Below are 57,671 nucleotides of genomic sequence, written 5' to 3'. Positions count from 1 at the left end.
GACGTCCCGCGAGGCGGACGACCCGCGAGGCGCGGGACTCAGTGCGAGGCGAGCCAGCGGTGCAGGGTCGCTGCGCCGTCCCGGATCTTGCCGATCTCGACGTGCTCGTGCGGGGCGTGCGCCAGATTGGGATCGCCCGGCCCGAAGTTGAGCGCCGGGATGCCCAGCGCGGCGAACCGCGACACGTCCGTCCAGCCGAGCTTCCCGATCGGGTCCGCACCGACCGCCGCCAGGAACTCCCGGGCCGGTGCCGCGGTCAGCCCCGGCAGCGCACCCGGCGACGAGTCCGTCACCCGGACCTGGTAGCCGTCGAAGATCTCGCGTACGTGCGCCTCCGCCTCCTCGGCCGTCCGGTCCGGGGCGAACCGGTAGTTCACCTCCATCTCGCAGAGGTCCGGTACCACGTTCCCGGCCACCCCGCCGCTGATCCGCACCGCGTTCATCCCCTCGCGGTACACGCAGCCGTCGATGGTCACCATGCGGGCCTGGTACGCCGCCAGCCGGTTGATCGCCTCGCCGATGCCGTGGATCGCGTTCACCCCGTTCCAGGATCGGGCTGAGTGCGCCCGCCGGCCGATCGCGCTGACGACCGCCCGCATGGTGCCCTGGCAACCCGCCTCGACCACCCCGTGCGTCGGCTCCAGCAGCACCGCGAAGTCGGCCGCCAGCCACTCAGGGTGTGCCTGCGCGACCAGGGTCAGCCCGTTGTAGCGGGACTCGATCTCCTCCGCCTCGTAGAAGAAGTAGGTCACGTCGTACCGGGGCTCGGGCACGCTCACCGCCAGGTGCAGCGCGTACGCCACCCCGGACTTCATGTCGGAGGTGCCGCAGCCGTAGATCAGGTCGCCCTGCACGCTGGACGGGAAGTTGTTGTTCAACGGCACCGTGTCCAGGTGCCCGGCCAGCACCACCCGCTGGGCCCGGCCCAGCTCCGTACGGGCCATGATCGTGTTGCTGTGTCGCGCCACGGTCAGGTGCGGGACGTTCCGGAGCACCTCCTCGACGCAGTCCGCGATCTCCTTCTCGTTGCGCGAGACGGACTCGATGTCGACCAGGGTCCGGGTCAACGCCACCGGATCGGCCAACACCTCGGGGGTGAGCGGGTTCTCCATGGTGGGAGACGGTACCGTCAGGGTCGTATCGGCGGGATGCGTCCGAGGCTCGGGAATGACGTTCCACACGCACGGCCGAGCCGAGGTCCCAGACGGATGACGGAGAGGTAGACCCGGTGACGACCGCACAGCCCGCCTGGGGGATCGGAGTGGCCACGCTCGCCGGAGACCAGGTGCTCGACACGTGGTATCCGACCGGCAAGCTCGGCCTGGGCCCGTCGCCACTGGTCGCGGGCGAGGACGGCGACGTGCTCGACCTGCCGCCGGGCGCGATCGGCGAGCGGGCGCTGCCGGGGCTGCGTACCGCCGTGGTCGTCACCGAGATCGGCTCGCTGGCCGACCCGATCAAGGACGCCGCCGACGCGTACCTCCGGTTGCACCTCCTCTCCCACCGCCTGGTCCGGCCCAACGAGCTGAACCTCGACGGCATCTTCGGGGTGCTGGCCAACGTCGCCTGGACCTCGGCCGGCCCGTGCCCGCCGGAGCGGGTCGACGAGCTGCGGGTGCTGGAGCGGGGCGCCGGCCGGCACCTGGCGGTCTACGGGGTGGACAAGTTCCCCCGGATGACCGACTACGTCGTCCCGTCCGGGGTCCGGATCGCCGACGCCGACCGGGTGCGCCTCGGCGCGCACCTTGCCAGCGGCACCACGGTCATGCACGAGGGCTTCTGCAACTTCAACGCCGGCACGCTGGGCGCCTCGATGGTGGAGGGCCGGATCGTCGCCGGGGTGGTGGTCGGGGACGGCTCCGACATCGGCGCCGGCGCCTCGATCATGGGTACCCTCTCCGGCGGCGGCAAGGAGAAGGTCCGGATCGGCGAGCGAAGCCTGCTCGGCGCCAACGCCGGGATCGGGATCTCGCTCGGTGACGACTGCGTGGTCGAGGCGGGCTGCTACATCACGGCCGGCTCGAAGGTGACCCTGCCGGACGGCCGAGTGGTCAAGGCCCGCGAGCTGTCCGGGGTCGACGGGCTGCTGTTCTGGCGCAACTCGGTGACCGGCGCGCTGGAGGCGAAGCCGCGTACCGGCCGGGGCATCGAGCTGAACGCCGCCCTGCACACCAACGACTGAACGGAGCGTCACTCGGCGGACGGGTGCGGTTTCGGCAGCGCGCCGGGGGCGACCGCGTCGCCGAGCCAGCGCAGCACGTCGTAGTCCGGCAACGGTCGGGCGAAGAGGTAGCCCTGCCCGGATGCGCAGCCCATGTCGAGCAGGATGGTCCGGACCGCCTCCGTCTCCACCCCCTCGGCGATGATGTCCAGGCCGAGGGTGCCGGCCAACCGGATGATCCCCTCGACCAGCAGCCGCTGCCGCCGCGACGACGCCACGGTCTCGGTGAACGAACGGTCGATCTTGAGCACGTCCGCCGGCATCTGCTGGAGATAGCTCAACGAGGAAAACCCGGTGCCGAAGTCGTCGATGGCGACCCGCAGCCCGAGGGCACGCAGCTCGGCCAGCTCGGCCCAGACCGGCTCCTGGTCCCGGAGCAGCAGGCTCTCGGTGATCTCCAGCATCACCCCGTCCGGCGGTACGTCGGCGGCGGCCAGCGCCGCGCGTACCGTGCCGACGAAGCCCGGCGTACGCAGCTGCCGGGCCGAGACGTTGATGCTGACGTACGGCGCAGCCGTCTCGCCCCGCTCCGCGCGCCACCGGGCCACCGCACCGGTCGCCTGGCGCAGCACGTAGTCCCCGATCGGCTCGATCAGCCCGGTCTCCTCGGCCAGCCCGATGAACAGCTCGGGCGGCACCGGGCCCCGGGCCGGATGGTGCCACCGGGCCAGCGCCTCGAAGCCGACCACCACCCCGGTCCGCATGTCGACGATCGGCTGGTAGTCGACCGAGAAGCTGAGCTTCTGCACCGCCTCGGTCAGCGCGGCCCGCAGTTCCAGCCGCTCCACGATCGCGGTGTGCAGCTCGGACTGATAGCGGCACCAGCGCCCTTTGCCGGCCCCCTTGGCGACATAGAGTGCCAGGTCGGCGCGTTGCAGCAGCTCACCCGCGTCGGTGGCGTCGGCCGTGGTGGCCACCCCGACGCTGACCGAGCCGTTGACCACGGTGTCGCCGACCCCGAGCGGTTCGGCGAGCGCCCGGACCAGCTGGTCGGCCACCTGCTCGACCTGCTCCGGGTCGACCGCGTCCGGGATCAGCACGGCGAACTCGTCGCCGCCGAGCCGGGCCACCAGGTCGTTCGGTCCGACGATCTCCCGCAGCCGCTGCCCGGCGGCGATCAGCAGTGCGTCGCCGATCGCGTGCCCGTGGGTGTCGTTGACCGCGGTGAACTCGTCGAGGTCGATGGAGAGCGTCCCCACGGTACGGTCACCGTCCCGGGCCTTCTCCACCGCCTCGTACACCTGGTCCTGGTAGGAGGCGCGGTTGGCCAGCCCGGTCAGCGAGTCGTGCACCGACCGGTGGGACAGCTCCTGCTCCAGGCGGACCCGTTCGGTGATGTCCCGCAGCGTCAGCACGAAGCCGCGGACGGTCCGGTCCCCGCGCAGGTCCCGGCAGGTCACTTCGAGCTGCACCCGCTGCCCGTCGGGTCGGCGTACGCTCCAGCCGACCCCTCGGCGGTCCGCTTCGGCGAGTGCCGTGTCGAGCAGCCCGGGGACCGGTAGCTGGTCCTCGGAGGAGAGCACGGTGTCCAGGTCGGTGCAGTCGGCCGGCTCGACTCCGAGCACGGTTCGGATCGACGGGCTGGCGTACCGGACCCGCCGGTCGTCGCCGACGATCAGGATCACGTCCGCGGCGTTCTGCACCAGGCTGCGGAAGTACGCCTCGCTGTCCCGGCGGTTGATCTCCTGAGCCAGGCTGATCCGCTCCAGCGCCATCGCCGCCTGTGCCGCCAGCACCTCCAGCGAGTCGCGCAGCGTCGGCAGCAGCCGGCTGTCGGCGGCCACCAGCAGCACACCGACCCGGGGAGCGCCGCGCGCCGCACCGTCGCCCCGGCCGTCGCCGACCAGCGGGCAGAGCGCCACGGTCTCGAAGCCGCGCAGCTGCTCGGCCAGCGCGGGTTGCAGGGTCCGGACCCGCAGCAGCCGGCTGCGCCGGGCCGCGGCGGGGGTCGGGGCCGGGTAGAAGGGTGCCGGCGTGGCCATCCCCGGGCCCCAGATGCTGGTGGTGGCCGCCGGCACCCCGTCGGCGTGGTTGATCGTGAAGACCATCCGGTGCGCGGACTGCCGGGGAACCAGCCGGGCCACCGCGGTCCGTACCGCCCGGCGTACCTCGGCGGGGCCGGTCGCGGCCACCAGTTCGGCGCCGGACTGCCGCAGGCTCCGCTCCCGGGCCACCGCCTGCCGGTGCCCGTCCACCGCGTCGCCGAGCCGGGTCAGCACCAGGGCGAAGATCACCCCGCCGACCACGGCGATCACCGCGCCGTCCCGGACGTCACCGTTGACCACCTCGAACAGCAGCACCGCCGGGGCGAGGGTCGCGGCGGCACCCAGCAGGACCAGCCGGGCCTTGTCGATCTCGCTGTCCGGTGGCGCGGCCGGCTCGGTCAGCGTCGCCATCGACGGGTGCAGCGCGGCGGCGCCCCAGCCGATGTAGAAGCCGAGCCAACCCAGCTCGATCGGGCCGCCCGGCCGCCAGTCGCCGCGCAGCAGCGCGGCGCCGTAGCCGAGGTCCGAGAGGAGCATCCCGGCCGCCCCCGCGGCCAGCAACAGCCCGGCGACGCTGCCCCGCGAGGTCACCGCCACCCGTACGGCGGTGGCCAGCAGCAGCACGTCGAGCAGGGCGTACGCGGCCAGCACCGACTGCTCGAACGTGGTCGGTCCCGGACCGACCAGGTAGGGGCGGATCACCAGTACCCAGAGCAGGAAGGCACCGGCGGTGGTGAAGATCAGGAAGTCGAGGAGTCCGGACCGGTCCCGGGCCCCGGTGCTGGAGCGGGTCAGCCCGAGCAGCCCGGCACCGACGAACGGCACCATCACCAGGTAGAAGAGGTCCGAGACGAGCCCGGAGCTGGCCGGGGAGTCGCCGAGCGGCAGGTTCGCGGCGAGCAGGTAGACGGTGTCGCCGGCGGCGAACACCCCGAGGGCGGCGACGAAGAGCCACCAGGCGTACGCCCGCTCCGGCCGGTACCGGCGGACTCCGACGGCCACGGCCGCCATGCTGGCCAGCCCGAACGCGGCGGTCACCACGGGGCGCGGCACCGGCAGGGCGAAGAAACCGACCATCAGCGCGGCGTTCGCCCCGGCGTACCCGGCCAACAGTTTCCGAACTGACACGGCTCTCCTGCCGATCGTCGCTGCTGCCGATCGTCGCCGGCGCCACTGGTCGAAACAGCCTCGCCGATCGGTCTACCAGTCCTCGATGCGCTTCGCCATCACCCCGGCGGGTAGTGGTATCGGCCGATGGGCAGTGAGCAAACCGGACCCTACGGCAACCGGCCGGATCGGAGGCGCTACGTCACGCCGGATTGGACGGTGCGATCCGGACGACGAGATCGGCCCGATCGATCGTGCCGGCGATCAGTTCCGCGTTGCGCTGGTCGGTGCCCCGGGCCCGGGCCGCCGCCTCCAGCGGCTCCCGGCCGAACGCGAGGTGTCGCTCGGTCAGCCGGTGCAGCCGTTCGGTCTCGTCGAGGTCGAGGAACCACACCTCGTCGAGGAGGTCACGTACCTCGCCCCAGGGCGGGTCCGGCACCAGCAGGTAGTTGCCCTCCACCACCACCAGCGGCACCGACGGCGGGACCGGGATCGCCCCGGCGATCGGCTCCTCCAGTTCCCGCCGGAACTCGGGCGCGTACACCGTTTCGGTGCCGGCCCGCAGCCGGCGCAACAGCGCGACGAAGCCGGCCGCGTCGAAGGTGTCGGGCGCGCCCTTGCGGGCGTGCCGGCCGAGCCGGCGCAGTTCGGCCTCGGCCAGGTGGAAGCCGTCCATCGGCACCAGTTCGGCGACGCCGCCGAGCGCCGTTACCAGCAGTCCGGCCAGGGTCGACTTTCCGGCCGCCGGCGCGCCGGTGATGCCGAGCAGCCTGCGCGGACCGGTCGACGCCAGCGCGCGGGCCCGGGCGACCAACCGGTCCAGGGTGTGCGGGGACGGTTCGGGAGGCACCGGCGAACTATCCCACCCCACCGGCCGTGAGTCGTGGCGGGCTGATCGCGAACCGGGCCTCGACGGCGGCGTGCACGGTCTGCACCCGCGGGTCGAGTTCGAGTTCCGGCGGCGCACCGCCGGCCGCACCGTAGCCCACGGTGTGTGCGGCCCGGGTCATCATCAGCGGCTGCTCGGTCAGCCCGGAGTCGGCGAGGTGCAGCAGGGCGGTCACCTCGGCGCCGAGCGCGTCGGCGTACTCCCGGGCCCGGCTGATCGCCTCCGCGACGGCGGCCCGGCGCGCGTCCCGGTGCACCTGGCTGTCCGGCCGCAGCGACCACCACGGCCCGGCGACGGTGGTCTGGTCCTGGTCGGCGAGCCGGAGCATCAACTCGCCGAGCACCCCGAAGTCGGCCACCGTGACGGTGGTGGTGGCGCTGCCGGCGTAGCCGGTCACCTTCTCTTCGGAGCGCTTGAGCTCGGGGCGTACCCACAGGTCACCGGTCTCCCGGCGCTCGATGGCGTCGCCGTAACCGTCGATCAGCGCCCGGACCGCCGCGGAGCGTTCGGCGAGCCGGGCCAGCGCGGCCGGCCGGTTGCGGTCCCGGGCGGCGACCGTCACCGAGAACCGGGCGATCTCCGGCGGAACCTCCCGGACCACCTCGCCCCGCACCAGTACGAAGGGTTGCTCCGTCATCCGCCCACCCTAGTCGGCGTGCGGCGTGGCGCCAGATCCTCCGGGCCGCCCCGGGGCGGCTGCGCCCGTGATCTCGGCCAACGGTCACTCCTGGACGGTCACTATGCTGTGCCGACGCCTCCGACCGGCAGAGAGGGGAGCCTGATGCAGGACGAGCTGTTCAGCCCGACGATCCAGGAGCGACCCGCGCCCGCCAAACCGCCATGGCGCCCCGAGTCGATCCTGTACCCCGCCTTCTTCGGCGGCCCGCTGGCCGCGGCCGCGCTGGGCTTGCTCAATGGCACGCGGCTGGGACTCTCCGGCCGCCGCCTGCTCGCCATCGGCGCGGCCGGGCTGGTGGGTTTCGGCGCGCGGCTCGCGGTGAGCGCGGCCGTCGACGGCAACTCCACGGTACGACTGGCCGGCATGGTCGCCGGCGCCCTCGTCTGGCTGGTGGTACTCCTCTTCCAGCGTGCGCCGTTCCGGATCTACACCTACCGCGGCGGCGAACCCGCCGGCCTGGTCGGCCCCGGCCTCGCCGCCGCGATCGGTTTCGGTGTGCTGGAGGCCATTCTCATCCTGGTGCTGGCCCGATGACGGCACCGTCGCCGGTCCTGGCCCGGGCCGAGGCCCTGTTGCTGGCGGACCGGCCGCAGGAGGCGCTGGCGGAGCTGTCCCGGCTGCCCGCCGACGAGGCAGTCGACGTGACCGCGACCCGGCTGCGCTGCGCCGCGCTCGGCCACCTGGACCGCTGGTCCGAGGTGGTCGAGGCCGCGGGCGCCGGTCTGGCCGCCGCCGGGCCGGACCCCGACCTGCTCTGGCACCTGGGCCGGGCCGAGCACCGGCTCGGCCGTCCACAGGTCGCCGAGCGGGCACTGCTCGACGGACTGGCGCTGGCACCGCACGACGTCGACCTGCTCTGCACCTACGCCGACCTCTGCGCCGCCAACGGCCAGCCGGACAAGGCGGCGAAGCTCGTCGAGCGGGCCGCGGCCCTGGAGCCGGATTCGCCGGTCGTGTACGCCACACGCATCCAGGTGGCTTTCATCAGCGGTGACGACCGCACTGCCGAGCGGATCAGCCGCGAGTTCGTCGCCGCCCACCCGGAGCACCCGGCCGCGCACGCCCTACTCGGCGGCACCAGTGCCGCCCGCGGCCGACTCGGCACGGCGTACCAGGGCTACCGTCAAGCCGCCGCCTCGATGCCCACCGAGCAGACGTTCGCCGAGTCCGCGCTGGAACTCAGGATCGCGCAGCACCCGCTGATGCTGCCGGTACGGCCGGTGCTGCGCTTCGGTGTGCTGAAGGTCTGGCTGGGCGCCATCGCCGTGATCTTCGGGCTGCGCGCGGCCGGTCTACCCGCGTTCGCAGCGGTGGCCGGGCTGCTGTGGCTGCTGTTCTGCGTCTACTCCTGGATCGTGCCGCCGCTGGTGCGACGCTGGCTCCGCCGCAACTGGCGCTGAGGAGCCGAGCCGACCGCGCGATCTCGCTGGTGTGCCCGCCGGCGAACCGGCTGGTCTGGTGATCGTCGGGTGTCGCCCAGCTCAGTACCCGAAAATCATCTTGTAGGCCACCTCGGGTAGGAACTGCCCGGCGGTGGAGCCGGCTCCGACCCCGCAGTTGCCGTCGGACTCTCCCGGCACCTTGAGCCACAGCAGCATCTCGGCACCGCCTCCGAGCTGGCTCGGCGTGCCGATCCTGCGGCCGGCCGGGTTGCACCACTGACCGTTGGAGCCGTTGCCGTTGCGACTGGTGTCGATCACGTAGGGCTTGGTGTATCCGAAGTTGTTCCGCAGCGTGGCGGAGACCGAGTTGCCGTAGTTGGTGTTCTCGCCGGTGGTGAAGTAGTTGGATACGTTGAGCGCGAAGCCGCGGGCGTTGGCGACGCCGGCCATGTTGAGGCGTTGTGCCATGGTGCGGGCGTCGACCCAGCCGGGATTGCCGGCGTCGAGGTAGGCCCACGTGTTCGGCGCTCTGGTTCGGAACTGGTTGGCGGCGCGGGCGAGCATGCCGACGCGGTCGTTGATCTGCGACTGGTTCATGCAGTTGAAGTCGCCCAGGGAGTCTGGTTCGAGGACCACAACGGCGGGCCGGTTGCCGATGGCGCTGGCGAAGGCCGCGATCCATGCGTCGTAGGCGGCGACGCTGCCGGCACCACCACCGGAGTGTCCGCCGCAGGCGTCCCTGCCGGGGAGGTTGTAGGCCACGAGCAGGGGCAGTTTGTCGACGGCGTCCGCGGCCCCGACGTAGTTGCCGACTGCCGTGGTGATGTTGCCACTCCAGTTGCCGAACCAGGAGGCCATCGGCTTCTGGGCGATCTCGGTTCTGATCGCGTTGGCGCGTCCGTCGCCAGGGTTGGCGGCGACCCACGACGCAGGGCTGGATTGCGGGTTGACGTAGAAGCCGCTGGTCTGGCTGATCGGATCGGCGTGGGCGGCCGACGGGCCGAAGAGGATCGTCGGGGTCGCCACCGCCAGCACGGTGGAAAGCACGAGCAGCGGACGGGTGGGTCGTCTCATCGCGAGTCTCCTAGGGCGTTGAGAGGTGCGTCGACGTGAACTGGTGCCGCGTGTCTGGCCCTGCGGTTGCGCGATCCCGACCCGCCGGATCCACCTCCACCCGTCGGACCACCGCGGTCCCGCAGGTTGACCAATGCTGGAAGCGCTTCCAGCACATGACATCTAAGACTATCGATTCCATCGTCGATATGTGGCGAGCAAAAGTCAAGGTTGCTCCCCAAACCATCGCATCCTGCGTACTCCGTCGGGTGGTTAAGACTGGAAGCGCTTCCAGGTTTGGCATCGGGCACACCGGCGGCGTTGGACTCGGTCGATCCGGCGTGCGGAGCATCGACCGGCTTCCACCTACCCGAGGCCGATACCATCTACCGGCGACGTCGGCACCGCCGGTGGTCCCGTTGGCGCCGACCGAGCCACGCCGGGTGCCCTCGTCGCCGGCCTGCCCCCGACACTAGGCACGAAGGACGCGGCATCGAGATGGCAACAGACACCACCCGGCGCCAGCCCACGCTCGACGAGGTGGCCGCGCGCGCCGGTGTGTCCCGCTCTGCCGCGTCCCGGGTCCTCAACAAGGCGCCGCACGTCAGTCGCGCCACCCGCGACGCCGTCGAGCGGGCCATCAAGGAGCTGGGGTACCTGCCCAACCGCACCGCTCGGGCCCTGGCCACCCGGCAGACCGGGATCGTCGCGCTTGCCATCTCCCACGACGATCCCGAGCTGTTCGCCGACCCGTTCTTCGGTCAGGTCATCGTCGGTGTCTCCTCGGCGCTTGAGGAGACCGACCTACATCTGTTGTTGTGCCTGGCCAGTTCCGGTCGTGGCCGGTCCCGGCTGACGAACCTGCTGAACACGCGGGGCGTCGACGGCATCATGTTGATGGCGCTACGCGGAGACGATCCGCTGACCCACATCGTGCGCCGAGCCGGCCTGCCGGCCGTGTACGGCGGTCGGCCGCTGCATTTCACGCCGCAGTGGTACGTCGACTCCGACAACCTCGGTGGGGCACGGCTGGCCACCGAGCACCTCATCGGCCTCGGCCGCACCCGGATAGTCACCGTCACCGGCGAGCTGGGCACCGAGGTCGGCGCAGCCCGCTACCGCGGATACCGGGAGGCGATGATCATGGCGGGCCTGACTCCGTACGGCATGGCGGAAGGCGACTTCACCGAGGCCAGCGGCGCGACGGCGATGGCAACGCTGCTCGACGACCACCCGGATCTGGATGCCGTCTTCGCGGCCAGCGACAACATGGCGGCCGGGGCCCTGCGCGTGCTGAGCGAGGCAGGTCGGTCCGTACCGGCGGACGTAGCGGTCGTGGGCTTCGACGATCTGGGAATAGCCGAACGAACCAACCCACCATTGACCACGGTCCATCAATCGATCCAGTCCCTGGGAAAGGAGATGACTCGGGTACTCATCGAGTTGATCGCGGGACGGGAGACCGCATCCCTGATCCTTCCCACGAGACTGGTACGCCGGGACTCCGCATGATCGGGTTACCGCGGGAGCCGGCCCCGCCCCCGGCGCCGGCGGTCAGCGGAGCAGCCGCTCCGCGGCGGTGGCCACCCGCTCGTCGGTCGCGGTGAGCGCGACCCGGACGTGCCGGTCGCCGGCCGGGCCGTAGAAGGCACCGGGCGCGACCAGGATGCCGCGCCGGGCGAGCCAGTCCACCGTCGCCCAGCAGTCCTCACCCCGGCTGGCCCAGAGATAGAGCCCCGCCGTGGAGTGGGTGATCTCGAAACCGGCCTTGACCAGCGAGTCGCGCAGCACCTCGCGCCGGGCCGAGTATCGGGTGCGCTGCTCGACGACATGTGCCTCGTCGCCCAGTGCCGCGACCATCGCCGCCTGCACCGGAGCCGGCACGATCATCCCGGCGTGCTTGCGCACCGCAAGCAGGTTGCCGACGATGCTCGGGTCACCGGCGACGAACCCGGCCCGGTAACCCGCCAGGTTGGAGCGCTTGGAAAGCGAGTGCACGGCCAGCAGGTTGGCGTGATCGGCGCCGGAGACCGCCGGGGCCAGGATCGAGGTCGGCGTCTCCTCCCAGCCCAGCGAGAGGTAGCACTCGTCGCTGGCCACCACGACGCCGCGTTCGCGGGCCCAGCCCACCACCTTGCGGAGGTGCTCCGGTGGCAGGACCCGGCCGGTCGGGTTGGACGGCGAGTTGACCCAGAGCAGGCGTACCCGGGGGTCGGGGCCGAGCGCGGTGAGCGCGTCGGCCCGGACCACCTCGGCGCCGGCCAGCCGGGCCCCGACCTCGTACGTCGGATAGCAGACCCGGGGGATCACCACCACGTCGCCGGGACCGACCCCGAGCAGGGTCGGCAGCCACCCGACCAGTTCCTTGGAGCCGATGGTCGGCAGCACGCCGACGGTCTCCGGGTCGGCACCGCAGGACCTGGCCAGCCACCCGGCGATCGCGGCACGCAGTGCCGGCGAGCCGGCGGTCAGGGGATAGCCGGGCGCGTCCGAGGCCGCCGCCAGGGCCGCCCGGATCGACGCGGGCACCGGATCGACCGGGGTACCCACGGAGAGGTCGACGATCCCGTCCGGGTGCCGTCGGGCCAGCGCCTTTGCCGGCTCCAGCAGGTCCCACGGAAAGTCGGGCAGGTTGCCGGTACGGCCGGAGCCGGCCGTACCGGGCCCGCGACCGGTGGCCGGTGTCGGGCCGCTCAGTGCTCACCTCGCGGCGGCTGCGCCGCGACGAAGGGGGTGTCCTTCTCCACCTTGCCGATCTTGGCGGCTCCCCCGGGCGAACCGAGATCCTCGAAGAACTCGTAGTTGGCGGTGGTGTAGTCCTTCCACTGCTCCGGCACGTCGTCTTCGTAGAAGATCGCTTCTACCGGGCAGACCGGCTCGCACGCCCCGCAGTCGACACACTCGTCGGGGTGGATGTAGAGCATCCGGTTGCCCTCGTAGATGCAGTCGACCGGGCACTCCTCGATGCACGCTTTGTCGAGCACATCCACGCACGGCTCGGCGATGATGTAGGTCACCGATCTTCTCCTCCGCAAGCCACGCCGCGATCGACCGCGACGGTAAGAGCCTAGTATGTCGCCGGGGAGGGGGTCGATCGTGCTCGGACGCCGCGATGTGGGACACCGGATCGTCGTCCGCCGGATCGTCGGAAACCAGAGCGGACGCACCCTTTTCAGCGACGCCCTCGGCGAACTGGTCGAGCTGACCGAGACCCATCTCACGCTGGCCACCGCGAACGGGCCGCTGCGGGTGCCGCTGGGTGAGGTGCATCGGGCCAAGCGGGTGCCGCCGGCCCGGCGCCCGAACGCGGCGGCGGTGGTCGACCTCGAACTCGCCTCGGACGAGGCCTGGCCCGCCCCGGTACGCGAACGGCTCGGTGACTGGCTGCTGCGTGCCGCCGACGGCTGGTCCGGGCGGGCCAACAGCGCACTGCCGGTCGGTGACCCGGACCGGCCGCTCGAAGCGGCGATCGACGCGGTCCAGCGCTGGTACGCCGAACGCCACCGGCCGGCGATGATCAACGTACCGCTCCCACTGGCCGCGCCGGTCGGGGCGGCGCTGGACATGCGCGGCTGGTCGGCCCGGCCGCTGGTACTCGTGCAGACCGCGCCGCTGACGGCGATCCTGGACGCCGTCCCGGTCCGGCCGGACCTGCCGGTGCCGGCGCTGGCCGGGGTGCCCGCACCGGAATGGTTCGGCCTGGCCACCCGGCGCAAGGCGAAACAGGCCCTGCGGTACGCCCGGCTCGACGGCGACACCACGGCCTCACCCGGCGCCACCGTCTCACCGGGCGATGCCGGCCCGCCCCCGGACGGCGACGCTCCGGCCGAGCTGCCGGCCGCCGCCCGGCACATCCTCACCGCCGTGCGACAGGTCCGCTTCGCCCACCTGTACGCCGCGCCGCCCGCGGGGCGCACCGGCGCGGCCACGGATCCCGCGGGCTACGGAGCCGAACTGATCGCGGCGGCCCGGGGCACGATCACCGGTCAGGGCCGCTGGCTGGGGCTGAGCCTGATCGAGGTGGTCCCGTCGGCCCGGCGGCAGGGGCTGGCCCAGCACCTGATCCGGGCGCTGGCGGAATGGGCGGCCGGACTCGGCGCCACCCGGGCCTTCCTCCAGGTCGAGGAGCGCAACGAGGCCGCGGTCTCGCTCTACCGGCGGCTCGGCTTCACCACCCACCACACCTACCAGACCCGGGTCGCGCCGCGCTGACCCGGCCGCTGGCGGTGCCGGAGGTCAGCGGCGGACGACCCGGCGGGGCTTGGACTGCTTCGCCTCGGCGAACCGCTTGAGCGACTGCGACCGGTGGTCCCAGCCGAGCGCCGTGAGCAGCAGGTAGCCGACGAGTACGCCGCCGAGGGTGAAGCCGGAGTAGAGCCAGATCTGCGAGAAGAACGCCCCGGCCCCCGCGGCGAACGGCTGGCTGCCGCTGATGAACGGTCCGACGAAAATGGTCAGCAGCATCGCGATCAGCACGGCGAGGGCCATCTCCCCGCCCCAGTCGGGCAGCGGACGGCGTTGCCCGCGGACGAACGCGAGGGTGGCCAGGATCACGCCGATCGCGGCGAACATGCCCAGTGAGATCCGGTCCTGCACCCCGGTGTTGTCACCGAAACCGAACCGGGCCACCAGGCGGGCCGCGACGTTGATCCCGAACAGCACGCCTGCGAGTACTCCGACCGGCAGCCAACGCTCCTTCATCGCACGTCCTTATGGCCTCTGGGCCCCACCCGTCCGGGGGCTTCTTGCCACAGAGTTCTACCACCCGTGCCGCAGTGGATCCACGGCGCGAGGTGGCGGGCGCCGAGCAGCGTGGCCGCCCGACCGCACAGGGATTCAGAGGCGCGGCGGCGGCGGGGACTCCGGGCCGGGTGGATTCATGACCGTACGGAAGCCCATGACCGCGAAGGTCACCGAGCCGGCGAAGATCATCACGAGTCCGACCCAGTTGTTTGCGGCGATCAGCACGTCGCCCTCGGAGGTGCCACCGGCGGCGACCACCATCAGGGCGAACCAGACGACGGCGGGCAGCGCGAGCGCCCAGCGGCGGCCCACCGCCCGGGGCGCGAACCAGCTCAGCGCCACGTTCGCCAAGACGGTGACCAGCACCGACACCCCGATCAGCACCCCACCGACCCGGAGCATCGACAGCATCAGCTCCAGTGCGGCGGTCACCGCCGCCGCCACCACCGCGACCACACCACCGACCACCCGCAGCACCAGGTCGGCCGCCCGGTGCGCCCTCGACGGCCCGGCGGGCGACGGGACCGGCTCCAGCTCCGGCGGGACGGACACGGACGGACTCGGCAGACTCACCGCGTGCCCGCCTCCGCCGGCGTACCGGTCGGGGACGTGCGGGCCACGGCTGTCGGGTCGGTCCGGGAATCACCGGCCGGGACCGGCGCGGTCGGGTCGGCGTCGGTCACCGGCAGCCCGGCGAACAGGTCGTCCTCCCAGCCGTACGGGCCGGGACCGGGACCCCGGGAGCCGACGGCCAGGGTGTAGTACTCCACGCCCATGAACTCGCCGCCGAAGTTGCTGGCGATCGAGTAGAGCCACGAGTCGTCCGGGATCTGCGTGGCGTGCGCCCGCATCGCCGCCTCCTTCGCGGCATGCTGGTCGGTGCCGTCGATCCGGGCCGCGATCTGCTCGTCCGGGGTGCCGAACGGGAGGTCGTCGGCCTGCTCGGTGCCGGCGAACGGGTTGTCGGCGGCATCGGCGAAGGCGGCCAGGCCGGCCTCCAGCACGCTCCTCGGCATCGCCGTCCAGTAGATCTTGTCCGGCCCGAAGCCCTCGACGGTGGCGAGTTCCGCCGCCCGCATCGCCACCCGGTGCGCCTGGATGTGGTCGGGATGCCCGTAGAAGCCGTTCGGGTCGTAGGTGACCAGCACCTGGGGGCGTACCTCGCGCATGATCTCGACCAGGTGACCCGCCGCCTCGTCGAGATCGGCCCGCCAGAAGGCCCTCGGGTGGTCGTTGGTGGGCAGCCCCATCATGCCCGAGTCGCGGTACCGCCCGGCGCCGCCGAGGAACCGGTGGTCCCGGACGCCGAGCGCGGCGCAGGCGGCGGCCAACTCCGTGATGCGGTACCCGCCGAGCTGGTCGGCCTCGGCGGCGGCCAACCCGTGCAGCGCCGGTACGTGGATCTCGCCCTCCTCGCCGAGGGTGCAGGTGACCAGGGTGACCCCGGCGCCCGCCGCCGCGTAGTACGCCATCGTGGCGCCGGTGCCGATCGCCTCGTCGTCCGGGTGCGCGTGCACCAACAGCAGCCGCCGGGCCGGCCGGGCCGGGTCGGCGGAACCGAACGGCTCGGCCGAGTCGACCGGGACGGCCACCTCGTTCGGGTTCGTCACCCGGGCAACTCTACGCGGCCGGGCCGGACCGCCCTGGGAAGGGAGTTGCTCCGCCGCCGCGGCGTCGTCGCCCACCACCGGTACCCGACCGGGCGGCGATGCCCGGCTCCGCCACATCGCCGACCGCCCGGCTCTACGATCACGGTGTGGACTACCCGGAGTTGGCCGCCCGTACCCGCCGGTTCAGCCGCGGCGCGCCGCGCGCCGTGACGGTGGCGAACGACGGTTCGCGAGTGGTCTTCCTCCGCTCCGGCGGCCCCACCGACCCGGTCGACGCGCTCTGGATGCTGGACCTCGCCGACGGCACCGAACGGCTGGTCGCCGACCCCGCCGACCTGCTCGCCGACCCGACGCCCGACGCGGACCCGACCGGTACCGGCCCGGCGGCCGGCCCCGCCAACCTGCTCGCCGACCCGGCGGCCGCCGCCGGCGCCCGGTCGACCGGGCTCGCCGATGCCGGACCGGCCGTCGGCACCGACCTGGCCGGCACGCCGCACTCGACCGAGCGGGCCCTGCGCGAGCGGCTCCGGCTCAGCGCCTCCGGCATCGCCTCGTACGCGACCGACCCGGCCGCCCGGGTCGCGGTCTTCGCTCTCGACGGCCGGCTGTTCCGGGCGGATCTGGTGCACGGGGACGTGGTGGAGGTCGCCGTCTCCGGCCCGGTGGTCGATCCCCGACCGGACCCGACCGGCCAACGGCTGGCCTACGTCACCGACGCCGCCGACGGCCGGGTCGGGCAGTTGCGGGTGGTCGACCCCGACGGCACCGACAACCTGCTGGCCGGCGAGGACTCCGGCGTCACCTGGGGACTGGCCGAGTTCGTCGCGGCCGAGGAGTTCGACCGGTTCCGGGGCTACTGGTGGGCGCCGGACGGGCGGTCCATCCTCGCCGCCCGGGTCGACGAGTCCCGGCTGCCCCGCTGGCACCTGCACGACCCCGGCGACCCGGCAAGCCCGCCGCGCTCGGTGGCGTACCCGCGCTCCGGCGGGCCGAACGCCGAGGTGAGCCTGCACCTGCTGGACCTCGACGGCGGCTGGGTCGACGTGCACTGGGACCGGGAGACCTATCCGTACCTGGTCTCGGTGGAGTGGGCCGAGACCGGGCCGTTGATCACCGTACTGCGCCGGCTGCAGCAGCACGGCCTGGTGCTGGCGGTGGACCCGCGTACCGGCGAGACCCAGGTGCACGCCGAACTCGCCGACCCGCGCTGGGTCGAGCCGGTCGCCGGCACCCCCCGGCACCTGCCCGACGGCCGGGTACTGGTCGGCGGCGAACTCGCGCACGACGGCTACGACGCCCGCTGTCTCTTCGCCGACGGCACCCTGCTCACCCCGCCGTCGCTCTACGTCCGCCGGGTGGTCGGCTGGCTGCCGAACCGCAACGGCAGCCCCGACCTGCTGGTCGAGGGGAGCAACGGCGAGCCGAGCCAGCAGCACCTGTTCCGGGTGCGTACCGCGATCGGTGCCGGCGGGATCGACGCCCGGCGGCTCACCGGCGACCCGGGCTGGCACAGCGGGACGGTCGGCGGCGACGTACTCGTGGTGCAGTCCCGCTCACTCGACGCGGCCGGCAGCACCTGGACGGTCTGGCAGGGCGACCGGGAGGTGGGCCGGCTGCGCTCGCTCGCCGCGACCCCGCCGTACGCGCCCCGGCCCGCGCTGGAACGGGTCACCGACCGTCGGCTGCCGGCCGCGGTGGTCTACCCCGGCAACCACGTCGCGGGCCGCCGGCTGCCGGTGCTGCTGGACGTCTACGGCGGTCCCGGCCACCAGGAGGTGGTGGCCGCCCGGTCGGCGTGGCTGGAGCGGCAGTGGTGGGCCGACGCCGGCTACGCCGTGGTCACCATCGACAACCGGGGCACCCCGGGGGTGGCGCCGTCGTTCGAGAAGGTGGTGCACCGGCGGCTGGCCGACGTGATCCTGGCCGACCAGGCGGACGCGCTGACCGCGCTGACCGGCAAGCACCCCGACCTCGACCTGGGCCGGGTGGCGATCCGGGGCTGGTCGTTCGGGGGCTGGCTGGCCGCGCTTGCCGTACTGCGCCGGCCCGACCTGTTCCGGTGCGCCATCGCCGGTGCGCCGGTCACCGACTGGAGCCTGTACGACACCGCGTACACCGAGCGCTACCTCGGGACACCGTCCGACAGCCCCGAGGTGTACGCCCACCACTCGCTGCTGGAACTCGCCGCCGAGCCGGTACGCGACCCCGACGAGGCCCGGCCGATCCTGCTGGTGCACGGGATGGCCGACGACAACGTGGTGGCCGCGCACACCCTGCGGCTCTCCGCCGCGCTGCTGGCCGCCGGCCGCCCGCACTCGGTGATCCCGTTGACCGGTGCCACCCACATGGCCGCCGGTGGCACCGCCGAACGGCTGCTCGCCCTCGAACTCGACTTCCTCCGGCAGCACCTGTAGGGCGCCGACCCCGACCTGCGGATCCGGCCCCGTCAGCCGGCGCTGGACCAGGAGCGGCTGGACAGCACCAGTCGGTAGCCGTCCGGATCCTCGAACGTCACACCCCAGCGGTCCCAGTACGGGCCCTGGGCGACCCGCCGGCCGCCGGCCGCCGTCAGCCGGGCGACCAGCGTGTCGTCGACCGGGGCGGCCAGGTAGAGCACCAGCAGGTCTTCGGCGCTCGGCCCGGGGCGGACCACGAGCTGCGGACCGCTGACGATCTCCAGATGCCAGCTTGCCTCCGGCCAGCCCAGCATCAGCAGGTCGTGCTCCCCCGGGCCGGCACCGGCCGCCCGGTACAGCACCGCCAGCCCGAGCCCGGCGACGTAGAAGCGTTCGACCGCCGCCGGGTCCCGGCTGGGCCGGGCGATCCGGACGTGCACCCCGGCATCGATCGGTGGAGTCCTGTCATCCCTCGGCAACGTGACCTCCTCGGCGGTTCACCGGATACTGCTACCTGAACCGCGCTTGAGGTCAACGGCGGCCGCCTCAAGGCTTGTGGGCCACCCCGCCCACGATGGTGTGGTAGATGTCGGTCTGCCGGGACTCGTCGCCGACGGGGTGCCAGTCGGCCAGTGGGACCAGGCCGGGCGGCAACATCTCCAGGTCGCCGAAGTAGGCCGAGATCTCCTGGTGGGTACGCCACCGGCCGGTGCCGAGAGTCTCGTTGAAAACCTTCTCCACCGCGAGGGCCCGTCGGGAGACCTCCGGATGGGCGTCGCCCGGGTTGTGGAAGTGCGAGATCGCCAGGTAGCTGCCGGACGGCAGGGCCGCGGTGAGCCGGCGGGCGATCCCGCCGGGGTCCTCGTCGTCGCTCAGATGATGCAGGACCGCCAGGAGCAGCAGCCCGACCGGCTGGTCGAAATCGATCATCCGCCGGACCTCGGGATGCTCGAGAATCTTCTCCGGCTGCCGGAGGTCGCCCTCGGCGACGGTCGTGGTCTGGGCGTCCGCGAGTAGGGCCCGCCCGTGCGCGAGCGCCATCGGGTCGTTGTCGACGTAGACCACCCGGGCGGCCGGGTCCACCCCGTGGGCGATCTCGTGCACGTTGCCCTGGGTCGGCAGCCCAGAGCCGAGGTCGAGGAACTGCCGGATGCCGGCTTCCGCGGCCAGGTACCGGACCGCCCGGCGGAGGAAGGCCCGGCACGCCCGGCCCACCTCCGGACCGTCCGGCGTGACCTTCAACGCCATCTCGGCCGCCCGCCGGTCGACTGCGAAGTTGTCCTTGCCGCCCAGGTAGTAGTCGTAGACCCGGGCGATGCTGGGCCGGGTGAGGTCGACACCCGGCGGGGGCTTCTCGCTCGTCAAGACCTCGATACCTCCGTGCGGACGGCGTGTGTCGGCAGGTGATTACGGTGGACGGCAGTGGAGCGTGGTGAGCCCGCTGCCGGGCCGGCGTCGGCGCCGGGCTGCGTCACCGGACGCATGCGCACCGAGCGTAGATGAGACAGTCTCGTCCCGTCGATCCCGTGTCGACCAATACTTCATCGTGCGTCCCGCAGACTGAACGTTTCCGGCCGGTCCGCACGGGATCCGGTACCCTCGACCCTCGGGTCGAGAGGCGCTGCAACGGGCGAGACGCCCGCCACGCTCGGCCCGGGCTCCACCCGTTACGTCGAGTAAGGGCGCCTCCGTTTCTCATGACGGAGGTGGTCCCTTGAGTACGACGCCGACCCGGGCCGACGACCGCGCGTCCCGGACAGCCGCGCTACGCGACCTGCTGGCGCAGCGGATCGTGGTGCTCGACGGCGCCTGGGGCACGATGCTCCAGGGGGCCGGGCTCACCCCGGCCGACTACCGGGGCGACCTGCTCGCCAACCACCCGCACGACGTGACAGGCGACCCGGACCTGCTCAACCTGACCCGGCCGGACGTCGTCCTCGACGTACACCGGCGCTACCTGGCGGCCGGCGCGGACATCACCTCGACGAACACCTTCACCGCGACGAGCATCGCCCAGGCCGACTACGGCCTTCAGGATCTCGTCCCGGAGATGAACCTGCGCGGCGCCCAACTCGCCCGGCAGGCCGCCGACGCCGCCGGCGGCAGGTTCGTCGCCGGCTCGGTCGGGCCGCTGAACGTGACGCTGTCGCTCTCACCCCGGGTGGACGATCCGGCCTTCCGGACCGTGTCGTTCGACAGGGTCCGCGAGGCGTACGCGGAGCAGATCCGGGCGCTGGCCGAAGGCGGCGTCGACATCCTGCTGATCGAGACGATCTTCGACACGCTGAACGCGAAGGCCGCGATCGCCGCCGCCCGGGAGGTCGCGCCGGACCTGCCGCTGTGGATCTCGGTGACCATCGTCGACCTGAGCGGCCGGACCCTCTCCGGGCAGACCGTCGAGGCGTTCTGGACGTCGATCGCGCACGCCGAGCCGTTGGCGGTCGGGGTGAACTGCTCGCTCGGCGCCGCCGAGATGCGTCCGCACGTCGCCGACCTGGCCCGACTGGCCGACACCTACGTCGCGTGCCACCCCAACGCGGGGCTGCCGAACGCGTTCGGCGGCTACGACCAGCAGCCCGAGGAGACCGGCCGGCTGCTGCGCGAGTTCGCTGACGCGGGCATGGTCAACATCGTCGGCGGCTGCTGCGGCACCGGCCCGGAGCACATCGCGCGGATCGCCGAGGCCGTCGCCGGCCTACCGCCCCGGCCGGTACCGGCGGTGCCCGGCGGCACCCGGTTCAGCGGCCTGGAGCCGTTCGCCATCGGCCCCGACACCGGCTTCGTGATGATCGGCGAGCGGACCAACGTCACCGGCTCGGCCCGGTTCCGCCGGCTGATCGAGGCCGACGACTACCAGGCCGCCGTCGACGTGGCGCTGGACCAGGTACGCGGCGGCGCCAACATCCTCGACGTGAACATGGACGCCGACCTGCTCGACAGCGAGCGGGCGATGACCACCTTCCTCAACCTCATCGCCACCGAGCCCGAGGTCGCCCGCATCCCGATCATGATCGACAGCTCGCGGTGGAGCGCGCTGGAGGCCGGGCTCAAGTGCGTACAGGGCAAGGGGATCGTCAACTCGATCAGCCTCAAGGAGGGCGAGGAGGTCTTCCTCGAGCAGGCCCGGCGGATCCGTGACTACGGCGCCGGTGTGGTGGTGATGGCCTTCGACGAGATCGGCCAGGCCGACACCACCGAACGCAAGGTGTCGATCTGTGGCCGGGCGTACGACCTGCTCACCCAGCGGGCCGGGTTCGCACCCACCGACATCGTCTTCGATCCGAACGTGCTCGCCGTGGCGACCGGGATCAGCGAGCACAACGGGTACGCGAAGGCGTTCATCGACGCGCTCCCGCTGATCAAGGAGCGCTGCCCGGGGGCGAGGACCAGCGGCGGCATCTCCAACCTCTCGTTCTCGTTCCGGGGCAACGAGGTCGTCCGCGAGGCGATGCACTCGGCGTTCCTGTTCCACGCCGTACGGGCCGGACTGGACATGGGCATCGTCAACGCCGGCCAGCTCGCCGTCTACCAGAACATCCCCGCCGACCTGCTGGAACTCGTCGAGGACGTGCTCTTCGACCGGCGACCGGACGCCACCGACCGGCTGGTCAGCTTCGCCTCCACGGTCAGCGGCTCCGGCACCCGGCGCGCCGTCGACCTCGGCTGGCGGGAGACGCCGGTCGAGGAGCGGCTGTCCTACGCGCTCGTGCACGGCATCGTCGACTTCATCGAGGCCGACACCGAGGAGGCGCGCAAGCAGGCCGCCCGCCCGCTCGACGTGATCGAGGGGCCGCTGATGGACGGCATGAAGGTCGTCGGCGACCTCTTCGGCTCCGGCAGGATGTTCCTGCCGCAGGTGGTCAAGAGCGCCCGGGTGATGAAGCGCTCGGTCGCCTACCTGGAGCCGTACATGGCGGCGGAAAAGGAGCAGGCCCGGCTGGAGGGCCGGCTCGACACCGACCGTGGCCAGGGCAAGGTGGTGCTGGCGACGGTCAAGGGCGACGTGCACGACATCGGCAAGAACATCGTCGGCGTGGTGCTCGGCTGCAACAACTACGACGTGGTCGACCTCGGCGTGATGGTGCCGGCCACCAAGATCCTGGACACCGCGGTCGCCGAGGGTGCCGACGCGGTCGGGCTCTCCGGACTGATCACCCCGTCCCTGGACGAGATGGTCGCCGTCGCCACCGAGATGCGGCGGCGGGGCATGAACCTGCCGCTGCTGATCGGCGGGGCCACCACCTCCCGGCAGCACACCGCCGTCCGGATCGCTCCGGCGTACGACGGCAGCACCGTGCACGTGCTCGACGCGTCCCGGGTGGTCGGGGTGGTCTCCGACCTGCTGAACCCGGAGCGGGCCGCCGAGTTGGACGTGCGCAACCGGGCGGAGCAGCAGCGGCTGCGCGAGCAGCACGAGGGGCGGGACCGGGTGCCGCTGCTCACCCTCGACCAGGCCCGGGACAACCGCGAGCAGGTCGGCTTCGACGAGCTGCCGGTGCCGGCCTTCACCGGCGTACGCACCGTCTCGCCCGAGCTGACCGAGCTGCGCGAGATGATCGACTGGCAGTTCCTCTTCCTCGCCTGGGAGTTGAGGGGGAAGTTCCCGGCCATCCTCGACCAGCCGGTGGCCCGGGAACTCTACGACGACGCCAACACCCTGCTCGACCAGATCATCGCGGGCGGCTCGCTGACCGCCGTCGGGTCGTACGCGTTCTGGCCGGCACACACCGAGGGGGACGACATCGTGCTGACCGGCGAGGCCGGGGCGCGCTTCCCGATGCTGCGCCAGCAGACCGCCAAGCCGGCCGGCCGGCCGAACCGCTGCCTCGCCGACTACGTCGCGCCGGCCGGGGACCACCTCGGCGGATTCGCGGTGGCGATCCACGGTGCCGAGGAACTGGCCGCCGGCTTCCAGGCACGGCACGACGACTACCGGGCGATCATGGTGAAGGCGCTGGCGGACCGGCTCGCCGAGGCGTTCGCCGAACACCTGCACCTGCGGGCCCGGCGGGACTGGTACGAGCCGGACGCCGATCCGGCGATCGAGGACCTGCACGCCGAACGGTTCCGGGGGATCCGTCCCGCCCTCGGCTACCCGGCCAGCCCCGACCACAGTCTCAAGCGGCAACTGTTCGACCTGCTCGACGCCGAGACGCTCGGGATGGCCCTGACCGAGTCGTACGCGATGACGCCGGCGGCCAGCGTCAGCGGTCTGCTCTTCGCGCATCCGTCGTCGCGGTACTTCACCGTCGGGCGGCTCGGCCGGGACCAGGTCGAGGACTACGCGGAGCGCCGGGGCCTGCCGGTCGCCGAGATCGAGCGTTGGCTCCGCCCCAACCTGGGCTACGAGCCCGGACAGTGACCTCCGGAGGGGCCGGTCGGCTGACCGGCCCCTCCACCCATTTGTCTCCACCTATCCGCCGATCGGCCCACTACCCTGGTGAGTGGCGGCGGAGGGGAGGGGACGCCGGTGGAATCGCGAGGCCCGCGCTCCTGGCGGATCGGCATCCGCAGGTGGGATCACCTGCTCGACTGTGCGCTGTGGATCCGGGCGAGCGAACGGATCGAGGTGCCGGAGCACCGCCTGGTGCCCGGCCCGCTGGACCTCGACGAGTTGCCGGCGCCGACCCGGCCGCTCGGCTTCGTGCCGGGTGCGGAGTGGCTCGGCTGGTGGCTGTCGCTGGTCGACCCGGCGGCACCGCGTCCGCGACCGCGCGCCGACCTGGAGCCCGCCGACGACACCCCGGATCCGCTCGGCCTGGCACCGTGGCCGGCGCTGCGCAGGGTGGTCGCGGAGCGCTGGCCGCAGGCCAACGACTGGCACCTCGCCCGGCAGCGGAGCTCCTACGCCGGGCCGGGCCCGGGATCGCCGGCCACCGGCGAGGTGGTGCGCCAGGTCGAAGAGTCGCTGGGCCGGTCGGTACGGCCGTTCAACCTCGAGATCACCCTGTTGCCGGTACGCGACGAGGTGATCCGCCGGGTGGACCACCAGCGCTATCTGGTCCCGGAACGGGTGCACGACAGCCCACGGTGGTCGGTCTGGCTCCGCGACCTGGTGCTACGGATCTGCTGATCCGTCACCCGCCGCCCCATCGCACAGGTCGGTTTCGGCGGGGATCTGTCGGTGCCCCTGAATAGCATCCCGGACGTGCCCTGGCAGCCAGACCTCGATGGGAGTCGCAGATGCTCGACCTGAATCCTGCCGCGCAGGAGGTGATCCGGCTGGTCGGCGGCGTGGCCGACGACCAGCTCACCGCCCCGACACCGAGCACGGACACCTCGGTGGCAGCCCTGCTGGACCACCTGATGGGGCTGGCGCTCGCCTTCACCTGGGCAGCCCGGAAGTCCGGCGGGGAGGGACCCGGCGGCTCCGTCCCACCGCCACCGCCCAGTGGGGCCAACCTCGCCCCGGAGTGGCGCACCGTCCTGCCGGCAAGGCTTACCGGGTTGGTCGACGCATGGCGGCAGCCCGACGCCTGGACCGGGATGGCCACGGCCGGTGGGGTGACGATGCCGGCGGAGGTGATGGGCGTGGTCGCGCTGGACGAGTTGGTGCTGCACGGTTGGGATCTGGCCAAGGCGACCAGCCAGCCGTTCCACTGCGATCCGGCCAGCACCGAGGCGGTGCTCGCGTTCACCGCCGAGTCGGCCCGCCCCGAGCAGGCGGCCAACCGCGAGGGTCTGTTCGGCCCGGTGGTGCCGGTGCCGGCGGACGCACCGGCCCTCGACCGGGCGTTGGGCTTCGCCGGCCGGGACCCCGGCTGGACGCCACCGGCCCGTTGAGTCGCAGCGGAGGCCGGACCGGGCCGGGCCGATGGCGCCCGGTAGGGTTCCGCCGTGGCGAATCTCTGGAAGGGTGTGACGGCGACGGTCAGCCGGGTGGCCCGGCGTACCCCCGGTCGCACCGCCGGCCCCATTCCGGCCCAGCCGGCACGGCGGCGACAGGTCTCCGCGTTGCAGCGTCGGGAGCTGGTCTACGCCCCGGAGCTGGACGGACAGGCCGACCCGGGCGAGATCGTCTGGACCTGGGTGTCGTACGAGGACGATCCGCGCCAGGGCAAGGACCGTCCGGTCCTGGTGGTCGGGCGGGTCAGCCGGACCCTCTTCGGGTTGATGCTCTCCAGCAAGAGCGACCGGGACGGCCAGCGGCACTGGCTCGCGCTCGGCCCCGGCGAGTGGGACCGGGACAACCGGCCGAGCTGGGTCCGGCTCGACCGGGTCCTGACGATGCGCGAGGACAGCATCCGGCGCGAGGGCGCGGTGTTGGACCGGGCCCGCTTCGACCGGGTCGGCCAGGCACTCCGCGCCGGATACGGCTGGCGCTGATCGGCTGCCTGGGTGACGGGCCACCCGGCTGACGGGCCACCCGGCTTCCGCCCGGCCGCCTGGATATCCGCGCCTGAGGATCCGGCATTCCGCACGCCGCAGTCCGCGCGGACCGGCGTGCAGCGCCGGATCGGGACGCGTCGGGGCCCCCTCCGGACAACGACCGGAGAGGGCCCCGCACGGACCCGGCTACTGCTTGATGTGGCTGTTGTAGAAGACCGGGGTTCCGAACTGCTCCGAGATGATCAGGCCGCCGACCTTGGGGCCGGCCACCAGGAAGGTGTTGTCCTGGTAGAGCGGTACGACCGGGACGTACTTCTCCATGATCATTTGATCGACCTTGGCCCACTCCGGGCCCGCCTCGCCGGCCGGCAGGTTGCTCACCCGGTCGATCTCGGCGTTGACGTCGTCGGCGTTGAAGTACGAGACGTTGGAGTTGCCCTGCGGCCCGAGCTTGCGGCCGTCCCAGAGCACCGGAATCGTCGACACCGCGCTCGGCCAGTCCGCCGCCCAGTTCGACAGGTAGATGTCGTACGGGTTGCCCCGGGTCCGGGCGGTCGGGTTGTGGTCCTCGACGTACTGCACGGTCACGTCGAAGCCCGCCTTCTCCAGGCTCTGCTCCACGATCGGCGCGGTCTGCTGCCCGAAGGCGCTGGACCGGGACATGAAGACCAGCTTCGGCTTCTGCCCGCCGAGCAGTTCCTTGGCCTTCTCCGGGTTCCCGGTCGGCCCGCCGTCGTACGGGTTCGGGTAATCGGCCCGGCCGATGGTGGTGTCGGCCAGCAGCGTGTGGGTCAGCTTGCCGGCGGCGTCCCCGCCCTGGGTGGCGAGCAGCCCCTGCTTGTCGATCGCGTACGCGATCGCCTGCCGTACCTTGACGTCCTTGATCCGCTCGTTGTTGATGCTCAGGTACCAGACGGACGGTGAGGTCGTGCGCAGCACCCGGTCGCCGAGCGAGGCATCGCCGAGCACCTGGTTGACCAGCGCCTGCGGGACCTCCTCCCAGGCCACGCCCCCCTGGTCAGCGCCCTGGCCGGCTATCGCCCGCTCGGTGGCGGCGGTGTCGTCGGGCCCGATCTCGACCTCGATGGTGTCCGGGTAGGCGTGCCGCAGCGGGTCGGTCTTCGGGTCCCAGTTCGAGTTGCGATCCAGTACGAGCCGGGTGTCCTTGACGTATTCCTTGATCTTGTACGGTCCGGAGGAGACGACCCGGCGGTCGTACTCGGCCCGGGTGTCCTGGGCCTTCGGCACCGGCACCGAGGTCGGCAGCGAGAGCGCGAACGGCAGGTCGCAGTGCGGCTTGGCGAAGTTGAAGATCAGCGTCCGGTCGTCCTTGACGGTCAGCCCGGGGACGGTGTCGGTGCCCGAGGTGTACGGTCCCTTGTAGGTCGCGTTGTAGGTCGGGTCGTCGGCCAGCCACTCCTGGATGTACGTCGGCCCGCCGTCGATGGTCTCCTCGTAGGAGCGGGCGATCCCGTACGCCACGTCGGCCGCCTTGATCGGCGTACCGTCCTCGAACTTCACCCCCTCCTTGAGGGTGTACTCCCAGGTCTTGCAGTCTTTGTTCACGTCCTTGCCGGGGTCGGTGGCGAGGTCGCCGACGAGCAGCACGTTCCCCTTGCCGTCCTCCCTGAAGACGGTCAGGGTCCGGGTGAACATCTGCTGGATCGACATCCCGAGGAAGGTGTAGGTGCGCTGCGGGTCGAGGTGTTCGAAGTCCTGCTCCTTGTACAGCTTCAGCGCGCCGCCGGGCTTCGCCCCGGGCACCTCGGCCGCCGGACCCTGGGAGTCCTTCGGGTCGGTCGCGATCGAGCTGGTGAACTGCTTGCCGCCGCCGTCGTTGTCGGAGTCACCCTTGTCGCCGGTGTTCTCCGAGCAGGCGGCCAGCGCACTGGTCGCGAGTACGAGCGCGGCGCTCGTCGCGGCCATCGCGAGCCTGGGTCGCATAGGAAGTTCCTCCTGGTGGAGTGTCGCTCAGTTGAAGGAAATGTTCACTCAAGCAGGCATGAAGGTAAGTTTCATGGCAGTAACGATGGGACAACGTTTGGGCTCACCCGAGCCGGACCCGGGGATCGACCACCGCGTACAGGACGTCGACCAGGACGTTGGCGGCGATCACGAAGACGGCGGCGAGCAGCACCGTCGCCATCACGATCGGCATGTCGAGGTTGAGCGCCGCGTTCAACGCCGTCTTGCCGAGACCGGTGAACCCGAAGACCGTCTCGGTGATGACCGTGCCGCCTAGGTAGGCGCCGAGGTCCAGCCCGGCGATGGTGATGATCGGGGTGATCGCGGCGCGCAGCGCGTGCCGACCGTACACTGTGATCTTTGCCAGGCCCTTGGCCCGCGCGGTCCGGACGAAGTCCTCGGAGAGGGTCTCCAGCATCTGCGCCCGGGCGAGCCGGGCGTAGATCGCGGAGTTGAGGAAGCCGAGCGCGAACCAGGGCAGCAGCATCGCCGACGCCCAGGCCACCGGGTTCTCGGTCAGCGGGGTGTAGCGGGGATAGCCCAGGATGCCGGTCTCGTAGACCAGGCCGATCAGCAGCAGCGGCCCGAAGAGCAGGATCGGCATGGATGCGCCGACCAGTGAGGTGCCGACCGCGAGCCGGTCGAAGGCGGTCCCCCGGCGCAGCGCCGAGACCATCCCGATCGAGATGCCCAACAGCAGCCAGACCACGGCCGCGCCGAAGACGATGCTGAGGGTCACCGGCAGGGTACGCCCGACGATCCCGGCGACCGGCTCGTCGTTGCGGAACGAGAAGCCGAGGCAGGGCGCCGGGCAGTCCCGGGCGGTCTCGCCGGAGCCGATCGTACGGCCGACGAAGATGCCCCGCATGAAGTCGCCGTACTGCACCGGGATCGGCTTGTCGAGCCCCATCCGGCGTTCGATCATCTCGATCCGCTCCGGGCTGCAGACGTTCTTGCTGTCCCCGCACATCAGCTCGGCCGGGTTGTTCGGCACCGCGAAGAACATCCCGAAGGTGATCACGCTGACCGCGAGCAGGGTGCTCAGCGCCAGCAGGACCTTCTTGACCACGAATCGCAGCACGCCGCCCTCCTCCTACCTGCCCGACTTCGGGTCGAGCGCGTCGCGCAGCGAGTCGCCGAAGAGGTTGAACGCCAGCACCAGCAGGAACAGCGTCGTCCCGCCCACGATGGTGAAGCTCGGCACGTCCCGGATGTAACGCACGCTGTCGTTGATCAACCGGCCCAGGTCGGGGGTCGGCTCCAGCACCCCGATGCCGAGGAAGGAGAGCGCCGCCTCCGCGGTGATCAGGGCCGGGACGTTCAGCGAGAAGGTCACCAGGATCGGCGCCCAGAGGTTCGGCAGGAGCTGCCGGAACAGGATGTGCCCCAGCCCGGCGCCGGAGGCCCGGGCCGCCTCCACGAACTCGCGCTCACGCAGCGAGAGCACCTGCCCCCGGACCAGCCGGGCCGAGATCGTCCAGTTGAACAACACGAAGATCAACACCAGCAGTGCCGGTCTGAACCACGGCGACACCTCGTCGCGCGGCCCGTAGAACTGGTTCACCGCGAGCGGCACGAACGCGAAGCAGAAGATGTAGAACGGGAAGGCCAGCGCCAGGTCGATGACCCAGGTGAACACGGCGTCGACCCAGCCGCCGACGTACCCGGCGAGGATGCCGATCACCACGCCGAGCGCGATGGTCAGCACGGCGGCGGTGAAGGCGATCATCAGCGAGGTACGCAGCCCGTAGACGACCTGGATGAAGATGTCCCGGCCGATCCCCGGCTGGATGCCGAACCAGTGCTCGCCCGAGACCCCGGCATAACCGAGCGGGAAGCCGTTGCGGTCCAGCCGTTCCGGGAACCGCTCCTGCGGGCCCTTGCCGTAGAGCCGGGCCACCAGCGGCGCGGCCACCGCCAGCAGGATGAAGAAGATCAGCACCCCGCCGCTGACCAGCGCCACCCGGTCCCGGCGCAGCCGGCGCCAGGCGAGCTGCCCCGGCGACCGGCCGACGAACCCGTCCGCCCCGGCCGCCGGCGTGCCGCTCCCGGCGGCTGACGTGCCCTCCGGTACGTCGTCCTCCGGCATCGGTGCGACCGGCCCGACCTCGGCCGCGACCGCCCCGACCTGCGCCGCGATCTGCTGTTCACTCACGGCAACCCGCCTCGTCCGTGACAGCACACCTCATCACAGCTCACCCTCCTCCGGAAAGTGGCAGGCCACCGAGCCGGTCCGGCCGGGGTGGGGGCTCAGCGGCGGCTCCTGGGCCGCGCAGATCTCCTGGGCCTTCCAGCACCGGGTCCGGAACCGGCAGCCGGACGGCGGGTCCAGCGGTGTCGGTACGTCCCCGGTGAGCCGGATCCGCCCCGCCGGCCCCAGCTTCGTCACGTCCGGTACGGCGGAGAGCAGCGCCCGGGTGTAGGGGTGCCGTGGCCGCTGGTAGATCTCCACCCGGTCCCCGGTCTCCACGATCTTCCCGAGGTACATCACCGCGATCCGCTGGCAGAAGTGCCGGACCACGGCGAGGTCGTGCGCGATGAAGACGAAGGCGAGATCCAGCTCCCGTTGCAGGTCGCGGAGCAGGTTGACCACCTGCGCCTGGATCGAGACGTCCAGTGCGGAGACCGGCTCGTCGGCGACGACGAGCTTCGGCCGCAGCGCAAGGGCGCGGGCGATCCCGATCCGCTGCCGCTGGCCGCCGGAGAACTCGTGTGGATAGCGGTTGTAGTGCTCGGGATTCAGGCCGACGAGTTCGAGCAGCTCGCGTACCCGCTGCCGCACCCCGCCGGGCGGATCGATCCCGTTGACCTGCAACGGCATCGCCACGATGCGCCCGACGGTGTGCCGGGGGTTCAGCGAGGCGTACGGGTCCTGGAAAATGATCTGAAGGTCCTGGCGGAGTGGTCGCAGCTCGCCCCGGGAGGCGCGGGTGATGTCCCGCCCCTCGAAGACGATCCTGCCGGCGGTCGGCTCCAGCAGCCGGACCAGCAGCCGACCGGTGGTGGTCTTGCCACAGCCCGACTCGCCGACCAGGCCGAGGGTCTCCCCCGCCCGGACCTCGAAGTCCAGCCCGTCGACCGCCCGCACCAAGCCGCGGCGGCGCACCCCGGAGCGCACCGGAAAGTGCTTGGTCAGCCCGGTCACCGTCAGCAGCGGCTCGCCCGCACCACCGTCTGGCAGCCCGGTCTCCGCCTCCCGCTGGTCCACGCTCATGGCGCCACCCCCACCTGGGCGATCTCGTCGGCGTAGTACCGCTGCCGGTCCGCCTCCGGCAGGTGGCAGGCGACCCGGTGACCGGCCTCGGTCACCGGCAGCAGCTCGGGGACCTCGGTCGAGGATCGGCCGCCGGCCCGGTCGGCGTACCGGCAGCGGGGGTGGAAGGCGCAGCCGGGCGGCAGGTGGATCAGGCTCGGCGGGTTGCCCCGGATCGGCACCAGGTCCGCGTCCGCGTCACCGTGCAACGACGGCACGCTGGAGAGCAACCCCCAGGTGTACGGATGCTGCGGCCGGCGCAGCACCTGCTCGACGCTGCCGTGCTCGACGGCCCGCCCGGCATACATCACGAGTACGTCGTCGGCGACCTGGCTGACCACCCCGAGATCGTGGGTGATCAGCACGATCGCCGAGTTGAACTCCGATTGGAGGTCGGCAAGGAGGTCGAGGATCTGCGCCTGCACGGTGACGTCCAGCGCGGTGGTGGGCTCGTCCGCGACCAGCAGGTCGGGATCGTTGACCAGGGCCATCGCGATCATCACCCGCTGGCGCATCCCGCCGGAGAACTCGTGCGGGTAGTCGTCGACCCGGCGCTCCGGCTGCGGGATGCCGACCCGGCCCAGCATCTCGACCGCGCGCCGCCGCGCCGCCCGCCGGCCCGTCCCCGGGTGGTGCACCCGGTACGCCTCGGCGATCTGCCGCCCGACGGCATAGTAGGGATGCAGTGCGGAGAGCGGATCCTGGAAGACCATCGCCATGTCCCGGCCGCGCAGTTTGCGGCACTCGGCGTCGGGCAGCCCGACGATGTTCCGGCCACCGACCAGGATCTCGCCACTGATCTCCGTACGCCTCGGGTCGTGCAGGCCGAGCACGGCGAGGCTGGTGACGCTCTTGCCGGAGCCGGACTCGCCGACGATGCCCAGGGTGCGACCCCGCTGCACGGCGAACGAGAGCCCGTCGACCGCTCGCACCACCCCGTCCTCGGTAGCGAACCGCACCCGCAGGTCCCGCACCCGCAGATATGCCTCGCCCGTCGGAGTCGCGGACGACGCTGCCGATTCCGGCGTCCCCACCAGCGCCCTCCCCTTCCTGCTCCGTCACCGCTTCCGCCACTCACCCGGCCGGTCCGGGCCAGCGTGAAGGTAACCTACAGCAGAGTCAAGGGGGTGAAAATAAGCTACAGGTGCCGATCTTCTCGGCCCACCCGGTTCCCCGGCCGGCGAACCGGCGCGTCCCACCATTCAAGTAGCTCCGCCCACCCCTGTCGACCCCCCCACCGCCCACATCGGCACGCGACGTCCTGCGGCTCACCGAGCCGATCGCGGCGGAAATCCGGCCGGAGGACCTGCCGCCCGGGCGCTGACCCCACCTCCTCGCATAAGGTCATCCATGATCGGGTTCGGCTCCCGGCCGGATCACCGAACGGGCGAATCAGCGAGGAGATGCCGATGGCCGAGTTCGACGTGGCGACGGCGGCGGTGCAGGCCGCCCTCGACGCCGGGGCCGGCTACGCCGACGCCCGGGTCATGCACCGTCGTTACGAGTCGATGGCCGCCCGCAACGGCGAGATCGAGTCCGTCAGCCAGGACGAGAGCGCCGGGATCGGGGTACGCGCGCTCGTCGGCTCGGGGTGGGGCTTCTACGCCGTACCCGATCTGTCTGAGTCGGCCGCCCGGGTGGCGGGTGAGCGGGCCGCGCGGATCGCCGCCGCGAGTGGCCGGCTCGCCGGTCCCGGCAGCACCCTGCTGCCGGTGCCGGCCAGCTCCGGGTCGTGGAGTTCGCCGTGCGCCGTCGACCCGCTCTCGGTGCCGCTGTCGGACAAGGGCGACCTGCTGGTCCGGGCCACCGGGACGTCCCGGGAACACGGCGCCGACCTGGCCGAGGGGCTCTACCAGATCTGGGACACCCGCAAGTGGTTCGTCTCCAGCCAGGGACACCGGATCGACCAGCACATCCGGGAGTCCGGGGCGGGCATCTCGGCAACCGTGCTCGGCGACGGGGAGACGCAGCGCCGCTCCTACCCCAGCCATCGCGGCCAGTACGGGACCCAGGGCTGGGAACTGGTCGACTCGCTCGACCTGACCGCGCACGCCGCCCGGATCGCCGAGGAGGCCCGGGAGCTGGTCACCGCGCCGCTCTGCCCGGCCGGCGAGACCACCCTGATCCTCGGCGGCGAGCAGATGGCGTTGCAGATTCACGAGTCGGTCGGGCACGCCATCGAACTCGACCGGATCCTCGGCTGGGAGGCCGCCTTCGCCGGCACCTCCTGGCTGGACCTCGACCAGCTCGGCGGGCTGCGCTACGGCTCCGAACTGATGAACGTCACCATCGACCCGACCATCCCGGGTGCGCTGGGCAGCTTCGGCTTCGACGACGAGGGGACCCCGGCGGCGAAGCGTGACGCGGTCCGGGAGGGTCGCTGGGTGGGTACCCTCGCCGGCCGGGACTCGGCGGCGGTCGCCGGCTTGGACCACGCCGGCAGCGTCCGGGCCGACGGCTGGGCGCGGCTGCCGATGGTGCGGATGACGAACGTCGGTCTGGAGCCCGGCCCGCACACCCTTGACGAGATCATCGCCGCCACCGACGACGGCGTACTGATGGACACCAACCGTTCGTGGTCGATCGACGACAAGCGGCTGAACTTCCAGTTCGGCTGCGAGATCGGCTGGGAGGTCAGGAACGGGCGGCGGGGCCGGATGCTGCGCAACCCGACGTACACCGGGATCGGTCCGCAGTTCTGGCGGTCCATGGACATGCTCTCCTCGGAGACCGTCGCCTGGGGTACGCCGAACTGCGGCAAGGGGCAGCCCGGCCAAATCGGCCACACCGGCCACCCCGCCGCCCCCGCCCGGTTCCGCAACGTCCGGGTCGGAGTCCGCGGATGAGCCGCCGCGGTGAGATGGAGGCAGTCATGGCATCCCCACTCGACCTCGCCGGCCGGGTCGTCGACGTGGTCCGGCAGGTTGCCGGGCCGGGTGCCGAGGCGGAGGTCGGCACCGAGTACGCCGAGCTGGCGCTGACCCGGTTCGCGAACTCCTTCATCCACCAGAACATGGCCGACGCCCTCACGACGATCCGGCTGCGGCTGCACCTCGACGGGCGTACCGCCACCGGGTCGTCCACGGTGGTCAGCGCCGACGGCGTACGTGACCTGGTCGAACGTACCGTCGCGGCGGTCCGGCACTGCCCGCCCGACCCGGGCTGGCCCGGGCTGACCCCACCGACCGCGGTGGCCGAGGGCGGCAACTGGGACGAGGAGACCGCCGCGGCCGGGCCGGAACAGCGGGCCGAGCGGGTACGCGAGTTCGTCGAGACGGCCGGCGGGCTGGAGGCGGCCGGCTACTGCCGTACCGGGCAGCGGCACGGGGCGTTCGCCAACACGGCCGGGCATTCGGTGACCGGGCGGAGCACCGAGGCGGCGATGGACGGGATCGCCCGGTGCGGCGGCGCGGACGGGGTCGCGCGGCTGGGCTCGTTCCGCCTCGCCGACCTGTTCGGCAACGTACTCGGTGCGCGGGCGTCGGTGAAGGCCCGGGCCGGCGTCGCCCCCGTCGAGCTGCCTCCGGGGCGCTACGAGGTGGTGCTGGAGCCGACCGCCGTCGCCGACCTGCTACAGAACCTTGCGACGTACGGCTTCAACGGCAAGGCGTACAACGAGCAGCGCTCGTTCGCCGTGCCGGGGGAGCAACAGTTCGACCGGTCCGTCACGCTGGTGGACGACGCGCTGGCCCGACCGGTGCTGCCGTTCGACGCCGAGGGCGCCCGCCGGGCCCCGGTCAGGCTGGTCGAGCACGGCGTCACCCGGACGGTCGCGCACGACCGGCGGACCGCCGCCGAGGCCGGCACCTCCTCGACCGGGCACGCCGTGCCGGGCGGCGCGGCCGTCGGGCCGGTTCCGCTGCACCTCGGGCTCGCGCCGACCACGGCGCCGAGCGGCGCGACCAGGCCGGGTGAGATCTCCGGACCGGCCGAGGTCTCCGGACCGGTCGTGGACGCGGACGCCGCCGCGCTCGTCGCCCAGCTGCGGCGCGGGCTGCTGGTCACCGACCTGTGGTACACCCGGGTCCTCGACCCGAGAAGTCTGGTCGTCACCGGACTCACCCGCAACGGTGTGTGGCTGGTCGAGGATGGTGAGGTGACCACGGCGGTGCAGAACTTCCGGTTCACCCAGTCCTATCCGCAGGCGCTCGCCCCCGGCGCCGTGCTCGGCATCGGCCGGCACCCGGTGGTGCAGTCGCACACCTTCAGCAACGCGTGGTGGTCGGCGCCGCCACTCCGGCTGGCCTCGTGGAACTTCACCGGCGGCGCCTCCGGCTGAGGCTGACCCACCCGCAGCAGGGTGCACCCCCGGGGAGCCACGCCGTCCCTCGCGGGGATGCCCGGATCGCGCGACGGTGCTTCACTGTGTGGCGTGACGGACGACGCGAGCACCCCCGCCGCCGACGACCCGGGCACCGGCACGAGCACGGGTACCGGCCCCGGCACGGGCACGGGCGCCGGCAGCCGCATCGGCGGCGGCCGGTCGGCAGCCGACCAGCGGACCGGGCCCGACCCGGCCGCGCGGCGGCGCCGCCGGCTGGCCATCGCCGGAATCGCCGGCGCGGCGGTGCTGGTACTGCTGGTCTGCGGCTGCCTCGGCGCGTTCGCGGCCGGCCTGGACCGGTTGGCCCGGGATTCCGACCGCGAACAGACGGCGCAGACGCGGGGCCAGGATGCCTGCCGCGAGTTGGAGAAGCGGCTCAACCGGTTGACTCCACCGGGTGCCACCGCAAGCCCGGGCGAGCGTGCGGCGGCGATCCGGGACGAGAACGCCGCCGTACGCCCGTTCCTGTCCGAGATCGAGCGACTGCGCGGCCGGTGGGGCGATGACGACCGGGACGGCGATTCGGACGACGACCGGCGGGACAGCCGTGCCGGGTCGTGGCAGCGGTTGGTCGACGCCCGGGCCAGCTACGCGGACGCGCTCGACCGGCAGGTGACCAATGGCGAGCCGGCGTTCTTCGTCGCACCCCGCGGTCCGGGCGGCCGACCGGTGGTGGACCGGCTGCAGCGCGGGCCCGAGGAGTGCGCCGCGGCCGCCCGCCGGCTCGGCGCGCCCGACCTGTAGCCCGTTCACCTTCCGCCGCCGACTCCTGCGCATCCCGAGTGAAGTTCTGCACAACAGTGCCCGGATCGGGGAGCGGGACTTTCCTAATCGACGGGAAACCCGCGAGACTCCCTTGCGCATGTGCCCGTAAACGTGCGGCGTAACGTGTGCACCGACGCGGACGCAGGTAGCGCGGCTGCGGGGTCGTCCCCTGCCCACGCGCGCCCCGCCGGAACACCATCCGTGCCCGTCAGAGTGACCGGGCCCCGTCAGGGAGACATAGATGACTACGAGGACGGCCCCACCTCCGGCCGGACTGCCGGGAAGCGTGCGCAAGCGCGCGGCCATCGCGGCAAAAACCCTGCGTACCGACCGCTGGTGGTTCGCACCATTGATCACGGTGATCGGACTTGGCGCCTGGGTCACGTACGCGACGGTGCGGGTGTTCATGCACGACCACTACTGGGTCGAGGAGTTCCACTACCTGACTCCGTTCTACTCGCCGTGCGTGACCGAGCGCTGCATCCCCGAGGCGGCCCACTTCGGTCGGGTACTCCCCGGCTGGTGGTTCATTCCGGACGCCGCGCTGACCCTGCCGTTCCTGCTGCTGTTCCGACTGACCTGCTACTACTACCGGAAGGCCTACTACCGGTCGTTCTGGCTCTCGCCGCCGGCCTGCGCGGTCCCGGACGGGCACAAGACCTACACCGGGGAGACCCGCTTCCCGCTGCTCGGCCAGAACCTGCACCGCTACACGTTCTACGCCGCCGTGGTCATCTCGTTGATCAACAGTTGGGACGTGGTCCTGTCCTTCCGCAGCCCCGAGGGCTTCGGCTTCGGCCTGGGCAACCTGGTCCTGCTCGGCAACGTGGTGATGCTCTGGGCGTACACGATCTCCTGCCACTCCTGCCGGCACATCATCGGCGGCCGGTTGAAGCACTTCTCCAAGCATCCGGTGCGGTACCGGATCTGGACCTTCATCTCCACGCTCAACGTGCGGCACATGCAGCTCGCCTGGATCACCCTGGGCACGCTGGCGCTGACCGACTTCTACGTGATGGCGCTTTCCGCCGAATGGTTCGACGACCTGCGGTTCATCAACTAAAGGGCCTCTGACATGACTACCCGAATCGAACGACACCACTACGACGTCGTCGTCATCGGTGCCGGTGGCGCCGGCCTGCGCGCGGCGATCGAGGCCCGGCTGGCCGGGAAGCGGACCGCGATCATCTCGAAGTCGCTGTTCGGCAAGGCCCACACGGTGATGGCCGAGGGCGGCGCCGCCGCCGCGATGGGGAACGTGAACAGCCGGGACAACTGGCAGGTGCACTTCCGGGACACCATGCGGGGCGGCAAGTTCCTGAACAACTTCCGGATGGCCGAGCTGCACGCCAGGGAGTCGCCGCAGCGGATCTGGGAGCTGGAGACGTACGGCGCGCTCTTCGACCGCACCAAGGACGGGAAGATCTCGCAGCGCAACTTCGGTGGCCACGAGTACCCGCGGCTCGCGCACGTCGGCGACCGGACCGGCCTGGAGCTGATCCGTACCCTGCAACAGAAGATCGTCTCGTTGCAGCAGGAGGACAAGAAGGCGCACGGCGACTACGAGGCCCGGATCAGGGTCTTCGACGAGACCACCATCACCGAGCTGCTGCTCGACGGGGACCGGGTCGCCGGGGCGTTCGGCTACTACCGGGAGTCCGGCGAGTTCGTGCTCTTCGAGGCCCCGGCCGTGGTACTGGCCACCGGCGGCGTCGGCCGGTCCTACAAGGTCACCTCGAACTCCTGGGAGTACACCGGGGACGGGCACGCGCTGGCGCTGCGGGCCGGCGCCACGCTGATCAACATGGAGTTCCTCCAGTTCCACCCGACCGGCATGGTCTGGCCGCCCTCGGTGAAGGGCATCCTGGTCACCGAGTCGGTCCGCGGCGACGGCGGGGTGCTGAAGAACTCCGAAGGCAAGCGGTTCATGTTCGACTACGTCCCCGACGTCTTCCGCAACCAGTACGCGGAGACCGAGGAGGAGGCGGACCGCTGGTACACCGACCCGGACAACAACCGGCGCCCGCCGGAGCTGCTCCCCCGGGACGAGGTCGCCCGGGCGATCAACGCCGAGGTCAAGGCTGGCCGGGGTACCCCGGCCGGCGGCGTCTACCTGGACATCGCCAGCCGGCTGCCGGCCGAGGAGGTACGCCGCCGGCTGCCCTCGATGTACCACCAGTTCAAGGAGCTGGCCGACGTCGACATCACCGCCGAGCCGATGGAGGTGGGCCCGACCTGCCACTACGTGATGGGTGGCGTCGAGGTCGACCCGGACAGCGGCGCGGCGGCCGGGCAGGTGCAGGGGCTCTTCGCCGCCGGTGAGGTCTCCGGCGGCATGCACGGCTCCAACCGGCTCGGCGGCAACTCCCTCTCCGACCTGCTGGTCTTCGGCAAGCGGGCCGGCGAGCACGCCTCGTCGTACGCCGGAGGGCTGCCCGCCCGCCCGAAGGTGTCGGCGGCGGACGTCGAGGCGGCGGTGGACCGGGCGCTGGCCCCGCTGGAGCGCGAGGGCGGGGAGAACCCGTACACCCTGCAGCAGGACCTCCAGGCGGTGATGGGCGACCTGGTCGGCATCATCCGGCGCAAGGGTGAGCTGGAGGAGTCGCTGGTCAAGCTCGCCGAGCTGCGGGACCGGGTGACCCGGGTGGCGGTGGCCGGCGGTCGCCGCTACAACCCCGGCTGGCACCTGGCACTGGACCTGCGCAACATGCTGGTGGTCTCGGAGTGCACCGCACGGGCGGCACTGGAGCGCGAGGAGTCCCGGGGTGGCCACACCCGGGAGGACTTCCCGTCCATGGCGCCGAGGTGGCGCGCGGTCAACCTGGTCTGCGCGCTCGACGGCGACAAGGTACGCCTGGAGCACAAGCCGCTGCCGAAGATGCGGGCCGAGCTGATCCAGCTCTTCGACCGCACCGAGCTGGCCAAGTACCTGACCGACGAGGAGCTGGCGGACTTCGACGCCCTCACCGCAGAGGCGCACGCTGAGGAGGCGGCCAAGTAATGGCGACACAGAACGCGCCGGGCGGCGCCGGCAAGGCCGGCACCACCCGCCACTTCAAGGTCTGGCGCGGGGACGAGTCGGGCGGCGAGCTGACCGACTACCAGGTGGAGGTGAACGAGGGCGAGGTGGTCCTCGACGTCATCCACCGGTTGCAGGCGACCGAGGCCCCGGACCTGGCCTGCCGGTGGAACTGCAAGGCCGGCAAGTGCGGGTCCTGCTCGATGGAGATCAACGGCATGCCCCGGCTGGGCTGCATGACCCGGATGTCGACGTTCGAGGAGAACGAGACGGTCACCATCACCCCGCTGCGGACCTTTCCGATCGTCCGGGATCTGGTCACCGACGTCTCGTACAACTACGAGAAGGCCCGGGAGACCCCGGCGTTCGCCCCGCCGACCGACCTGGAGCCCGGCGAGTACCGGATGCAGCAGGTCGACGTCGAGCGGTCACAGGAGTTCCGTAAGTGCATCGAGTGCTTCCTGTGCCAGAACACCTGTCACGTGGTACGGGACCACGAGGAGAACAAAACCGCCTTCTCCGGGCCGCGGTACTTCATCCGCGCCGCCGAACTGGACATGCACCCGCTGGACGCGAAGACGGACCGGAAGGAGTACGCCCAGGCGTCGCAGGGCCTCGGCTACTGCAACATCACCAAGTGCTGCACCGAGGTCTGCCCCGAGCACATCAAGATCACTGACAACGCGATCATCCCAATGAAGGAACGCGTCGTCGACCGACGGTACGATCCAGTTGTGTGGCTCGGTAGCAAGATCTTCCGCCGTGGCAAGCAGAACGAGGCCGCGCAGGGCCGGACTCCGCGCGACCCGGACGAGCTCGGCACGGTGCACTCACACGCGGACGGATCGCACGAGCCCGACGCCAAGGCCGAGGCCGACGCGGAGCGCGGCGTGCACTGGGGCCGGCAGGTCCCGCACCCGACCGCGCCGCCGCTGGACTCCCGGGGCCGCTTGGCGATCAGCGAGTTCACCTTCGAACGGCCGGCCGCGCCCTCGCCCTTCGGCGACGACGTGACCTTCCCGCTGCCGGCCGAGGGGCTCAACTACAGCCACCCGGAGCAGCCGCGCGAGCAGGACTGACCCGTCCCGTGGCGCGGGTCGAGGCCACCGCCGCAGGTGAGCTCGACCCGCGCTCCGGGGGCCGTGTGCCGCCCTCCCGGGCGTTCGGGGCTCTCCCGATGCCGCCGGCGCCTGGCCCAGGAGCGGGCCCGGACGCTGGGACTGCGCGGCGCGGTCAGGAGGCGGCCAGCACCGGGCGCAGGGCGGCCACGATCGGTACGTCCGCCGGCAGCCACGGCACGTCGTCCAGCTCCTCCGGGCGCAGCCAGCGCAGTTCCGAGTGCTCCAGGGGCTGCGGCTGGTCGTCGTCGACGAGTCGGGCCAGATAGATCCGGAGCACCGAGTGCCCGTGACCCATCCGGACGTCCCGGCCGATCCGCTCACCGACCTCGACGCGTACGCCCAGCTCCTCGGCACACTCCCGGACCAGCGCGGCGACCTCCGACTCGCCCGGCTCGACCTTGCCGCCGGGGAACTCCCACCGGCCGGCCACCTCCGGCGGGTGAGATCGCGCACAGGCGAGTACCCGGCCGGCGGCCACGATGGCCGCACCGACCACGATCTTCGGCTCCCGCCGACCGCGCCCGGAATGTCCGCCTGTCGACCCGTCACGGTCGTTACCGCTCACCCAATCGGTCCGCACGGGCGTCCAGCGTGCCAGATCAATCGGTAATTCGGGTAGCAGCGCCGGGCCCACCGGTCAGGAGAAGACGGAAGGGTGGACGTGGACACACCAGCCGGCCAGCGACAGACTAGGGAGCACCGACCGAGACACGGGATGGCGACGATTTGGCCACGAGCCGGCAACGACGCCTGGGAGGTTTGGCGATGCGTGCTCTGTGGGGTGGCCGGATGGACCGCGACTACCTGAGCGACGCACTCACCCTACTGGGCAGCTGGACCCGCGAGGGACAGCAGATCAGAAGAACTCTCGTCCTCGACGACACCCAGCACGCGGCCCTCACCGAGCGGATAAAGATCATCGCGGACGCGCTGCATCTCCGCCCCGAGATCCGCCGACTGGACGGACGCACGCAGATCCGGATCGGTCCCCGCGACGACGGCGAGATCACCGAGGGTGAGGTAACGCTCGCCGCGCGGATCGAGGACGTCTACCGCGCGGTGACCGCACCGGGCTGACCCGGCCGCGCCCGGCCGGCGGCGCGGTGCGGCGGTGGCGGGCCCCGCCTACCCTCGGATCATGGCCACCAACGTCAGTTATGACCGTCGGGAGCAGCTCAAGCAGATCGAGAGCGGCCTGCTCGACGGGGAACAGGTCATCGCCGTCTACGACGCCATCGGCGCGGGCACCGGGTTCATCGGGCTGACCGACCGACGCGTGATCATCCAGGACAAGTCGTACGTCGGCAAGAAGTTCGCGATCACCAGCATCCCGTACTCGAAGATCACCAGCGTGAGCGTGGTCAGCAACAAGTCCTGGGGCGGGTCGTTCTTCTCCACCGGCGCCATCGCGATCCACGTCGGCACCCACACCTACGAGGTGGAGTTCCGTGGCGACCAGAAGAGCCACCATGTGCACAACGTGATCCTGCACTACATCTCGTGACCGGCCGCGCGGCGCGGGTCTGACGGCGACACCCCCGGTTCGCTCCACATATCGAGCTTCCTCGACCTTGCTCGTCACCGGAACCGGGGGTTGTACATGTCTGACCGACGCCGGAATGCGCCTCCGCCGCCCTCCACCGCGCCGCGGCGACGCCTCGGCGCGATGCCCCTCGTGCTCGGCCTGTGCGCGTTGCTCGTGCTGGTTGGGTGCGAGAAGCAGCCGCCCCCCACGCCGTCCGCCTCCACCCCGAGCGCCGGCCAGCTCACCACGCTGCCTCCGCCGGTTGTCGAGGCGCCGGACGGCGGCGGCATTCGGGTCGTCGAGCAGGGCTTCTCCGCGATGGGGGACGCGACCGGCAAACCGATGGGTCAGCTACGGCATCGTGGTGGAGAACACCAGCCGGGAACTGGCCGCGGTCCGGACGAAGATCACCATCCGACTGCTTGACGGGTCCGGCGGCACGATCGACGACCTGGTCGAGGGCGCGCCGGAGGTCACCCGGGAGGTCGGAGCCGTCCTGCCGGGGCAGCGGATGGGCATCGGTGCGGACACCTATGTCCGACGGTCCGGCACCGCGAAGCTGTCGATCGAGATCGGCACCTCGACCTGGCTGCCCGGTTCGGCAGGAAGCCCTTCCGCGAACCGTTCAACGCGGCGATGTTGTTCTGCAGCCCGGTGACAATCTTCTTTTCCTGCTGGTCGACCTGCCGGAGGTCCTCGATCACCGCGTCGACCATCTTCGACAGGATCTGGTCGACCGTGTCCGCGGCCAGATCAGTCTTCCTGGGCTCCTCGAACCCGCCCGCGGCGACGCTCAGCCCTGAGGAGGTGCCGGCGATGATGGTCCAGGAGGCGATGGCGATCGTCGCCCCGCCCAGGGTCACGGCACCGGCGGCGACCGTCGCGACGGCGGCGACCACGCCGAACGCCACAACGGCACCCTTGCCACCGCCCGACCTCGTGGTCGCCTCCAGGGCGGTGATCGCGGTCTCGGCGGTACTCTTCAGGTCCTTGCGGAACTCGACGAAGATGTCCCTGTTCGCGATCATCGCGTGCTGCAGCGTACGGGCGAGAAACGCCTGATGCCTGGTCACCTCGGGTATCCGGTTGATGTAGTTGGTGTTGAACGCCTCGGCCGTGTAGCCGCTCCAGTTGCCCAGGTGCCGCTCGGCGTTCCGGATCGGGCCGTCGACCGGCCCCACGTCGGAACCGTCGTCGTAGAGCGCCAGCGCCGCCTGCTCCATCTTCTGGATGCTGCCGTCGAAACCCGACGGCTCCGGCCCGATGTTGTCGACGAAGAAGCCCTCGATCCAGTCGTACTGCGCGCGCAGCCGCGCCCAGTCCTGCTCGGTGCCGAGATAGTTTCCGTTCTCGTCGATCCCGAAGGCGTGGCCGACGTAGTCCGAGGCCGACTTCCCCGCGATGCCCCGGGACGGATGGCTCGGATCCTCGGGGATGTACCGCTGAGCCCCGTCCGACCGGATGCTGAGCCCGTCCGACCAGAACGGGTCAGCTCGGTACGCACTGCACGGCCCCGGATCGATCCGGGGCGTAATGACCGAATGCTACGGTGACGAAATGACCGCGGTGCCCGAGTGGATGCGCCCGCCCCGCCCCGAGGGGTGGCATGCCGATGACCTTGACCGACTTCCCGAGGCGCCGCGGCACACCGAACTCATCGATGGAGCGCTCGTCTTCATGATGTCCCCCCAACGGTCGTGGCACGGCCGGCTCGTCACCGCATTGGCGGTCACTCTGGCGAAACAGGCACCAGAGGGCATCGAGGTCGAGCGGGAGATGACGATTCGTCTCGATGAATGGAACCGTCCCGAACCTGACCTTCTCGTCACCACGGCGCCATACGATCCTGACCGCACCTGCTACGCACCGGACGAGGTTCTTCTGGTTGTCGAGGTGGTCTCGCCAGAGTCAGCGCACCGTGATCGGACGGTCAAGCTACGCAAGTACGCGGAAGCCGGTATCGCGCACTACTGGCGCGTCGAGGACGAAGACGACCTGCCAGTTGTGCACTCCTACGAACTCGACGGCCCCACCCGGTTGTATGCGCCGACCGGAATCCACCGGCGCGAGCTTCGCGCCACGACGCCGTTCGAAATCACGCTTGATCTGGACGGGCTGGTGCCCGGTCACAGGGGCTGAGGCTCGCAACGGTCCGCGTCGGTGCGGATGTACGTCGCGTAGTCCGAGAGATAACGGCGGCAACTGCTGCCCTGTCTTTGACAGGTTGATCGTGTAACCCGTTGCTTCCGGGCATCTCCGAGCCGGCGATCTCCCGACGTCGGGCGGGCAGCGGGGTCGGGATACCCGCCGAGGAGGACTGTCGAGCTGCCCCGCCTGTGCGCCCACCCTCCCGGGCTGCCCGAACCCCGGTCCCGCCCGCCGGTCGAGCCGAACCGCATCGCCGGCCGGTCGAGCCGAACCGCAGCACGCCCTCGGCACCCCAGGCTTCCGTGCCCCACCCGTGCAACCAGCTCGACAGTCTCCGCGCCGACCACCCCCGCTCCGCCCGCCGGTCGCCGCGGATCACCGAGACGATCGCAACGGCTGAAAGACAGTCCGCCACATGCCCCAGACCAAACGACGTTGGACCGGAATCAGACATTGAACCTGAACTCGACCACGTCGCCGTCCTGCATGACGTAGTCCTTGCCCTCGATCCGGACCCGGCCGGCGGCCTTCGCGGCGGCCATCGAGCCGGCGGCGACGAGGTCGTCGTACGAGACGATCTCTGCCTTGATGAAGCCGCGCTGGAAGTCCGAGTGGATCACGCCGGCCGCCTCCGGCGCGGTCGCCCCGATCGGGATGGTCCAGGCCCGCGCCTCCTTCGGCCCGGCGGTCAGGTACGTCTGCAGCCCCAGGGTGCGGAACCCGACCCGGATGAGCTGGTCGAGACCGGGTTCGGACTGCCCGATCGACTCCAGTAGCTCCCGTGCCTCGTCCGGAGGGAGGTCGGTCAGCTCCGACTCGACCTTGGCGTCCATGAAGATCGCCTCGGCCGGGGCGACCAGCATGCGCAACTCGTCGAGCAGGTCGGCGTTGTTCAGCTCCGCCTCGTCGACGTTGAAGACGTACAGGAAGGGTTTGGTGGTCAGCAGGTGCAGCTCGCGCAGCTCGGCCACCTCGACCCCGGCGCCCGCCGCACCCGCGTAGAGGGTGACGCCGGTGTCGAGCAGCTCGGCCGCCTTCTTCGCGGCGGTGACGGCGGCGGCCCGGTCCTTGCGGACCCTCGCCTCCTTCTCCAGCCGGGGCAGTGACCTCTCGATGGTCTGCAGGTCGGCCAGGATCAGTTCGGTGTTGATCGTCTCGATGTCGTCGCCGGGCGAGACCTTGCCGTCGACATGCACCACGTTCGGGTCGGAGAAGACCCTGACGACCTGGCAGATCGCGGCGGCGTCCCGGATGTTGGCCAGGAACGCGTTGCCCCGGCCCTGCCCCTTCGACGCGCCGCGGACCAGGCCGGCGATGTCGACGAAGGAGACCGGTGCGGGGATGATCTTCTGCGAGCCGTGGATCTCGGCGAGCTGCTCCAGCCGCCCGTCCGGCAGGCCGACCACCCCGACGTTCGGCTCGATGGTGGCGAACGGATAGTTCGCCGCGAGTACGTCGTTCTTGGTCAACGCGTTGAACAACGTGCTCTTGCCGACGTTGGGCAGGCCGACGATGCCGATGGTCAGTGAAGTCATGCGAACGGGACTGCCTCTCTCGTAGCCTCCCGCGACCTGGTGTGGTCCACCGGCCCGGGCCCGGGGTGAAGTCTACGGAGGCGCCTGGAGCGGCAACCATCTGGAGGTACACACGGTCAGGTCCGATTTCCGCGAGTCATCCGGTCCGGCACCCGGCACCATCGAAGGCATGGAGCTGGACTTCGAACGGTGCTATCGGGCGGTCGACAGCCGGGACCAGCGGTTCGACGGCTGGTTCTACACCGGCGTCACCTCGACCGGCATCTACTGCCGGCCGTCCTGCCCGGCGACGACCCCGAACCGCCAGAACGTCCGGTTCTACCCGTCGGCCGCCGCCGCACAGCGGGCCGGGCTGCGCGCCTGCCGGCGGTGCCGACCGGACGCCGCACCCGGATCACCCGAGTGGAACGTCCGGGCCGACGTCGTCGGCCGGGCGATGCGGCTGATCGCCGACGGCGTGGTCGACCGGGAGGGGGTACCGGGGCTGGCCGGCCGGCTCGGCTACACCGAACGTCACCTGAACCGGATGCTGGTCGCGGAGGTCGGCGCCGGACCCCTCGCACTGGCCCGGGCCCAGCGGGCACAGACCGCTCGGATCCTGGTCGAGACGACCGACCTCGGCCTCGCCGAGATCGCCTTCGCCGCCGGCTTCGGCAGCGTGCGGCAGTTCAACGACACGATCCGCCAGGTGTACGCGGTAGCGCCGTCCCAACTGCGCAACGCCGTCCGCCGCTCGGGGGGTGTCACCGGCCGCCGCGCCGCCCGGACGGTCCGTGGCGGCGGCCCCGACCTGCCGGCGTCGGTGGGTCCGGGGCAGCACGGCACAGCGGGGACGATCGCGCTGCGGCTCGCCTACCGGGCACCGCTGCACGCCGACGCGCTGCTGGACTTCCTCGCCCTGCGGGCGGTGCCCGGGATCGAGGCGGTCGAGGCCGGGTCGTACCGTCGCGGCCTGCGACTGCCGAACGGGCCGGCCGAGATCGCCCTCACCCCACTGCCCGGGTACGTCGCCGCCACCCTCCGGCTCACCGACGTCCGCGACCTGGCCCCGGCGGTGGCGCGCTGCCGCCGCCTCTTCGACCTGGACGCCGACCCGGAGGCGGTGGACGGCGTACTCGGCGCCGATCCGGCGCTCGCCGAGGCGGTGGCGAAGGAGCCCGGCATCCGGGTACCGCGTGCGGTGGACGGCTTCGAGATGGCCGTCCGGGCGATCGTCAACCAGCAGGTCTCGGTGGCCGGGGCCCGTACCGTGCTGGCCCGGCTCGCCGCCGCCTGCGGGCCGGCCGGCCCCGACAACCCGGGCACACCGGACGACCGTCGCGGGCCGGAGGTGCCGATCGAGCCTGGCACCGCTGATCGGCGCGACATCTCGGGCGGGTCCGGCGGGCTGCGGGCGTTCCCGACTGCCGAGGAGGTGCTGGCGCTGCCGGACTCCGCATTCGGCATGCCGGGCGCCCGGCGGGCGACGATTCGCCGGCTGGCCGAGGCGGTCGCCGCCGGTGAGCTGGACCTGGATCCCGGCGCCGACCGGGCGGAACTGCTCGACCGGCTGACCGCGCTGCCCGGCATCGGTGCCTGGACCGCCGGCTACGTCGCGATGCGGGCGATCGGCGACCCGGACGTCTTCCTCCCCACCGACCTCGGGGTACGCCGGGGCGCCGCGGCGCTCGGCCTCCCCGACGACCCGAAGAGCCTCGACGCGTACGCCGGCCGCTGGCGGCCCTGGCGCTCCTACGCGGTGATCAGACTATGGAGAGCAGAGTGAACGAGATGTACAGCAGCCGGATCGAGACCCCGATCGGACCACTGACCGTCCTCGCCGACCCGGAGGGCGTGGTGCATGCCGCCGGCTTCACCACGGACAGCGCCAACCTGCTCGGCCTGGTGCACCCCCGACTTCGCCGGGAGGTCCGGGAGCGGTCCGAACTCGGTCCGGTCAGCGCGGCCGTACGATCCTACCTGGACGGCGATCTTGCCGCGATCGACGCGGTACCGGTAGCACAGCACACCGACGGCGAGTTCCTGGCCCACGCCTGGGAGACGTTGCGGCGGGTCAAGCCCGGCGAACCGATCACCTACACGGGCTTCGCCGAGCTCTGCGGCCGGCCCCGGGCGGTCCGGGCCGCGGCGATGGCCTGCGCCCGCAACGCCGCCGCGCTCTTCGTACCGTGTCATCGGGTGCTGCGTACCGACGGGGGCCTCGGCGGTTTCCGCTGGGGGCTGCCGGTGAAGACGTGGCTGCTCGCGCACGAGCGCCGGCCGGACGTCGGCTGAGCGCAGCGGCCGTACCGTCCGGGACGTCGGCTCTCGTCCGACGTCGACCAGCCAGGCAACGCCCGACCGGCGCGACCTGATGACACCAGGTGACAACAACACGACTGGGTCGGACGCGGGATTTGCCGTTAACGTCAGGGCATGGTGCCGGACCGTGACGACGAGCCCACGGTCCGGGGCCGGCTCCGGCTGCCCGGCAATCCGCTGCCCCGCAACCTCTGGCGGCTGCGACGCTACCTCCACCCGTACCGTGGTCAACTTGTCTGGCTGCTGCTCGCGGCCTTCGCGGCGACCGGCGCCAGCATCGCCGTACCGCTGGTCGTGCAGCGGGCCGTGGACGGGCCGATCGCGCACCGCGACCCCGGCGGGTTGCTCCGGCTCGGTGGGCTGGCGCTGCTGCTCGGGCTCGCCGAAGCAGCGTTGATCTTCATCCGGCGGTGGGCGCAGTCCTCGTCGGCGGTCGGCATGGAAGCCACCATCCGGGACGAGATCTACGCACACCTGCAACGGCTGCACATCGGCTTCCACGACCGCTGGCAGTCCGGCCAGTTGCTCTCCCGGGTCACCAGCGACCTGTCGGTGATCCGGCGCTTCCTCTCCTTCGGGCTGCTCTTCCTCATCGTGAACGTCACCACCTACCTCGCCGTGGTGACCCTGCTGATCACGCTGCATCCCGGCCTGGGACTGCTGGTGGCGGCCGGCGCGGTGCCGTTGTTCGTCGCGAGCCGCCGGTTCACCCGGGCCTATCTGCTGGCCGCCCGGCGACTTCAGGACGAGCAGGGCGACCTGGCCACCCTGATCGAGGAGTCCGCGCAGGGCATCCGCACCGTCAAGGCGTTCGGCCAGCGCCCGGAGATGACCCGACGGTTCGCGGCCGGCAGCCGTACGCTGCACGACACCGCGACCGGCAAGGGCCGGCTGCTGGCCCGTACCTCCGCGCAGTTCGACCTGATCCCCAACCTGACCCTGGCGGCGGTGCTGGTCGCCGGTGCGGTGGCCGTCGCGCACGGCGCGCTGACCATCGGCGGACTGGTCGCCTTCGTCAGCCTGCAACTGATGCTGATCTGGCCGATCGAGTCGCTCGCCTGGATCATCGCCAACGCTCAGGAGGCGATGACCGCCGCCGATCGGATCTACGAGGTGCTCGACACCCGCCCGACGGTCGTCGACCGGCCGGGCGCGGTGGTGCTGCCCGCGACCGGCGGCACCGGCCGGGGCGGCGCACTCCGGTTCGAGGCGGTGTGGTTCGGCTATCCGCAGGGTCCTCCGGTGCTGCGTGGGGTCGACCTGACGGTCCAGCCTGGCGAGACGCTGGCCATCGTCGGCGCCACCGGCTGCGGCAAGACCAGCCTGCTGTCGCTGGTACCGCGCCTCTACGACGTCACGGCCGGCCGGGTCACCCTGGACGGGCGGGACATCCGGGACATCCGGCTCGACTCGCTGCGCAGCCGGGTCGGCATCGCGTTCGAGGAACCGACGCTCTTCTCGATGTCCGTCCGGGAGAACCTCACCCTGGGCCGGGCGGACGCCGGTGACGACGAGGTACGCGCCGCGCTCGCCGTGGCCCGGGCCGATTTCGTGTACGACCTGCCGTGGGGTCTGGATACCCGGATCGGCGAGCAGGGTCTCTCCCTCTCCGGCGGTCAGCGGCAGCGGCTGGCCCTGGCCCGGGCGGTACTCGGCCGGCCCGGAGTGCTGGTCCTCGACGATCCGCTGTCGGCGCTGGACGTACACACCGAGGCGCTGGTCGAGCGGGCACTGGCCCGGGTGCTCCGGGACACCACCGCGCTGGTGGTGGTGCACCGGCCCTCGACCGTCGCCATCGCCGACCGGGTGGCGCTGCTCGCCGACGGCCGGATCGCCGCCGTCGGCACCCACGCCGACCTGCTGCGCGAGGTGCCCGCCTACCGGGCGGTCCTCTCCGCCGAGGGCAGCTGCACCGCCACGGCCGCCGAGGGCAGCCGCACCGCCACGGGCGACGGGGAGGCCTGCCCCGCCGCGGCCGACGGGGAGATCCGGCCAGCCGCGGCCGGCAGGGAGATCCGCACCGCCGCAGCCGCCACGGAGATCCGGGCGGGTGTGGCCGCCGAGGATACCGACGACCTGGGACTCGTCCGGTCATGACGGCGACCGGCCCGGTCAACGGCGCGACGGCGGCCGAGCCGGCCGACGCCCCGACAGCCACCGCCGCGGATCTGGCCCGGTGGCGCGGCATAGCCGCCGACCCGGAGGCGGATCGCACCGCCGCCGAGACCGGCACCACGCAGGGCATGGCCAGGCTCCGCAGCCGCAGCCGGCTCCTGCTCGGCTCGCTGATCCGGCCGCACCGCAGGCTGATCGGCCTGGCGGTGGCCCTGCTGCTGCTCCAGAACGCGGCCGGGATGGCCGGGCCATACCTGGTGATGCTCGGCATCGACCGGACGATCGGGCCACTGCGGGCCGGTGACCCCGGTCCGCTGGTCGCGGTGGCGGCCGCGTTCGGGGTCGCCGCCGGGGCCGAGTACGCCGGCAAGCGCGGCTTCCTCACCCTCTCCACCCGGATCGGCCAGGCCATCCTGCTCGACCTGCGGCGCCGGGTCTACGACCACTTCCTGCGGCTGTCGGTCAGCTTCCACGAGCGCTACACCTCCGGCCGGCTGGTGGCCCGGCTGACCACCGACATGGACTCGATCGCCGAACTGGTCGACGGCGGCATCGACGACCTGGTGCTCGCCGTGCTCTCCATCGTCTCGGTGGCCGGCGTCCTGCTCTGGCTGGATCCGCCGCTGGCCGTGGTCACCCTGCTCGCCTTCCCGTTCCTGCTCCTGCTGTCCCGCTGGTTCGCCCGGGCCTCCGCGTCGGCGTACCGACGCACCCGGGAGACGGTCGCGCTGGTGATCGTCCACTTCGTCGAGTCGCTCGGCGGGATCCGGGCGGTGCAGGCGTTCCGGCGGGAGCCGCGCAACCAGCAGATCTTCGGCACCGTCAACGACGACCACCGGAGGGCGAACCTGCGGGCGTTCCGGCTGATCGCCACGTACTCCCCGGCGATCAAGGTGATCGGCAACGTGACCATCGCGGTGGTGTTGGCGTACGGCGGGATGCGGGTGCTGGACGGGCACGCCGAGATCGGGGTACTCGCCGCGTTCCTGCTCTACCTCCGCCGGTTCTTCGAGCCGATGCAGGAGTTGAGCCAGTTCTACAACGCGCTCCAGTCCGCCACGGCCGCGCTGGAGAAGCTGGCCGGGGTCCTCGACGAGCGGCCGGGCGTACCGGAACCGGCCACGCCCCGCCCGCTGCCGAGCGGGCCACCCCGGGGGGCCGTCGAACTGCGGTCGGTGACCTTCGGCTACCGCGCCGCCACCCCGGTCCTGCCGGAGCTGACCCTGTCGATCCCGGCCGGTCAGACGGTGGCGTTGGTCGGTGCGACCGGGGCCGGGAAGTCGACGGTGGCGAAGCTGGTCGCCCGGTTCTACGACCCGACCCGGGGCACCGTCACGCTCGACGGCGTCGACCTGCGCGACGTCGCCGACGCCGAGCTGCGCCGGGCGGTCGTCATGGTCACCCAGGAGAACCATCTCTTCACCGGGTCGGTGGCGGACAACATCCGGTTCGGCCGGCCGGGCGCGGACGACGAGGAGGTGGTCGCGGCGGCGGCCGCGATCGGCGCGCACGACTTCATCGCCGCGCTGCCCGCCGGGTACGCGACCGACGTGCACCGGCGTGGCGGCCGGCTCTCCGCCGGCCAGCGGCAGCTCGTCGCGTTCGCCCGGGCGTTCCTGGCCGACCCGGCGGTGCTGATCCTGGACGAGGCCACCTCGGCGCTGGACATTCCGAGCGAACGGCTGGTGCAGCGGGCCCTGCGTACCATCCTCGCCGACCGGACCGCCATCGTCATCGCCCACCGGCTGTCCACGGTGGAGCACGCGGACCGGGTGCTGGTGCTGAACGGTGGCCGGGTGGTCGAGGACGGCCCGCCGGAAGCCCTGATCGCCGGGGGCGGCCGGTACGCCGCCCTGCACCGGCAGTGGCAGGACTCCCTGCTGCGCTGACCGATCCGAAAGGGCTCACAGACCGACCCGAAAGGGCTGCACTTACCGACCCGGGAGGGTTCAGCCCAGCCGGGGCAGCAGCAGGCGTGCCACGTCCAACGCCCGGCTGGCCGGCGAGGCGTCGCCCGGTTTCCAGTCCTCGGCCGACCAGACGTCCGACAGCACCGCCATCACGAAGCCCCAGCCGACCACCCGGTCCACCGGCATCGCCAGCAGGTCGGCGAGCTGCTCGACCCGGGCCGGCACCAGCGCGGTCAACGCCGGATCCCGGTCGTCCGGCTCCGGGTTGTAGAGCAGTGCCCCGACTTCGAACCCGGGATCGCCGACCAGCCCGTGCGGGTCGATGGCGAGCCACGGCTCGCGCTCCGCGCGCAGGATGTTGTCGTGGTGCAGGTCGCCGTGCAGCACCACCCGCCCGGTCGCCGAGGCGCACAGCTCGCGCATCAGCCCGCCGGCCCGGCCGACGAGGTCGGCCGGGAGCGGCCCGCCGTCTCCCCACGCCGCCAGGTACCGGTCGAAGCCGGCGATGTAGGTCGAGAGATCCGGCAGCGGGCAGTCGGCCGGCGGCGGCACGGCGAGCCGACGCAGCAACTCCGCCGCCACCGAGGTCGCCTCGGCGTCCCGGCCGGGCACCAGGTCCCGCAGCCGCCGGCCGGGCTCGGCCCGCTCCAGCAGCAGGGCACCCCGGTCGAGGTCGGCCCGGAGCAGGCGTACGGCGCCCCGGCCGGCGAACCCGGCCAGTGCGGCTGCCTCGGTACGCAGCGACCGGCCGCTCGGCACCCCCAGCTTCAGCACCGCCGACCGGCCGTCGGCACAGGTCACCCGGGTGACGTAGTGGAACGACAGGTCGAACGGTTCCCCGACGGTCAACCCCCAGTCGGCGGCCACCTCGGCGAGCGCCCCGGGCAGTTCGGCGAGCCAACGGACGCCGTCCGCTCCCCACACCTGTCGGGCGTTGCGGGCCAGCGCATCCGAGATCATGTCGTCGCCTCCGAGATCACGGCGTCCACGCTATCCGGCGGTGCGGAAATCCCGGTCGGCCGCCCGGCCGTCTCCCATACCATCGGCCAATGACGGATACCGCGCGGAACCAGCGCACCGGTGTGCCCGAGCGGCCGAGCCTGGACGGGCTGGCCGAGAAGTGGGCCCAGCGGTGGCAGGAGGAGGGGACGTACGCCTTCGACCGGACGAAGAGCCGGTCGGACGTGTACTCGATCGACACTCCCCCGCCGACCGTATCCGGCGAACTGCACATGGGGCACGTCTTCTCGTACACCCACACCGACACGGTGGCCCGGTTCCAGCGGATGCGCGGCCGGACGGTCTTCTACCCGATGGGCTGGGACGACAACGGCCTGCCCACCGAGCGCCGGGTGCAGAACGTCTACGGGGTGAGCTGCGACCCGAGCCTGCCGTACGACCCGGACTGGCGGCCGCCGCGCCGGCCGGTCGACGAGGAGGCCCGGAAGAACCCGGTGGCGATCTCGCGGCGCAACTTCGTCGAGTTGTGCGCCTCGCTGACCGCCGAGGACGAGCAGGTCTACGAGGAACTGTGGCGCCGCCTCGGGCTGTCGGTGGACTGGTCGCTGACCTACACCACGATCGGGCGGACGGCCCGGGCGACCGCGCAGCGGGCGTTCCTGCGGAACCTGGCCAGGGGTGAGGCGTACTCGGCCGAGGCGCCCGCGCTCTGGGACGTCGGCTTCGGCACGGCGGTGGCACAGGCGGAGCTGGAGGACCGGGAGCGGCCGGGGGCGTACCACCGGATCCGGTTCGAGGTGGTGGCGTCCGGGCCGGGCAGTGCAGGTACCCCGATCGGCCCCGGCCCCGGCCGCGACGACCCGTACGTGCACGTCGAGACCACCCGCCCCGAGCTGCTGCCGGCCTGCGTGGCGCTGGTCTGCCACCCCGACGACGAGCGCTACGCCGACCTGGTCGGCGGCACGGTCCGCACCCCGCTGTTCGGGGTCGAGGTGAGCGTCTACGCCCACCCAATGGCGGATCCGGCCAAGGGCACCGGCCTGGTGATGACCTGCACCTTCGGTGATCTCGCCGACGTGACCTGGTGGCGGGAGCTGCGGCTGCCCGCCCGGGTGGTGATCGGTCGGGACGGCCGGCTGCTGCCCGAGCCACCCGCCGGCGTCGACCCGGCCGAGTACGCGGAACTCGCCGGGCTGAAGGTCAACGCGGCCCGGCGGCGGATCGCGGAGCTGCTGGCCGGCTCCGGCGACCTTGACGGCGAGCCGAGGCCGATCACCCACCCGGTGAAGTTCTACGAGAAGGGCGACAGCCCGCTGGAGATCATCTCGACTCGGCAGTGGTATCTGCGCAACGGCGGCCGGGACGCCGAACTGCGGGCCGCACTGCTCGACCGGGGTGACGAGCTGAACTGGGTGCCGGCGCACATGCGACACCGCTACCAGCACTGGGTGGGCGGGCTGACCGGTGACTGGCTGATCAGCCGGCAGCGCTACTTCGGGGTGCCGTTCCCGGTCTGGTACCGGCTCGACGATGCTGGCGAGCCGGACTACGCCCAGCCGCTGACGCCGGACGAGTCGGCGCTACCCGTCGACCCGACCTCCGACGTCCCGGCCGGCTACGCCGAGGTGCAGCGCGACCAGCCGGGCGGTTTCACAGCCGACCCGGACGTGATGGACACCTGGGCCACCTCGTCGCTGACCCCGCAGATCGTCGGCGGCTGGCTCGACGACCCCGACCTGTACTCCCGGGTCTTCCCGATGGACCTACGGCCACAGGGGCAGGAAATCATCCGTACCTGGTTGTTCGCGACCGTGGTCCGCTCGCACCTGGAGGCCGGGGTGCTGCCCTGGCGGGACGCGGTGCTCTCCGGCTGGATCCTCGACCCGGACCGCAAGAAGATGTCCAAGTCGAAGGGGAACGTGCAGACTCCGCTGGCGCTGCTGGCCGAGCACGGCCCGGACGCGGTCCGCTACTGGGCGGCGAACGGGCGGCCCGGCACCGACCTGGCGTTCGACCCGGGCCAGATCCGGATCGGCCGGCGGCTCGCCACCAAGCTGCTCAACGCCTCCCGATTCGCGCTCGGTCTCGGTGCCGGCGACGCCCTGCGGGCGCCGGCGACCGAGCCGCTGGACCGGTCGATGCTCGCCGGACTCTCCAGGGTGGTCGCCGGTGCCACCGCCGCCTTCGACCGGTACGACCACACCGAGGCGATGCAGGTCACCGAGGCGTTCTTCTGGCGGTTCTGCGACGACTACATCGAGTTGGTGAAGGAGCGGGCCTACGGGGAGGGGTCGGCTGCCGAGTCGGCCCGGGCCGCGCTCTCCGCCGCCCTCGGCACGCTGCTGCGGCTGTTCGCCCCGTTCCTGCCGTACGTCACCGAGGAGGTCTGGTCGTGGTGGCGGTACGGCTCGGTGCACCGCTCGCCGTGGCCGACGACGTACGAGCTGGCGCGGGTGGCCGCCGACGGCGACCCGGCCCTGCTGGAGCTGGCCGGCGCGGCGCTGACCCAGGTGCGGCGGGCGAAGTCGGAGCGGAAGGTGTCGATGCGTACCGAGATCCCGCTGGCCGAGGCGCTCGGCCCGGCGGCGATGCTGGAACAGCTCGCCACCGTCGCCGGTGACCTGAGGGCGGCCGGCCGGATCGGCAGGCTCGACTTCCTCCCGGACCGCACCCCGGAACTCGTCATCGCCTGCGCCTTCTGACAGCGGCTGTAAGGAAGGGCCCCTTCCTGTCGCTTTCTGGTGTGGAAGGGGCCCTGCCTAACCCGTCGGGCGGGGCGGTCGCCGCAGCAGCTCGCGGCTGAGCAGGTCGGTCCACCAGCGCTCGACCCGGTCGGGCGACCAGCCGCGCCCGGCGGTCAGCTCGGTGTACGCGTCGATGCCGCAGATCACGCCGTAGATGTCGACGGCGGAGCGCGGGTCGACGCCGTCGGAGAACGTGCCGGCGGGCCACGAGGTGAAGAGGGCGAGCAACGCCTCCTCGCCGCGCCGGGGTCCTTCGCGGTAGGCGGCGGCCAGTTCCGGTTCGGTCCGGCCGCCCTCGCGGAGCAGCAGGATCACGTCTCCGGCCCGCTCGTACAGCCGCCGGTGGAAGGCGACCGAGACCGCGAGCTGGCCGGACGGGTCGGCGGCAGCCGCCAGGTCCGCCGCCAGCCGGTCGGGATCGGCGGCCAGGTCGGCGGCGTCCATCAGCGCGATGGCGAGGCCCGTCTTGTTGCCGTACGCCGAGTAGACCGTCGGGACCGAGACGCCGGCCTCGCGGGCCACGTCCCGGACGGTCGTCCGCGCCCATCCCCGGGCGAGGAAGAGCCGGCGGGCCGCCCCGGCGATCTGCCGGCGGGTCTCGTCGGCCTGCGCGGTCCGGACCAGCGAGTCGTAACGCCGCCGTTCCGGCACCGCCGCCATCTTGTTCTCCTTCTTGTCGCCGCTTATATTCAATATAAGCTCCGTAAAGTCAACTGAAGGCGGTTCCCATGCGTTTCGCCCGGCTGGCCGGATTCTCCGGCATCGGCTTCGTACTGCTGCTGCTCGGCGGGAACCTGGTGCTGCTCTCGGCCGGCTTTCCGAACCCCTCCGACGCGGTGGGGTTCGACGAGATAGCCACGGTCCACGCCGGAGAGTCGAACGCACTCCGTCTCACCTCCGCCCTGCTGCCCACGGCCTGGTTGCTGGCCACCATCTTCGCCGCTGGAGTCTTCGCCGCGCTGTGGCGCCACGACCGGGCGCGTAGCGAGGGCTGGGCCGTGGTCGGCCTCGCCGGCATCCTCATGCAGTGCGTCGCGTTCGCCGGCGTCGGAGCCACCCGGCTGGCCGTCGCCGCGACCGCGACCCACGACCCCGGTGCCGTGGCCGGGCTCGGTACCGTCGCCGGGCTATGGGGCCTGCACAACGCACTCTTCGGCTTCAACCAGATCTTCCTGGCGGCGGCCCTGCTGGGCCTCTCCGTCAGCGGCCGGCGGGCCGGCCTCGTCGAACGCTGGCATGCCGGCGTCGGGCTGGCCGGCGCAGCGCTGCTCTTCCTCGCCGCCACCGCCAGCCCGTACGGCGCCGACGGGGTCAACCCGCTCGCGCTGTTCGGGTTGGTCGGCTGGCTGCTCTGGCTGCTCTGGATCGTGGCGTACAGCGTGCGGCTGCTCCGGGAAACCGACGAATTCGTTCCGTCGGCCACCACCCCGGGCGCGACCTGACCGGCTCCAGAGGGCCGGGACGGTCAGCCGGAACCGTCAGCCGGGGCGGTCGGGGGGCCGCAGCAACCGGAGGCCGCGACGACCGAGGGCTGCGGCGACGGGGCCCGGAGAGCCGGAAACCAGGAAGGCCGGAGGGCCGGGCCGTCAGGGCTCCCCGCGCCAGCCGGCGGCGCTCAGTCCGGCCCTTACCTGCTCGGCTACCTCCGCAGGTCGGCTGCGGACCAACCACGCGGGAAAGCGCAGTATCCGGTCCCCGGCGATCCAGATGTCGTTCTGTCGACGCAGGTCGGCGGCCCAGTGCCGGACGTCCATGTGGTGCGCGCCGTCAATCTCGACGTGCAGCCGCCACCGCCGCCAGTACACGTCCAGGTAGCGGACCCGCCCGCCAGCGTCCACGCGACGCTGCTGTAGGTCGGGTGGCGGAATGCGGAACCGGCGACACAGCGCCACGAAGTCCAGTTCGGACAACGCGTGAGCGCCGCCCTCGATGTCGTCGAGAGTGCGCAGAATCAACCGTCGACGCCGTAGCTTCGGCAACTCCACCACCACGCCCCGGATCTCGCCGGCCGTGGTACGGCGCTGCTGACAACCGGCCGCGAGGACGGTCCGTGCCTCGTCGTCCGAGCGTGCCCACCCCGCCGCGTCGGCTAGGGCCCGGGCTGCGCTGGTACGCGTTGGCCGGGCAACCTGTAGGTGTGAATCCGGCAGTATCGTGGTGCGCCGCACCAGGACGGCTGGCATGTCGAGGGGCAACCGGCGCAGGATGCCGGACACCTGCCGGTTGGCGGGGATGAGCACGTGCAGCGGCTCCTGCCGGAGTCCGCGTACGCCCGCCTCGGCCGCCGCGGTGGCACCGGCGAGTACGGCGTCGCTGCCCGCCGCGAGGACCGCGACCCACAACTGCTGGTCGCGGGTGAGCCGGCCGTTGCCGGTGAGCAGTACATTGCGGCATATCGCGCGCCACCGGCCGGATCGCACCAGGCCCCGAACCGTGGCCCTGCCGAGCGAATCCGTCGCCTGCCGGCTCGTCACCACACCGGCCTGCTCGAACACCAACCAGTCGAACTCGGCGCCGTCCTGATCGGGCAGCACCGACCGGTCCCACCGCCCCACCCCCCCCCCCCCCCCCCCCCCCCCCCCCCCCCCCCCC

45 protein-coding genes and 7 pseudogenes are annotated in these 57,671 nt (G+C 71.9%); 29 read left to right on the top strand and 23 right to left on the bottom strand.

What is annotated here, in order from left to right; translation table 11 throughout:
• Positions 1-38: 38 nt before the first annotated feature.
• Complete coding sequence (gene dapE, locus ABNF97_RS18170; protein ID WP_349339210.1) at positions 39-1,112, bottom strand: succinyl-diaminopimelate desuccinylase; 1,074 nt, start codon at positions 1,110-1,112, stop codon at positions 39-41.
• 116 nt (positions 1,113-1,228) lie between these two features.
• Here dapE and dapD point away from each other — a divergent pair, with 116 nt between their 5' ends.
• A complete protein-coding gene (gene dapD / locus ABNF97_RS18165; RefSeq protein WP_130464882.1) occupies positions 1,229-2,182 on the top strand; it encodes a 2,3,4,5-tetrahydropyridine-2,6-dicarboxylate N-succinyltransferase in 954 nt (317 codons plus the stop codon).
• A gap of 8 nt (positions 2,183-2,190) precedes the next feature.
• Here the strand turns inward: dapD and ABNF97_RS18160 are convergent, their stop codons facing one another.
• From ABNF97_RS18160 to ABNF97_RS18150, 3 genes are all read right to left on the bottom strand, one after another.
• The gene (locus ABNF97_RS18160; protein WP_349339209.1) at positions 2,191-5,334 is read right to left on the bottom strand and encodes a putative bifunctional diguanylate cyclase/phosphodiesterase; all 3,144 of its coding nucleotides are present in this window, start codon (positions 5,332-5,334) and stop codon (positions 2,191-2,193) included.
• 181 nt (positions 5,335-5,515) lie between these two features.
• A complete protein-coding gene (locus tag ABNF97_RS18155) occupies positions 5,516-6,163 on the bottom strand; it encodes a nucleoside/nucleotide kinase family protein (RefSeq protein ID WP_130464884.1) in 648 nt (215 codons plus the stop codon).
• A 7-nt stretch (positions 6,164-6,170) separates the two neighbouring features.
• On the bottom strand, positions 6,171-6,839 hold the full coding sequence (locus ABNF97_RS18150) for an SIMPL domain-containing protein (RefSeq protein WP_130464885.1): 669 nt from the start codon (positions 6,837-6,839) through the stop codon (positions 6,171-6,173).
• Positions 6,840-6,983: 144 nt separating this feature from the next.
• Between ABNF97_RS18150 and ABNF97_RS18145 the strand changes: the two genes are divergently transcribed.
• Positions 6,984-7,415, top strand: a complete 432-nt coding sequence (locus ABNF97_RS18145) for a hypothetical protein (protein ID WP_130464886.1) — start codon at positions 6,984-6,986, stop codon at positions 7,413-7,415.
• Positions 7,412-8,281 carry a tetratricopeptide repeat protein gene (locus ABNF97_RS18140; RefSeq protein ID WP_130464887.1) on the top strand — a complete coding sequence of 290 codons (870 nt, stop codon included), beginning with the start codon at positions 7,412-7,414 and terminating at the stop codon, positions 8,279-8,281. The genes ABNF97_RS18145 and ABNF97_RS18140 overlap by 4 nt, the downstream gene beginning before the upstream one ends.
• An 81-nt stretch (positions 8,282-8,362) precedes the next feature.
• Here the strand turns inward: ABNF97_RS18140 and ABNF97_RS18135 are convergent, their stop codons facing one another.
• Positions 8,363-9,337, bottom strand: coding sequence for a glycoside hydrolase family 6 protein (locus ABNF97_RS18135; RefSeq protein ID WP_130464888.1), 975 nt, complete (start codon positions 9,335-9,337; stop codon positions 8,363-8,365).
• Between the two features lie 477 nt (positions 9,338-9,814).
• Here ABNF97_RS18135 and ABNF97_RS18130 point away from each other — a divergent pair, with 477 nt between their 5' ends.
• Positions 9,815-10,828 (top strand): LacI family DNA-binding transcriptional regulator, encoded by a 1,014-nt coding sequence (locus tag ABNF97_RS18130; protein ID WP_349339208.1) that lies wholly within the window; start codon positions 9,815-9,817, stop codon positions 10,826-10,828.
• A 42-nt stretch (positions 10,829-10,870) separates the two neighbouring features.
• On the opposite strand, the gene dapC is transcribed toward ABNF97_RS18130, so the two are convergent.
• Positions 10,871-11,947, bottom strand: coding sequence for a succinyldiaminopimelate transaminase (dapC, locus tag ABNF97_RS18125; RefSeq protein ID WP_349339261.1), 1,077 nt, complete (start codon positions 11,945-11,947; stop codon positions 10,871-10,873).
• A gap of 62 nt (positions 11,948-12,009) precedes the next feature.
• The gene (gene fdxA, locus ABNF97_RS18120; RefSeq protein ID WP_130464890.1) at positions 12,010-12,333 is read right to left on the bottom strand and encodes a ferredoxin; all 324 of its coding nucleotides are present in this window, start codon (positions 12,331-12,333) and stop codon (positions 12,010-12,012) included.
• Between the two features lie 79 nt (positions 12,334-12,412).
• On the opposite strand from fdxA, the gene ABNF97_RS18115 reads away from it, so the two are divergent.
• A complete protein-coding gene (locus ABNF97_RS18115; RefSeq protein WP_349339207.1) occupies positions 12,413-13,528 on the top strand; it encodes a GNAT family N-acetyltransferase in 1,116 nt (371 codons plus the stop codon).
• A 24-nt stretch (positions 13,529-13,552) separates the two neighbouring features.
• On the opposite strand, the gene ABNF97_RS18110 is transcribed toward ABNF97_RS18115, so the two are convergent.
• The 3 genes from ABNF97_RS18110 to mshB all read right to left on the bottom strand — a co-directional run bounded on the left by ABNF97_RS18110 (position 13,553) and on the right by mshB (position 15,651).
• Positions 13,553-14,017: a hypothetical protein gene (locus ABNF97_RS18110; RefSeq protein WP_130464892.1), complete on the bottom strand. Its 465-nt coding sequence runs from the start codon at positions 14,015-14,017 to the stop codon at positions 13,553-13,555.
• A gap of 135 nt (positions 14,018-14,152) precedes the next feature.
• Entirely contained in the window at positions 14,153-14,611 is a 459-nt protein-coding gene (locus ABNF97_RS18105; RefSeq protein ID WP_502930508.1) for a hypothetical protein, read from the bottom strand.
• 17 nt (positions 14,612-14,628) lie between these two features.
• Positions 14,629-15,651 carry an N-acetyl-1-D-myo-inositol-2-amino-2-deoxy-alpha-D-glucopyranoside deacetylase gene (mshB, locus tag ABNF97_RS18100; protein WP_207230839.1) on the bottom strand — a complete coding sequence of 341 codons (1,023 nt, stop codon included), beginning with the start codon at positions 15,649-15,651 and terminating at the stop codon, positions 14,629-14,631.
• A gap of 164 nt (positions 15,652-15,815) precedes the next feature.
• On the opposite strand from mshB, the pseudogene ABNF97_RS34230 reads away from it, so the two are divergent.
• Positions 15,816-16,049: pseudogene (locus ABNF97_RS34230) on the top strand (peptidase S9); the annotation flags it as partial.
• 123 nt (positions 16,050-16,172) lie between these two features.
• Positions 16,173-18,083, top strand: a pseudogene (locus ABNF97_RS18095) (S9 family peptidase); the annotation flags it as partial.
• Positions 18,084-18,115: 32 nt separating this feature from the next.
• On the opposite strand, the gene ABNF97_RS18090 reads toward ABNF97_RS18095, so the two are convergent.
• Both ABNF97_RS18090 and ABNF97_RS18085 read right to left on the bottom strand, forming a co-directional pair.
• Positions 18,116-18,544: a VOC family protein gene (locus ABNF97_RS18090; protein WP_502930507.1), complete on the bottom strand. Its 429-nt coding sequence runs from the start codon at positions 18,542-18,544 to the stop codon at positions 18,116-18,118.
• Between the two features lie 67 nt (positions 18,545-18,611).
• Positions 18,612-19,430 (bottom strand): SAM-dependent methyltransferase, encoded by an 819-nt coding sequence (locus ABNF97_RS18085; RefSeq protein ID WP_349339205.1) that lies wholly within the window; start codon positions 19,428-19,430, stop codon positions 18,612-18,614.
• A gap of 349 nt (positions 19,431-19,779) precedes the next feature.
• Here ABNF97_RS18085 and metH point away from each other — a divergent pair, with 349 nt between their 5' ends.
• From metH to ABNF97_RS18065, 4 genes are all read left to right on the top strand, one after another.
• Positions 19,780-23,427: a methionine synthase gene (gene metH / locus ABNF97_RS18080; RefSeq protein WP_349339204.1), complete on the top strand. Its 3,648-nt coding sequence runs from the start codon at positions 19,780-19,782 to the stop codon at positions 23,425-23,427.
• A 108-nt stretch (positions 23,428-23,535) separates the two neighbouring features.
• Positions 23,536-24,138: a hypothetical protein gene (locus ABNF97_RS18075; RefSeq protein ID WP_165436866.1), complete on the top strand. Its 603-nt coding sequence runs from the start codon at positions 23,536-23,538 to the stop codon at positions 24,136-24,138.
• Positions 24,139-24,248: 110 nt separating this feature from the next.
• Positions 24,249-24,848, top strand: coding sequence for a TIGR03086 family metal-binding protein (locus ABNF97_RS18070; protein ID WP_130464900.1), 600 nt, complete (start codon positions 24,249-24,251; stop codon positions 24,846-24,848).
• Positions 24,849-24,923: 75 nt separating this feature from the next.
• Positions 24,924-25,391 carry a type II toxin-antitoxin system PemK/MazF family toxin gene (locus tag ABNF97_RS18065; RefSeq protein ID WP_486484985.1) on the top strand — a complete coding sequence of 156 codons (468 nt, stop codon included), beginning with the start codon at positions 24,924-24,926 and terminating at the stop codon, positions 25,389-25,391.
• Positions 25,392-25,580: 189 nt separating this feature from the next.
• Here the strand turns inward: ABNF97_RS18065 and ABNF97_RS18060 are convergent, their stop codons facing one another.
• From ABNF97_RS18060 to ABNF97_RS18040, 5 genes are all read right to left on the bottom strand, one after another.
• Positions 25,581-27,338, bottom strand: a complete 1,758-nt coding sequence (locus ABNF97_RS18060; RefSeq protein WP_130464901.1) for an ABC transporter substrate-binding protein — start codon at positions 27,336-27,338, stop codon at positions 25,581-25,583.
• Between the two features lie 103 nt (positions 27,339-27,441).
• Positions 27,442-28,440 (bottom strand): ABC transporter permease subunit, encoded by a 999-nt coding sequence (locus ABNF97_RS18055; protein ID WP_130464902.1) that lies wholly within the window; start codon positions 28,438-28,440, stop codon positions 27,442-27,444.
• A gap of 12 nt (positions 28,441-28,452) precedes the next feature.
• Entirely contained in the window at positions 28,453-29,514 is a 1,062-nt protein-coding gene (locus ABNF97_RS18050; RefSeq protein ID WP_349339203.1) for an ABC transporter permease, read from the bottom strand.
• Between the two features lie 33 nt (positions 29,515-29,547).
• Positions 29,548-30,573 carry an ABC transporter ATP-binding protein gene (locus ABNF97_RS18045; protein ID WP_349339202.1) on the bottom strand — a complete coding sequence of 342 codons (1,026 nt, stop codon included), beginning with the start codon at positions 30,571-30,573 and terminating at the stop codon, positions 29,548-29,550.
• Complete coding sequence (locus tag ABNF97_RS18040) at positions 30,570-31,646, bottom strand: oligopeptide/dipeptide ABC transporter ATP-binding protein (RefSeq protein WP_207230640.1); 1,077 nt, start codon at positions 31,644-31,646, stop codon at positions 30,570-30,572. Before ABNF97_RS18040 ends, ABNF97_RS18045 begins: the two co-directional genes overlap by 4 nt.
• A gap of 375 nt (positions 31,647-32,021) precedes the next feature.
• Here ABNF97_RS18040 and ABNF97_RS18035 point away from each other — a divergent pair, with 375 nt between their 5' ends.
• The 7 genes and pseudogenes from ABNF97_RS18035 to ABNF97_RS34225 all read left to right on the top strand — a co-directional run.
• Positions 32,022-33,458: a TldD/PmbA family protein gene (locus ABNF97_RS18035; protein WP_349339201.1), complete on the top strand. Its 1,437-nt coding sequence runs from the start codon at positions 32,022-32,024 to the stop codon at positions 33,456-33,458.
• Between the two features lie 26 nt (positions 33,459-33,484).
• Positions 33,485-34,891 (top strand): TldD/PmbA family protein, encoded by a 1,407-nt coding sequence (locus ABNF97_RS18030; protein ID WP_502930506.1) that lies wholly within the window; start codon positions 33,485-33,487, stop codon positions 34,889-34,891.
• Between the two features lie 93 nt (positions 34,892-34,984).
• A complete protein-coding gene (locus ABNF97_RS18025) occupies positions 34,985-35,680 on the top strand; it encodes a hypothetical protein (protein ID WP_349339200.1) in 696 nt (231 codons plus the stop codon).
• Positions 35,681-35,942: 262 nt separating this feature from the next.
• Complete coding sequence (gene sdhC, locus ABNF97_RS18020; protein ID WP_130464907.1) at positions 35,943-36,764, top strand: succinate dehydrogenase subunit SdhC; 822 nt, start codon at positions 35,943-35,945, stop codon at positions 36,762-36,764.
• A 12-nt stretch (positions 36,765-36,776) separates the two neighbouring features.
• A complete protein-coding gene (locus ABNF97_RS18015) occupies positions 36,777-38,702 on the top strand; it encodes a fumarate reductase/succinate dehydrogenase flavoprotein subunit (protein ID WP_130464908.1) in 1,926 nt (641 codons plus the stop codon).
• Positions 38,702-39,490 (top strand): annotated as a pseudogene (locus ABNF97_RS18010) (succinate dehydrogenase/fumarate reductase iron-sulfur subunit); the annotation flags it as partial. The gene ABNF97_RS18015 and the pseudogene ABNF97_RS18010, both read left to right, overlap by 1 nt.
• Positions 39,491-39,541: 51 nt before the next feature.
• Positions 39,542-39,799 (top strand): annotated as a pseudogene (locus ABNF97_RS34225) (succinate dehydrogenase/fumarate reductase iron-sulfur subunit); the annotation flags it as partial.
• 154 nt (positions 39,800-39,953) lie between these two features.
• Here the strand turns inward: ABNF97_RS34225 and ABNF97_RS18005 are convergent.
• Entirely contained in the window at positions 39,954-40,340 is a 387-nt protein-coding gene (locus ABNF97_RS18005) for an NUDIX domain-containing protein (protein WP_130466303.1), read from the bottom strand.
• A 266-nt stretch (positions 40,341-40,606) separates the two neighbouring features.
• Between ABNF97_RS18005 and ABNF97_RS18000 the strand changes: the two genes are divergently transcribed.
• The 3 genes from ABNF97_RS18000 to ABNF97_RS17990 all read left to right on the top strand — a co-directional run bounded on the left by ABNF97_RS18000 (position 40,607) and on the right by ABNF97_RS17990 (position 41,792).
• The gene (locus ABNF97_RS18000; protein ID WP_130464910.1) at positions 40,607-40,918 is read left to right on the top strand and encodes a 4a-hydroxytetrahydrobiopterin dehydratase; all 312 of its coding nucleotides are present in this window, start codon (positions 40,607-40,609) and stop codon (positions 40,916-40,918) included.
• 61 nt (positions 40,919-40,979) lie between these two features.
• Positions 40,980-41,345, top strand: coding sequence for a PH domain-containing protein (locus tag ABNF97_RS17995; protein WP_349339199.1), 366 nt, complete (start codon positions 40,980-40,982; stop codon positions 41,343-41,345).
• A 162-nt stretch (positions 41,346-41,507) separates the two neighbouring features.
• Positions 41,508-41,792 (top strand): hypothetical protein, encoded by a 285-nt coding sequence (locus ABNF97_RS17990; RefSeq protein ID WP_349339198.1) that lies wholly within the window; start codon positions 41,508-41,510, stop codon positions 41,790-41,792.
• A gap of 47 nt (positions 41,793-41,839) precedes the next feature.
• Here ABNF97_RS17990 and ABNF97_RS17985 read toward each other — a convergent pair whose 3' ends face one another.
• Positions 41,840-42,589, bottom strand: coding sequence for a hypothetical protein (locus ABNF97_RS17985; RefSeq protein ID WP_349339197.1), 750 nt, complete (start codon positions 42,587-42,589; stop codon positions 41,840-41,842).
• Between the two features lie 334 nt (positions 42,590-42,923).
• Between ABNF97_RS17985 and ABNF97_RS17980 the strand changes: the two genes are divergently transcribed.
• Positions 42,924-43,505, top strand: coding sequence for a Uma2 family endonuclease (locus ABNF97_RS17980; protein WP_349339196.1), 582 nt, complete (start codon positions 42,924-42,926; stop codon positions 43,503-43,505).
• A 455-nt stretch (positions 43,506-43,960) separates the two neighbouring features.
• On the opposite strand, the gene ychF is transcribed toward ABNF97_RS17980, so the two are convergent.
• A complete protein-coding gene (ychF, locus tag ABNF97_RS17975; RefSeq protein ID WP_130464915.1) occupies positions 43,961-45,049 on the bottom strand; it encodes a redox-regulated ATPase YchF in 1,089 nt (362 codons plus the stop codon).
• Between the two features lie 169 nt (positions 45,050-45,218).
• Here ychF and ABNF97_RS17970 point away from each other — a divergent pair.
• The 5 genes and pseudogenes from ABNF97_RS17970 to ABNF97_RS17955 form a co-directional block, all read left to right on the top strand.
• Positions 45,219-46,314, top strand: a pseudogene (locus tag ABNF97_RS17970) (bifunctional transcriptional activator/DNA repair enzyme AdaA); the annotation flags it as partial.
• Between the two features lie 77 nt (positions 46,315-46,391).
• Positions 46,392-46,814 (top strand): annotated as a pseudogene (locus tag ABNF97_RS34220) (DNA-3-methyladenine glycosylase family protein); the annotation flags it as partial.
• Positions 46,815-46,819: 5 nt separating this feature from the next.
• On the top strand, positions 46,820-47,323 hold the full coding sequence (locus tag ABNF97_RS17965; protein WP_486484986.1) for a methylated-DNA--[protein]-cysteine S-methyltransferase: 504 nt from the start codon (positions 46,820-46,822) through the stop codon (positions 47,321-47,323).
• 141 nt (positions 47,324-47,464) lie between these two features.
• A pseudogene (locus ABNF97_RS17960) lies at positions 47,465-49,252 on the top strand (ABC transporter ATP-binding protein); the annotation flags it as partial.
• A gap of 191 nt (positions 49,253-49,443) precedes the next feature.
• On the top strand, positions 49,444-51,354 hold the full coding sequence (locus ABNF97_RS17955; RefSeq protein ID WP_349339194.1) for an ABC transporter ATP-binding protein: 1,911 nt from the start codon (positions 49,444-49,446) through the stop codon (positions 51,352-51,354).
• A 60-nt stretch (positions 51,355-51,414) separates the two neighbouring features.
• Here the strand turns inward: ABNF97_RS17955 and ABNF97_RS17950 are convergent, their stop codons facing one another.
• Positions 51,415-52,335 carry an aminoglycoside phosphotransferase family protein gene (locus ABNF97_RS17950; RefSeq protein WP_349339193.1) on the bottom strand — a complete coding sequence of 307 codons (921 nt, stop codon included), beginning with the start codon at positions 52,333-52,335 and terminating at the stop codon, positions 51,415-51,417.
• 89 nt (positions 52,336-52,424) lie between these two features.
• Between ABNF97_RS17950 and valS the strand changes: the two genes are divergently transcribed.
• Positions 52,425-55,037 carry a valine--tRNA ligase gene (gene valS / locus ABNF97_RS17945; protein ID WP_349339192.1) on the top strand — a complete coding sequence of 871 codons (2,613 nt, stop codon included), beginning with the start codon at positions 52,425-52,427 and terminating at the stop codon, positions 55,035-55,037.
• Positions 55,038-55,094: 57 nt separating this feature from the next.
• Here valS and ABNF97_RS17940 read toward each other — a convergent pair whose 3' ends face one another.
• Complete coding sequence (locus ABNF97_RS17940) at positions 55,095-55,772, bottom strand: TetR family transcriptional regulator (RefSeq protein ID WP_207230641.1); 678 nt, start codon at positions 55,770-55,772, stop codon at positions 55,095-55,097.
• Positions 55,773-55,807: 35 nt separating this feature from the next.
• On the opposite strand from ABNF97_RS17940, the gene ABNF97_RS17935 reads away from it, so the two are divergent.
• On the top strand, positions 55,808-56,521 hold the full coding sequence (locus ABNF97_RS17935) for a hypothetical protein (protein ID WP_349339191.1): 714 nt from the start codon (positions 55,808-55,810) through the stop codon (positions 56,519-56,521).
• Between the two features lie 144 nt (positions 56,522-56,665).
• Here ABNF97_RS17935 and ABNF97_RS17930 read toward each other — a convergent pair whose 3' ends face one another.
• Entirely contained in the window at positions 56,666-57,613 is a 948-nt protein-coding gene (locus ABNF97_RS17930) for an endonuclease domain-containing protein (protein ID WP_349339190.1), read from the bottom strand.
• Positions 57,614-57,671: the final 58 nt, after the last annotated feature.

This window comes from Plantactinospora sp. B6F1 (assembly GCF_040120695.1).
Classification (GTDB): Bacteria; Actinomycetota; Actinomycetes; order Mycobacteriales; family Micromonosporaceae; genus Plantactinospora.
This window is presented reverse-complemented; position numbering and strand designations above follow the sequence as displayed.

Bases quoted from the DNA above. Each gene is read 5' to 3' on its own strand.
- ABNF97_RS18130 (WP_349339208.1), top strand. From the start codon at position 9,815: ATGGCAACAGACACCACCCGGCGCCAGCCCACGCTCGACGAGGTGGCC.
- ABNF97_RS17955 (WP_349339194.1), top strand. From the start codon at position 49,444: ATGACGGCGACCGGCCCGGTCAACGGCGCGACGGCGGCCGAGCCGGCC.
- ABNF97_RS18045 (WP_349339202.1), bottom strand. From the start codon at position 30,573: ATGAGCGTGGACCAGCGGGAGGCGGAGACCGGGCTGCCAGACGGTGGT.
- ABNF97_RS18110 (WP_130464892.1), bottom strand. From the start codon at position 14,017: ATGAAGGAGCGTTGGCTGCCGGTCGGAGTACTCGCAGGCGTGCTGTTC.
- ABNF97_RS18135 (WP_130464888.1), bottom strand. From the start codon at position 9,337: ATGAGACGACCCACCCGTCCGCTGCTCGTGCTTTCCACCGTGCTGGCG.
- ABNF97_RS17965 (WP_486484986.1), top strand. From the start codon at position 46,820: ATGTACAGCAGCCGGATCGAGACCCCGATCGGACCACTGACCGTCCTC.
- ABNF97_RS18000 (WP_130464910.1), top strand. From the start codon at position 40,607: ATGCGTGCTCTGTGGGGTGGCCGGATGGACCGCGACTACCTGAGCGAC.
- ABNF97_RS17980 (WP_349339196.1), top strand. From the start codon at position 42,924: ATGACCGCGGTGCCCGAGTGGATGCGCCCGCCCCGCCCCGAGGGGTGG.
- ABNF97_RS17995 (WP_349339199.1), top strand. From the start codon at position 40,980: ATGGCCACCAACGTCAGTTATGACCGTCGGGAGCAGCTCAAGCAGATC.
- ABNF97_RS18015 (WP_130464908.1), top strand. From the start codon at position 36,777: ATGACTACCCGAATCGAACGACACCACTACGACGTCGTCGTCATCGGT.
- ABNF97_RS18035 (WP_349339201.1), top strand. From the start codon at position 32,022: ATGGCCGAGTTCGACGTGGCGACGGCGGCGGTGCAGGCCGCCCTCGAC.
- ABNF97_RS18145 (WP_130464886.1), top strand. From the start codon at position 6,984: ATGCAGGACGAGCTGTTCAGCCCGACGATCCAGGAGCGACCCGCGCCC.
- ABNF97_RS17990 (WP_349339198.1), top strand. From the start codon at position 41,508: ATGCCCCTCGTGCTCGGCCTGTGCGCGTTGCTCGTGCTGGTTGGGTGC.
- ABNF97_RS18030 (WP_502930506.1), top strand. From the start codon at position 33,485: ATGGCATCCCCACTCGACCTCGCCGGCCGGGTCGTCGACGTGGTCCGG.
- ABNF97_RS18070 (WP_130464900.1), top strand. From the start codon at position 24,249: ATGCTCGACCTGAATCCTGCCGCGCAGGAGGTGATCCGGCTGGTCGGC.
- ABNF97_RS17935 (WP_349339191.1), top strand. From the start codon at position 55,808: ATGCGTTTCGCCCGGCTGGCCGGATTCTCCGGCATCGGCTTCGTACTG.
- ABNF97_RS18150 (WP_130464885.1), bottom strand. From the start codon at position 6,839: ATGACGGAGCAACCCTTCGTACTGGTGCGGGGCGAGGTGGTCCGGGAG.
- ychF (WP_130464915.1), bottom strand. From the start codon at position 45,049: ATGACTTCACTGACCATCGGCATCGTCGGCCTGCCCAACGTCGGCAAG.
- sdhC (WP_130464907.1), top strand. From the start codon at position 35,943: ATGACTACGAGGACGGCCCCACCTCCGGCCGGACTGCCGGGAAGCGTG.
- ABNF97_RS17950 (WP_349339193.1), bottom strand. From the start codon at position 52,335: ATGATCTCGGATGCGCTGGCCCGCAACGCCCGACAGGTGTGGGGAGCG.
- ABNF97_RS18060 (WP_130464901.1), bottom strand. From the start codon at position 27,338: ATGCGACCCAGGCTCGCGATGGCCGCGACGAGCGCCGCGCTCGTACTC.
- valS (WP_349339192.1), top strand. From the start codon at position 52,425: ATGACGGATACCGCGCGGAACCAGCGCACCGGTGTGCCCGAGCGGCCG.
- dapE (WP_349339210.1), bottom strand. From the start codon at position 1,112: ATGGAGAACCCGCTCACCCCCGAGGTGTTGGCCGATCCGGTGGCGTTG.
- ABNF97_RS18140 (WP_130464887.1), top strand. From the start codon at position 7,412: ATGACGGCACCGTCGCCGGTCCTGGCCCGGGCCGAGGCCCTGTTGCTG.
- ABNF97_RS17985 (WP_349339197.1), bottom strand. From the start codon at position 42,589: ATGGAGCAGGCGGCGCTGGCGCTCTACGACGACGGTTCCGACGTGGGG.